The sequence below is a fragment of the Brevibacillus sp. HB2.2 genome (assembly GCF_013284275.1).
Lineage (GTDB): Bacteria > Bacillota > Bacilli > Brevibacillales > Brevibacillaceae > Brevibacillus > Brevibacillus brevis_D.
The window spans coordinates 115,344-170,824 of sequence record NZ_JABSUV010000007.1 but is presented as its reverse complement, the minus strand read 5'-3'; the positions used below and the strand labels follow the sequence as shown (position 1 = coordinate 170,824).

Annotated in this window: 52 protein-coding genes and 3 riboswitches; of the genes, 33 read left to right on the top strand and 19 right to left on the bottom strand. The window is 47.9% G+C overall.

Annotated elements, in window-relative coordinates:
• Positions 1-190: 190 nt before the first annotated feature.
• From HP401_RS07290 to HP401_RS07270, 5 genes are all read right to left on the bottom strand, one after another.
• Positions 191-1,165, bottom strand: a complete 975-nt coding sequence (locus HP401_RS07290) for an ABC transporter substrate-binding protein (RefSeq protein ID WP_173604580.1) — start codon at positions 1,163-1,165, stop codon at positions 191-193.
• Between the two features lie 67 nt (positions 1,166-1,232).
• Positions 1,233-2,813 carry a helix-turn-helix domain-containing protein gene (locus HP401_RS07285; protein WP_254457020.1) on the bottom strand — a complete coding sequence of 527 codons (1,581 nt, stop codon included), beginning with the start codon at positions 2,811-2,813 and terminating at the stop codon, positions 1,233-1,235.
• A gap of 62 nt (positions 2,814-2,875) precedes the next feature.
• Entirely contained in the window at positions 2,876-3,259 is a 384-nt protein-coding gene (locus tag HP401_RS07280; protein ID WP_007720051.1) for an OsmC family protein, read from the bottom strand.
• Between the two features lie 94 nt (positions 3,260-3,353).
• The gene (locus HP401_RS07275) at positions 3,354-4,991 is read right to left on the bottom strand and encodes a M20/M25/M40 family metallo-hydrolase (protein ID WP_173604578.1); all 1,638 of its coding nucleotides are present in this window, start codon (positions 4,989-4,991) and stop codon (positions 3,354-3,356) included.
• 58 nt (positions 4,992-5,049) lie between these two features.
• Positions 5,050-5,790: an IclR family transcriptional regulator gene (locus HP401_RS07270; protein ID WP_173604577.1), complete on the bottom strand. Its 741-nt coding sequence runs from the start codon at positions 5,788-5,790 to the stop codon at positions 5,050-5,052.
• 280 nt (positions 5,791-6,070) lie between these two features.
• Between HP401_RS07270 and HP401_RS07265 the strand changes: the two genes are divergently transcribed.
• Both HP401_RS07265 and HP401_RS07260 read left to right on the top strand, forming a co-directional pair.
• The gene (locus tag HP401_RS07265) at positions 6,071-6,835 is read left to right on the top strand and encodes a dimethylarginine dimethylaminohydrolase family protein (protein ID WP_064200301.1); all 765 of its coding nucleotides are present in this window, start codon (positions 6,071-6,073) and stop codon (positions 6,833-6,835) included.
• A gap of 72 nt (positions 6,836-6,907) precedes the next feature.
• Positions 6,908-8,317: an amino acid permease gene (locus tag HP401_RS07260; RefSeq protein ID WP_173604576.1), complete on the top strand. Its 1,410-nt coding sequence runs from the start codon at positions 6,908-6,910 to the stop codon at positions 8,315-8,317.
• A gap of 78 nt (positions 8,318-8,395) precedes the next feature.
• Here the strand turns inward: HP401_RS07260 and HP401_RS07255 are convergent, their stop codons facing one another.
• Together HP401_RS07255 and HP401_RS07250 are read right to left on the bottom strand one after the other, a co-directional pair.
• A complete protein-coding gene (locus HP401_RS07255) occupies positions 8,396-9,712 on the bottom strand; it encodes a D-arabinono-1,4-lactone oxidase (protein ID WP_173604575.1) in 1,317 nt (438 codons plus the stop codon).
• Positions 9,700-10,887 (bottom strand): amino acid deaminase/aldolase, encoded by a 1,188-nt coding sequence (locus HP401_RS07250; protein ID WP_173604574.1) that lies wholly within the window; start codon positions 10,885-10,887, stop codon positions 9,700-9,702. Before HP401_RS07250 ends, HP401_RS07255 begins: the two co-directional genes overlap by 13 nt.
• Before the next feature lie 299 nt (positions 10,888-11,186).
• A riboswitch (purine riboswitch) is annotated at positions 11,187-11,286 on the top strand.
• A gap of 51 nt (positions 11,287-11,337) precedes the next feature.
• Between HP401_RS07250 and HP401_RS07245 the strand changes: the two genes are divergently transcribed.
• The 3 genes from HP401_RS07245 (at position 11,338) to HP401_RS07235 (ending at position 13,527) form a co-directional block, all read left to right on the top strand.
• Complete coding sequence (locus HP401_RS07245; protein ID WP_142497507.1) at positions 11,338-12,771, top strand: NAD(P)/FAD-dependent oxidoreductase; 1,434 nt, start codon at positions 11,338-11,340, stop codon at positions 12,769-12,771.
• Between the two features lie 65 nt (positions 12,772-12,836).
• Positions 12,837-13,277, top strand: a complete 441-nt coding sequence (locus HP401_RS07240) for a hypothetical protein (RefSeq protein WP_254457019.1) — start codon at positions 12,837-12,839, stop codon at positions 13,275-13,277.
• The gene (locus HP401_RS07235) at positions 13,252-13,527 is read left to right on the top strand and encodes a hypothetical protein (RefSeq protein WP_087341948.1); all 276 of its coding nucleotides are present in this window, start codon (positions 13,252-13,254) and stop codon (positions 13,525-13,527) included. Before HP401_RS07240 ends, HP401_RS07235 begins: the two co-directional genes overlap by 26 nt.
• A 50-nt stretch (positions 13,528-13,577) precedes the next feature.
• On the opposite strand, the gene HP401_RS07230 is transcribed toward HP401_RS07235, so the two are convergent.
• Positions 13,578-13,991, bottom strand: a complete 414-nt coding sequence (locus HP401_RS07230; protein WP_015893743.1) for a MarR family winged helix-turn-helix transcriptional regulator — start codon at positions 13,989-13,991, stop codon at positions 13,578-13,580.
• Between the two features lie 261 nt (positions 13,992-14,252).
• Between HP401_RS07230 and HP401_RS07225 the strand changes: the two genes are divergently transcribed.
• Entirely contained in the window at positions 14,253-14,690 is a 438-nt protein-coding gene (locus HP401_RS07225) for a hypothetical protein (protein WP_173604573.1), read from the top strand.
• 117 nt (positions 14,691-14,807) lie between these two features.
• On the opposite strand, the gene HP401_RS07220 is transcribed toward HP401_RS07225, so the two are convergent.
• Positions 14,808-15,425 carry a DUF3298 and DUF4163 domain-containing protein gene (locus tag HP401_RS07220; protein ID WP_173604572.1) on the bottom strand — a complete coding sequence of 206 codons (618 nt, stop codon included), beginning with the start codon at positions 15,423-15,425 and terminating at the stop codon, positions 14,808-14,810.
• A gap of 155 nt (positions 15,426-15,580) precedes the next feature.
• Between HP401_RS07220 and HP401_RS07215 the strand changes: the two genes are divergently transcribed.
• The 7 genes from HP401_RS07215 to HP401_RS07185 all read left to right on the top strand — a co-directional run bounded on the left by HP401_RS07215 (position 15,581) and on the right by HP401_RS07185 (position 23,587).
• A complete protein-coding gene (locus tag HP401_RS07215) occupies positions 15,581-17,056 on the top strand; it encodes a methyl-accepting chemotaxis protein (RefSeq protein ID WP_173604571.1) in 1,476 nt (491 codons plus the stop codon).
• 151 nt (positions 17,057-17,207) lie between these two features.
• Positions 17,208-17,330: riboswitch (SAM riboswitch) on the top strand.
• Between the two features lie 200 nt (positions 17,331-17,530).
• Positions 17,531-18,559, top strand: coding sequence for a BMP family lipoprotein (locus HP401_RS07210; RefSeq protein ID WP_087341943.1), 1,029 nt, complete (start codon positions 17,531-17,533; stop codon positions 18,557-18,559).
• A 121-nt stretch (positions 18,560-18,680) separates the two neighbouring features.
• Positions 18,681-20,210 (top strand): ABC transporter ATP-binding protein, encoded by a 1,530-nt coding sequence (locus tag HP401_RS07205; RefSeq protein WP_173604570.1) that lies wholly within the window; start codon positions 18,681-18,683, stop codon positions 20,208-20,210.
• Positions 20,185-21,255, top strand: a complete 1,071-nt coding sequence (locus HP401_RS07200) for an ABC transporter permease (protein WP_015893737.1) — start codon at positions 20,185-20,187, stop codon at positions 21,253-21,255. The genes HP401_RS07205 and HP401_RS07200 overlap by 26 nt, the downstream gene beginning before the upstream one ends.
• Positions 21,242-22,156, top strand: coding sequence for an ABC transporter permease (locus tag HP401_RS07195; protein ID WP_087341937.1), 915 nt, complete (start codon positions 21,242-21,244; stop codon positions 22,154-22,156). Before HP401_RS07200 ends, HP401_RS07195 begins: the two co-directional genes overlap by 14 nt.
• 41 nt (positions 22,157-22,197) lie before the next feature.
• On the top strand, positions 22,198-22,863 hold the full coding sequence (locus tag HP401_RS07190) for a sulfite oxidase-like oxidoreductase (protein WP_173604569.1): 666 nt from the start codon (positions 22,198-22,200) through the stop codon (positions 22,861-22,863).
• Position 22,864: 1 nt separating this feature from the next.
• Positions 22,865-23,587 carry a nucleoside phosphorylase gene (locus HP401_RS07185; protein ID WP_173604568.1) on the top strand — a complete coding sequence of 241 codons (723 nt, stop codon included), beginning with the start codon at positions 22,865-22,867 and terminating at the stop codon, positions 23,585-23,587.
• Between the two features lie 60 nt (positions 23,588-23,647).
• Here HP401_RS07185 and HP401_RS07180 read toward each other — a convergent pair whose 3' ends face one another.
• A complete protein-coding gene (locus HP401_RS07180) occupies positions 23,648-24,091 on the bottom strand; it encodes a DUF2269 family protein (protein ID WP_173604567.1) in 444 nt (147 codons plus the stop codon).
• Between the two features lie 2 nt (positions 24,092-24,093).
• Positions 24,094-24,447, bottom strand: a complete 354-nt coding sequence (locus tag HP401_RS07175; protein ID WP_142497517.1) for an ASCH domain-containing protein — start codon at positions 24,445-24,447, stop codon at positions 24,094-24,096.
• A 212-nt stretch (positions 24,448-24,659) separates the two neighbouring features.
• On the opposite strand from HP401_RS07175, the gene HP401_RS07170 reads away from it, so the two are divergent.
• From HP401_RS07170 to HP401_RS07125, 10 genes are all read left to right on the top strand, one after another.
• Complete coding sequence (locus tag HP401_RS07170) at positions 24,660-24,941, top strand: ArsR/SmtB family transcription factor (protein ID WP_015893731.1); 282 nt, start codon at positions 24,660-24,662, stop codon at positions 24,939-24,941.
• An 84-nt stretch (positions 24,942-25,025) separates the two neighbouring features.
• Positions 25,026-26,054: an LLM class flavin-dependent oxidoreductase gene (locus HP401_RS07165; RefSeq protein WP_173604583.1), complete on the top strand. Its 1,029-nt coding sequence runs from the start codon at positions 25,026-25,028 to the stop codon at positions 26,052-26,054.
• A 66-nt stretch (positions 26,055-26,120) separates the two neighbouring features.
• On the top strand, positions 26,121-27,308 hold the full coding sequence (locus tag HP401_RS07160) for an MFS transporter (RefSeq protein ID WP_173604566.1): 1,188 nt from the start codon (positions 26,121-26,123) through the stop codon (positions 27,306-27,308).
• Positions 27,309-27,681: 373 nt separating this feature from the next.
• A complete protein-coding gene (locus HP401_RS07155) occupies positions 27,682-28,281 on the top strand; it encodes a glycerol-3-phosphate responsive antiterminator (RefSeq protein WP_015893728.1) in 600 nt (199 codons plus the stop codon).
• Positions 28,259-28,921 carry an HAD family hydrolase gene (locus tag HP401_RS07150; protein WP_173604565.1) on the top strand — a complete coding sequence of 221 codons (663 nt, stop codon included), beginning with the start codon at positions 28,259-28,261 and terminating at the stop codon, positions 28,919-28,921. The genes HP401_RS07155 and HP401_RS07150 overlap by 23 nt, the downstream gene beginning before the upstream one ends.
• A gap of 6 nt (positions 28,922-28,927) precedes the next feature.
• Positions 28,928-29,995, top strand: coding sequence for an ABC transporter ATP-binding protein (locus HP401_RS07145; protein WP_173604564.1), 1,068 nt, complete (start codon positions 28,928-28,930; stop codon positions 29,993-29,995).
• Positions 29,995-30,951 (top strand): carbohydrate ABC transporter permease, encoded by a 957-nt coding sequence (locus tag HP401_RS07140; protein WP_173604563.1) that lies wholly within the window; start codon positions 29,995-29,997, stop codon positions 30,949-30,951. The genes HP401_RS07145 and HP401_RS07140 overlap by 1 nt, the downstream gene beginning before the upstream one ends.
• 26 nt (positions 30,952-30,977) lie before the next feature.
• Positions 30,978-31,805: a carbohydrate ABC transporter permease gene (locus HP401_RS07135; RefSeq protein WP_064200328.1), complete on the top strand. Its 828-nt coding sequence runs from the start codon at positions 30,978-30,980 to the stop codon at positions 31,803-31,805.
• Positions 31,806-31,837: 32 nt separating this feature from the next.
• Positions 31,838-33,166 carry an ABC transporter substrate-binding protein gene (locus HP401_RS07130; protein WP_064200329.1) on the top strand — a complete coding sequence of 443 codons (1,329 nt, stop codon included), beginning with the start codon at positions 31,838-31,840 and terminating at the stop codon, positions 33,164-33,166.
• 30 nt (positions 33,167-33,196) lie between these two features.
• Positions 33,197-33,916, top strand: coding sequence for a glycerophosphodiester phosphodiesterase (locus tag HP401_RS07125; RefSeq protein ID WP_173604562.1), 720 nt, complete (start codon positions 33,197-33,199; stop codon positions 33,914-33,916).
• Between the two features lie 64 nt (positions 33,917-33,980).
• On the opposite strand, the gene HP401_RS07120 is transcribed toward HP401_RS07125, so the two are convergent.
• Positions 33,981-35,969 (bottom strand): methyl-accepting chemotaxis protein, encoded by a 1,989-nt coding sequence (locus HP401_RS07120; protein ID WP_173604561.1) that lies wholly within the window; start codon positions 35,967-35,969, stop codon positions 33,981-33,983.
• Positions 35,970-36,049: 80 nt separating this feature from the next.
• Positions 36,050-37,768 (bottom strand): gamma-glutamyltransferase, encoded by a 1,719-nt coding sequence (ggt, locus tag HP401_RS07115; protein WP_015893720.1) that lies wholly within the window; start codon positions 37,766-37,768, stop codon positions 36,050-36,052.
• A gap of 181 nt (positions 37,769-37,949) precedes the next feature.
• Positions 37,950-38,038, bottom strand: a riboswitch (cyclic di-GMP riboswitch).
• Positions 38,039-38,278: 240 nt separating this feature from the next.
• Here ggt and HP401_RS07110 point away from each other — a divergent pair.
• The 4 genes from HP401_RS07110 to HP401_RS07095 all read left to right on the top strand — a co-directional run bounded on the left by HP401_RS07110 (position 38,279) and on the right by HP401_RS07095 (position 43,577).
• A complete protein-coding gene (locus HP401_RS07110) occupies positions 38,279-38,896 on the top strand; it encodes an SET domain-containing protein (RefSeq protein ID WP_173604560.1) in 618 nt (205 codons plus the stop codon).
• Between the two features lie 79 nt (positions 38,897-38,975).
• The gene (locus HP401_RS07105; RefSeq protein ID WP_217365979.1) at positions 38,976-40,643 is read left to right on the top strand and encodes a glutamine--tRNA ligase/YqeY domain fusion protein; all 1,668 of its coding nucleotides are present in this window, start codon (positions 38,976-38,978) and stop codon (positions 40,641-40,643) included.
• A 79-nt stretch (positions 40,644-40,722) separates the two neighbouring features.
• Positions 40,723-42,099: an APC family permease gene (locus tag HP401_RS07100; protein WP_173604559.1), complete on the top strand. Its 1,377-nt coding sequence runs from the start codon at positions 40,723-40,725 to the stop codon at positions 42,097-42,099.
• Between the two features lie 629 nt (positions 42,100-42,728).
• Positions 42,729-43,577, top strand: a complete 849-nt coding sequence (locus HP401_RS07095; RefSeq protein WP_173604558.1) for an alpha/beta fold hydrolase — start codon at positions 42,729-42,731, stop codon at positions 43,575-43,577.
• Positions 43,578-43,616: 39 nt separating this feature from the next.
• Here the strand turns inward: HP401_RS07095 and HP401_RS07090 are convergent, their stop codons facing one another.
• Positions 43,617-44,312: a hypothetical protein gene (locus tag HP401_RS07090; RefSeq protein ID WP_173604557.1), complete on the bottom strand. Its 696-nt coding sequence runs from the start codon at positions 44,310-44,312 to the stop codon at positions 43,617-43,619.
• A 147-nt stretch (positions 44,313-44,459) separates the two neighbouring features.
• On the opposite strand from HP401_RS07090, the gene HP401_RS07085 reads away from it, so the two are divergent.
• From HP401_RS07085 to HP401_RS07070, 4 genes are all read left to right on the top strand, one after another.
• Complete coding sequence (locus HP401_RS07085) at positions 44,460-45,209, top strand: gluconate 2-dehydrogenase subunit 3 family protein (RefSeq protein ID WP_015893712.1); 750 nt, start codon at positions 44,460-44,462, stop codon at positions 45,207-45,209.
• Positions 45,210-45,224: 15 nt separating this feature from the next.
• A complete protein-coding gene (locus HP401_RS07080) occupies positions 45,225-46,946 on the top strand; it encodes a GMC family oxidoreductase (RefSeq protein WP_173604556.1) in 1,722 nt (573 codons plus the stop codon).
• 219 nt (positions 46,947-47,165) lie between these two features.
• Complete coding sequence (locus HP401_RS07075; protein ID WP_173604555.1) at positions 47,166-48,374, top strand: trans-sulfuration enzyme family protein; 1,209 nt, start codon at positions 47,166-47,168, stop codon at positions 48,372-48,374.
• A gap of 26 nt (positions 48,375-48,400) precedes the next feature.
• Positions 48,401-49,855 (top strand): sigma-54 interaction domain-containing protein, encoded by a 1,455-nt coding sequence (locus HP401_RS07070; protein WP_173604554.1) that lies wholly within the window; start codon positions 48,401-48,403, stop codon positions 49,853-49,855.
• A 65-nt stretch (positions 49,856-49,920) separates the two neighbouring features.
• Here HP401_RS07070 and HP401_RS07065 read toward each other — a convergent pair whose 3' ends face one another.
• A complete protein-coding gene (locus HP401_RS07065; protein WP_015893708.1) occupies positions 49,921-50,244 on the bottom strand; it encodes an antibiotic biosynthesis monooxygenase family protein in 324 nt (107 codons plus the stop codon).
• A 243-nt stretch (positions 50,245-50,487) separates the two neighbouring features.
• Between HP401_RS07065 and HP401_RS35595 the strand changes: the two genes are divergently transcribed.
• On the top strand, positions 50,488-50,856 hold the full coding sequence (locus HP401_RS35595) for a DUF6713 family protein (RefSeq protein ID WP_064200341.1): 369 nt from the start codon (positions 50,488-50,490) through the stop codon (positions 50,854-50,856).
• Positions 50,857-50,935: 79 nt separating this feature from the next.
• Here the strand turns inward: HP401_RS35595 and HP401_RS07060 are convergent, their stop codons facing one another.
• Complete coding sequence (locus HP401_RS07060; RefSeq protein WP_173604553.1) at positions 50,936-51,838, bottom strand: arylamine N-acetyltransferase; 903 nt, start codon at positions 51,836-51,838, stop codon at positions 50,936-50,938.
• Positions 51,839-52,041: 203 nt separating this feature from the next.
• Positions 52,042-52,557 carry a stalk domain-containing protein gene (locus tag HP401_RS07055; RefSeq protein WP_173604552.1) on the bottom strand — a complete coding sequence of 172 codons (516 nt, stop codon included), beginning with the start codon at positions 52,555-52,557 and terminating at the stop codon, positions 52,042-52,044.
• A gap of 223 nt (positions 52,558-52,780) precedes the next feature.
• Between HP401_RS07055 and HP401_RS07050 the strand changes: the two genes are divergently transcribed.
• Positions 52,781-53,470, top strand: coding sequence for a uracil-DNA glycosylase (locus HP401_RS07050; protein ID WP_015893705.1), 690 nt, complete (start codon positions 52,781-52,783; stop codon positions 53,468-53,470).
• A gap of 181 nt (positions 53,471-53,651) precedes the next feature.
• Here HP401_RS07050 and HP401_RS07045 read toward each other — a convergent pair whose 3' ends face one another.
• Together HP401_RS07045 and HP401_RS07040 are read right to left on the bottom strand one after the other, a co-directional pair.
• Positions 53,652-54,959: an MFS transporter gene (locus HP401_RS07045; RefSeq protein ID WP_173604551.1), complete on the bottom strand. Its 1,308-nt coding sequence runs from the start codon at positions 54,957-54,959 to the stop codon at positions 53,652-53,654.
• A gap of 64 nt (positions 54,960-55,023) precedes the next feature.
• The gene (locus tag HP401_RS07040) at positions 55,024-55,347 is read right to left on the bottom strand and encodes an ArsR/SmtB family transcription factor (protein ID WP_254457018.1); all 324 of its coding nucleotides are present in this window, start codon (positions 55,345-55,347) and stop codon (positions 55,024-55,026) included.
• Between the last annotated feature and the right edge of the window lie 134 nt (positions 55,348-55,481).

The window sequence follows — 55,481 nt, the reverse complement described above, 5'->3', positions numbered from 1 at the left end:
AAAGGGGACCCGCTTGTCGAACACTTCTTCCTTGAGAACCCTCCGCCCGTAGGGTGGCTTTGGCTCGACGGTCCCCTTTTTGAAGTGGAGACGGACAGTCAATCCCGCTTGCGGGCGTGTCAGAGTCGAAGAGAACTGTGCTTTTTCTTCTCCACCCCTATGTTGACTCAAACCAGAATGCCCTATCTTATTATTTCTTGGCTCCAGTCAAATCCTGCACAGCTTCATCCAACTGCTTTTCAATCAGAATGGGGTCGTAGCCAAGCCATCTATCCACATTGACTACGTAAACCTGATTCTTTTTAACAGCGGGCAAGTTCTTCCACAGACTGCTTTGCTCGATTTCTTTCAAATACTGAGCGGCATCCTCTCCTGGGAACAACATCAGGAAAATATGGTCGGCTGCATATTCCGGTAAAAGCTCCATGGACACGTCTTTTGACCAGAACAGTGGGTCTTTATCGATCTCACTCTTAATGAGTGGCGGTGGAGTTAACTGAAGATCGTTGTACAAAACATGGCCCATGTTGCGAGCCCCGTACATTTTGATCGTTTTCGCACGGACGTTTAATGCTGCAACGGTCTCGTCCTTCCCGACCTTGGCATGGACCAGCTTACGTGCTTCTTCCACCTTTGCTTTATACTTCTGCTCCCAAGCCTTTCCTTCTTCCTCGCGACCTAACGCTTCCGCTACCTTTTGTACATGCCCGTAGACATCATATTGATCGAAGGCGATCGCTACAACAGGCGCAATTTTTGTGAGGTTTTCATATACCTGTTGCTCGACTTCGGTTCCGGTGAGAATCAAGTCAGGCTGCAACTCGAGGATTTTCTCCAGATTATAGGCATCATAATCTCCCACGACTTCGATTCCACTAACCAGTGGTTCCATGTCTGGACCTTCCATATGTCCCTTCACTGCACCGATTGGCTTCACCCCAAGGGCAAGCATGGGGCCCAAATATTGCAAGGCTACGACGCGCTGAGCTTTCACAGGAATGGTGGCTTCGCCCTTTGCGTGCTTCAGGACACGGGTCTCGCTGCTTTTATTTTCTTGTGCAGGTGCCGATGGATTGGGGCTGGCTGTCTGGCCGCATGCCGTGAGCAAGAACAAGGAAAGAATCATCAATCCTGGCAGCCAAGCTCGTATGTGCAATCGTTTCATCGTATATCCTCCATGAATGAAAATGATTCTCATTAATAGAGTCCATCTTACCTTGAACGCACTCTTTTCATCCATGGAGAATGTTCCGTTTTTCTTTGGATAATGTGGCGGTGTTTGCATGGGTCAAAATTTGGACGGCCTCTTCCAGCTGGATGTCGAGGGAGAGGGGATCATACGAGAACCAAATCGGGTTGAGAATGACCACTTGTCCTTTTTGTACAGCAGGAATTCGTTGCCAGACATCCTGCTTCATCAACTCCAGGAAGTGTGCCCGTGAGAGATCATCATCAAAAATATGAACGAACAGCCAATCTGCTGCGTACTGGCTTAATTGATCCTCATTGATGGGGGTTGCCCAGAAATTGGGATTGCGTGTTAACTCTTCTTGAATCATTTTGGGTGGCGTCAGCTTCAAGGATTTGTACAGTACATGCCCGATATTTCTGGCACCGTATGCCAATAGACTCTGTGGACGCACATTGAGGATCAAGAATGTTTCTTTCTTCTGAATATGAGCATCGATGCATCGCTTCGCCTTCAGAACCTTCTGTTCATGCTGCTTGAGCCACAGGTGTGCCTGGTCTTTCAAGCCAAGCACGTCGGCTAGTATGTTCAAATGACCAAATACATCATGATCCAGCCATGGAAGGGCAAGAGTAGGTGCAACCTTGGAAAAAGCAGCGCTATCTACCGTCGATTCGGTCAAAATAAACGTCGGCTGCAATGATTTGATTATGTCTGGTGTGTTTTCGGGCAGGCTGACAATCTCATCAGCCTCTTTCATCCGTAATTGCTCGCGTAAATAAGTGACCTGCTCTTCTGGAGCGCCAATCGGTCTGATTCCGAGTGCCAATAAATACTCGGCATAGTGGAAGGTGACGGGTGACATTTGCTTCTGATTCATGCGGACAAAGACAGTCGGGGACACGCCTACCTGCTGCTTAAAGCGTCTGCTGAAGTAAAACTCATCGGCATACCCGACCAGACGTGCTACCTCGCGCAATCGCTTATTCGATTCTCGCAGAAGTGTCTTTGCATGCTCCATCCGACAGCTCGTCAAATATTCGATCGGGCTTTTTCCAACCTTTTTCTTGAAGACCTCGGTGTAATACCGCGGGGTAAGGCCAGCTCGATTTGCCAAATCATCTAAGGTGATTGGCTCTGCATAATTCGTATGCATGTAAGAAACCGTCTGATCGACAACGCTTGACGTTTCTACGGTAGCCTGCTGTTCTGCATGGCTCCAAATCAGGTGGAGCAATTGTTGAAAGCGAATTTGATTTTGAAAAGCTTCCAACTGATCATTGGCTTGTCGATGGGCATACAGGGTGAGGGCAAGCTCCGTACTGCTATCTACCTGATGAAATGCACACGAGCTGTGGTCAAGATGCCAGGAAGGACTCGGGCTGTAGGCGTTGGTGACCTGATCTTGCTGTTGTAGGGCGTCAAAATAAAATACGAGGAAACGGAGTGGATCATCCGTATCTGCGCTTATTTGTCTCGCAGATTCTCGCGAAAGAACCAGCGCACTTCCATCAAGTAGAGCGGCTTGATCCGACTCGCTCAGCATCCGACCCGATCCTTTTGTCACGATGAGCACAGCATGGGTTGATTCGCCGGAAAACGTCCATGCTTCTGTCGGTGACAAGGTGACCTGCTGTATGTCTTGAAGTAGAAACAAAGGAGTGGGCGGTAGCACGTTTTTTCCTATCATGATACCAATTCGAAGGACTCGGTTACGACGATGCTTCCCTTGACAGATTGGACCATCGGGCAGTTTTTGCTCGCGGCTTCAATGGCTTTTTGTACTTTTTCTTCTTTCATATTTTCACCCGTAATGATGAAGTGGAGGTGAATTTTTTCAACGCGATTTGCCTCTGCCTCATTCCGCTGAACATCTGCTGTTACTTTCATATCCGTGCACGGCATTCTCATCTTGTCTAACACTTTTCGCAGAACACCGCCACTGCAAACAGCGATGGAAGAGACCAAGAGCTGGTAGGGGCGAAATCCATACTGTTCATCACCCGATACGTGCAGCTCACCGTAGGACAGTTGAGTGACAAAGCCATTTTCTTTCGCTTGAAATTCCATGGGTAACCCTCCCTTGAAATGGTTTTTCTTCATTATAAGGAAAAAGGCACCCGTGCGACAGTCATCTATCGGTACGGGAACCTTTTCTCTTTTGCTATTCCTTTACTGCTTTCCCATTTTGCAAGAGAGACTGGATGCAACGAGGGAGCATGTCTTTTAACGTATCGAATGCATAGTCGATGTCCAGACGCTCTGTCCATTGATGGGCGTCACGTCCGACTGGACCGAGGTTCATGACAGGTACATCAAAAGCTTCGAGTTCCTGAAGCGGAATAGAGTAGCCGTTGTCCCACAAAGGCATGTTTGCTACCAATGGCTTCATGGATGCAGCCGGATATTGGAGTCCGACGTAGCTTAAGTCAGAGATTCCGCCAAAGTAGTTTTGTTTCACCAAATTGACCTGGTGCTGATCTCTCGCGTATGTTTTCATCTCTTCCATCGTTTGTTGGATCAGAGGATGATTGCGCGAGCTGACTGCCGGGTAAAACGGTGGAGCGAAGAACAAGATCATCATCGGCGACAGTTCTTTGCACAGAATCGCTAATTGATCCACCAGCTCAATCGTGGTGTCGCGGTCGTCCTTGTCGCCGCGGTTGGCGATCACATCTGCTTCCAGCTGGCGTAGCTTTTCTTCCCCGTACGTTTTCTTCGCATAGGCATACAGTTCTTCGTAAGTCATGACGGAAATGGACAGATCACGCGGGCTAAACGGCGCAAAGTTGGCAAACTGGCTCGCGTGCTTGAGGTAGTTTTGCTTCATGCGCTCTGCGACATTTCTTGCCGATTCCAGCAGCGGCTCTACGACATCCTCCATCTGCTTTTCCAGCAGGAACAGGTTGAACAGCGTCACGGCACGGTGCGGAATTTGCACAGAGTACTCTTTTTTCAAATCCTTTTGAATCAGGTTCGTCGGCGGAGGAGATGCTTCTCCCTCAACAACCTCGCAAAAGGATGTGTTTAGCTCGAGCTCACATGTCATTTGAGAAGCCATGTAATTGCCGTTTAACCCAGCAAAAGGCTCGCCGACATGTGTTTCTTTGCCGTAGCAGAGGAAGCCAGGCAGCACTTTTCCGATGGAGCCTGTGTACAAGTACGTATTCGTATCCCCTGGATAGCGGGTAAACATCGGCTCGGAGTTGAGCACGGTGGTGTAGCTCAGGTCGAACTCTTCGGCGATTTTCAAAAGCGCGGGGACTGCTGCCCGCATCCCGACAGAATTCACCTCTTCATCAGGGACTGTCAGAAGCAAAATGTTGCCGTCGAACTCCCCAGCAATCGCTTGCTCAATCATCGACATGTGCAGTGTCAGTCCGCACTTCATATCCATGGTGCCACGGCCAAACAGCCAGTTGCCGGTGCGAATATCCTGTTGAACGTCTGCTGGCATATCCGCTTGGTTTTGCTGGAACAGAGGAGTGAGGGTCTTCGGATTAAAAGCATGCTTCATCCAGGCACCGTAATCCTCGACGTCGACGACATCAAAATGGCTGACGAGAATGACGGTGTCCCGTACGCCTTCTTTTTTGACCAAAGCAGTGACAAAATGGCGCCCGTCTTCAGTCGGATTCGCACGTACATGATCGGGATTGGCTTGATAATAAGGCAGGGTACGCAGCTGATCGACGACGTAGCCAGGCAAGTCCTTCTCGGCAGATGATCCTGTAATGCTTGGGATGCTTACCAAATTGCACAAGAGATCAACGAGCTGCTCTTTTGTTTGCCATTTTTGCATAAAAAACGCCTCCGTTTTCCGTATAGTGAAAACTGTTTCCGGTTAGTGGGCAAAAAAATTAAGGTAAGGCACCGATCATGTGGGAAATTTCTTTGGCGCTTTGTTGGGCTTGTTCAATGAGTGAGGACAAGAGCTGCTCGTTGATCCGGTAGCTCGGCACGCCAATACTCAAAGCGCCTACGACCTTTTGGTTGACACCGAAGATAGGAGCGGCAATGGATGCGGTGCCTTCGGTTTTCTCACCGTAACTGACTGCATAGCCGTTTTGTCTGATTTCAGGCAGTCGTTCTAACAGCTCGCGACGTTTTTCTGCATCCGGGATTAAACCGGTCACGATTTGCTCTGCTTCGTTCGGATTCATGCTGGCGAGAATCGTTTTGTTTGCTGCACCGATGTGTAGCGGAATACGCTCGCCCAGATTATCCATGCTTCTGACAGACATGGGACCTTCCACTCGTTCGAGTACGATGGCATGAGAGCCCTGTGGAATGTTCAGATAGACGGTTTCTCGTACATCTGCTGCCAATCGCTCCATGACAGTTCGGGCGACAGCGCGCATATCCATTTTGTCCAGGATGCGCAGCCCGATTTCCATCCACGTATAGCCAACCTTGTACTGCTTACTCTCGGGAAGCTGGAGGATGAGGCCATGCTTGATGAGGCTGCTGATTAAACGGTGTACCGTACTCAGCGGCAGGTCCGTTTGTTCAGCAATTTCCGAGATGGACCAATGCTGCTTGTTTGGATCTGATACCAGGACGGAGATGATGCTCATCGCCCGGTCAATCGATTGTACCAACGTGGGTTACCTCCTGGCTTTGTTGCATAGTGACCGTTCGTTGAAAGTCACGCCAGCTTAATATGACCTCAATCTATCAGAATTTTTCAACGGAATCAATATCATTTAAACTAGATAAAAATCCGTTGACAAAAAATTTGAAACTATTTTACATTAAGAGTGTAATTTTGTATTGCAGAAGTGATTCCACAATGCGGAATATTTCTGGGTGATTGCTCAGAGGAGAATGAATACTGTTAGACAAAAGCAAGATTCAAAAACAGAAGGGAGATCTATCATTATGAAATTTTCACGTGCGATTGTAAGAAAACCGGGAAAGAGTTATGTAAATGGTTTGACGACTTCTGATTTGGGTACACCTGATTTTGAACTTGCTCTTAAACAGCATGCCGCTTATGTAGAAGCGCTGAAACAGACAGGTCTGGATGTAACCGTTCTGGAAGCGGACGAGCGTTTCCCAGATTCTACGTTTGTGGAAGATACAGCTGTTCTCACGGAAAAGTGCGCCGTCATCACCAATCCCGGTGCAGAAAGCCGCAATGGTGAAATTGAGGATATGAAATTGGTGCTTCCTCGTTTTTATGACACGATTGAGTATATTCAAGCCCCAGGCTTCCTCGATGGTGGAGACGTCATGCAGGTAGACAACCATTTCTACGTCGGTCTGTCTACACGCACCAATGAAGAAGGAGCCATCCAGTTCCGCGAGATTCTCTCCAAATACGGATATGAGGTCACCATTGTACCGTTGAAAGAGTTTTTCCACCTGAAAACAGGAATCGCTTACCTTGGCAATGACTTGCTGGTTCTGGCTGGGGAGTTCATTGATTCTGAAGTATTTAGCAAGTACAAGCATCTGGTCGTGGAAAAAGAAGTCGAGTACTCTGCGAACTGCATCCATATCAACGACTATGTCATTATTCCAAAAGGCTTTGAGAGCACGAAAAAGCAAATCACTGACGCTGGCTACCATGTGATTGAGCTGGATATGTCTGAATTCCAGAAACAAGACGGAGGATTGAGCTGCCTGTCCCTGCGTTTCTAGCGCAGGCAGTTCTCTCTTCGTTTATAGACTCCTGATAGACCTCTTAAAAAGCAGGTGAAAGAGAGGAATCATATGAACACTGGGAATGAAAGAGACACACAGCTACAACGTTCCATGAAAAGTCGCCACTTGTTTATGCTGTCGTTAGGTGGTGTCATCGGGACAGGGCTCTTCCTCAACGCTGGCTTCACGATTAATCAGGCTGGACCTGGCGGAGCGCTCGTTGCCTATATCGTCGGCGGGATTTTGCTGTATCTGGTCATGACGTGCTTGGGTGAGCTTTCTGTAAAAATGCCAGTAACAGGCTCTTTCCAAGCCTACGCCAGCAAGTATATTGGTCCGGCGAGCGGGTTTACACTGGGATGGATGTATTGGCTAGGGTCAGCTACAACGGCCGGGGTAGAATTCACTGCCGCGGGCATGGTCATGCAACGGTGGTTCCCGGATACACCGATCTGGATTTGGTGCGCGCTCTTTATCGTTCTGCTCTTTGCCTTCAATGCGCTGACGACAAAGGGGTTTGCGGAAACGGAGTACTGGTTTGCCGGAATTAAAGTATTGGCTGTACTTATGTTTATTATTGTCGGACTAGGTGCTATATTCGGTATTGTCAGTATGGAAGGAAGACCCGCTCCGTTTCTCTCCAACTTCTCGGCAGATGGGGGACTATTCCCGTTTGGCATCGCGATCGTCTTTGTGACGATGATGAACGTCGTATTCTCTTATCAAGGCTCTGAATTGATCGGAATTGCAGCCGGGGAAGCAGAAGACCCGCAAAAGACTATTCCGCGGGCGATCCGCAACATTGTGTTTCGCATTCTCGTGTTCTATGTGGCGTCGGTCACGATCTTGTCCGCCCTCTTTCCCTCAAGCGAGCTGGGGCTCTTGGAAAGTCCGTTTGTGACGGTATTTGATGCAGTGGGGATTCCTTTTGCAGCGGATATCATGAACTTCGTCATCTTGACGGCTCTGTTGTCTGTCGGCAACTCATGCTTGTACGCAGCCACGCGTTTGTTGTGGTCTCTTTCCCATAGCAATATGGCCCATCCTGCTTTTGGAAAGCTGACCAAGCGTAAAGTGCCTTTGAACGCACTTTTGGCGACGCTGGCGTTTTCACTTCTGTCCCTATTAACCAGCGTGGTTGCAGCGGATACGGTATACGTGCTGCTCATGTCTGTATCCGGTATTGCGGTCACCTTCACGTGGATGGGGATTGCTCTCTCTCAATTCAATTTCCGCCGTCAATACTTGCGTGAGGGTGGAAAAATAGAAGATTTGCAGTTCGTAGCACCGTTTTACCCGGTGATGCCGCTCCTGTGTCTGGCTCTTTGTACATTCATTCTTATCTTCCCGGCGTTTGACCCGACACAGCGAATTGGACTCTTCTATGGAATTGGTGCGTTGGTGCTGTTCTATACCTTCTATTATGTGCGCTATGGACGCAAAGGGGCGCATAAACCGAATTTCCCAACGCAAGGCTAAGTTGTCCCTGCACGATAGAAAAATGCCCCTGCCATGAATGATCTGGTCGGGGGCATTTTTGTGGCGTAAGGATGGTCTTCAGGAGATCCCGAACAACTCGGCTAAATACGAATTCACGAACAAGCCGTCAGGGTCGAGCTCAGAGCGAATGGCGAGGAAATCGGGCAATCGCGGATAGACCTGATGAAGCCTCTCGGTGGTCATACTGTGCATTTTCCCCCAGTGTGGACGTCCACCATATCGGGCAAAAATCTCCTCCATCTGGGCAAAGTACGCTTCGTACGGCATTCCCTTGTACATGTGGACGGCAATGAAGGCACTATCCCGTTCATAGGCGGGACTGAGCCAGATGTCGTCCTTTTTGACGTATCGGCATTCGAGCGGAAAATGAACGGCAAAGCGTTCCTGCTCAATCGTCTTACGCAGCTCCCGTATGGCTTCGCCCATATGCTCGGCAGGGAAGCAGTATTCCATTTCATAAAAACGAACAAGCCGAGGGGTGGCGAAAAGCTGATGGCTGTAGCCGCTCTCATGGACAGAGGGAACGCTTTGAGCGGACAGCCTGCTGACGCTTTTGCTAAGAGAAGGGCGCAGTCGGCAGCTCTCCGACAAGAGCCAAAACAGCCCGTTCTCCACCACCATTTTTTTCAAATAGCTCCATCGTTGATTGCCGCTGGGGGGATCGTTGGTCTCGTTCATGAATTTCACCTGAACGGTGTCCGAATACGGGAAGATAAAAAATTCAAAATGGCGATGCTCGGTTTTAAACGTCTCTAGAGAAGACAAGCACTCCTCTACCTGCATGCGACGGCTTTGGTAGAGCAGGCGATAGGCTGGGAGGACACGCAGCTTGACACGTACGATGATGCCCAAGAGACCAAGCGAGACTTGCATGGCTTTGAACAGGTCCGGCTGGGTCTGCTCGGATATCTCCAAAACCTCCCCGGATGCGGTCACGACTGTCAGTCCGACGACTTGCGTGGAGATGCTGCCAAAATGAATGCCAGTGCCATGTGTTCCGGTGCTGACAGCCCCTGCAATGGACTGGGCGTTAATGTCTCCGAGGTTTTCTTGAGAGTAGCCCGCTTGATGCAGGAGTTGTCCGAGTGTCTTGAGCTTGGTGCCTGCCCAGACTTCAACGGTATCAGAGGCAGGATCTACACTGACGATTCCTTGGAGATGATCCAAGGATAACAAGCAGTCTTCTGTCTGGACGAGACGAGTGAAGGAATGACCGGAGCCGACGACTCGAATCCGTGTACCTGCCTTCTTGCAAGCAAGGACAAGCTGCACGACCTCATCTACGGACTCTGGCATCGCGATTTGTTTCGGCTGGCTTTGTACATTTCCTGTCCAATTGGTCCAGTGATTCGCGTGCTTCTTTACAGTGAGCATAATCCATCCCCCCGATAGGTGGTCACTTCCTCGATGATTTTCCCGCCAGAGATGCAATACAGTCGGGTAAAACGTTCGCAGAGCTCTCCTGCTTTGGCATGGCGAAAAAAGATCGGGTCTCCGAGCTCCAACGTTTCCATGCCTTGATAGTGGATGGGTGTCTGTACTTCACCTGCTCCTTCGTTGGGGAACAGCTTTGCTCCCACTGGCAAGTAAGGTTTGGGGAGTCTGTCACGCCCAGCAGAACCAGATGCGATGTAGCCCCCGCCAGCACAAGTGTAGATGTGCGCTGCGGGCTTACGGATAATTTCCAAAGCAAATCCTGCGGCAGGATGAAACCGAAAGTCCTGAAAGTAGTCAAAAAGCCCAGGCGAAAAAAATCCGGAGCCTGCTGTAACCTCTGTAACGGCTTCTTCCTTCCCGGTCAAGTGCAAGCTGCCCGTTCCTCCACCGTTTACGAAGCGGAGAGGAATGTCTAGCTCGCGAATGGCATGCACCAGTGTGGCACGTCGAGCAGCCACTTCTTTCACGGAATATTGCTTGAGGAGACGGATGATGCTGTTTTTTAGGAATTGACGAGGGTATCGATCACCTACGCCAGCAATTTGAGCTTCGTACCCCATGACACCATCTAGGTAGAGATGATCGGAGGAAGCAACGCGCTTAACTAGGGAGAGGGACGCCTCGAGAGAGCGAAGTGGCGAGCGCCAGACGCCGAAATGCAGCCCCAACACATCAGACGACATGTCGATATCGAGACAGACAGGCAGTCTGGTTCCGGTTTCCCGGGCGATTAGTTCGAGCTGTTCGACATGAGGGAGAGAGTCGATCATTAAAGTAATGGAGCGTCCGTTCTTAATCTTGGAGGCGATTGACAAAAGCCAGCTTTTTTCCCAGAGCGGATAGCCAAGCAGCAGGTCATCGAAGCCTGCCTCGCACAGGTGAAGCACCTCAGGAGCGGAATAGCACATGAGACCACGAAAGCAATCGTTCACCTGCAATACACGTTTGAGAATGGCAACGCTTCGGATCGACTTGCTCGCGATTCGAACGGGTTTTCCATTGCTTTGCAAACTGATTTGCTCCGCATTTTCCTCCAGCAGATCTAGATCGACGAAAGCGAACGGCTTGGGAACACCAGCAAAGGCAGACTGATAATGGCGATAATCCCGCATATACAGGCCTCATCCTTTTTTGCACGCGATTTGAATGAAATAATAAATCGTAAATATTTCTTAAAATTCTATCCATTCTATTCGTTTATATTTGATTCCTTCCTGACAAATGAGGGGCATGAACAGAAATGACGAATGTTCGTTTTTAATGTTCGTGTTTTGTTGTATCTATGGATTGTAAAGGCATGTTTACGATAAAATTAACTTTAAAAGACGAATAAATGGGCTGTTTTCGGTTGACTTGATTCACCTTATAAGCTACTATACATATTGTTGTGCAGAACAACACAGGCTTGACGAATGAAATAGTAATTTGTATTCGTATATCCTCAGAAATATGGTTTGAGGGTCTCTACAGGGAACCGTAAATTCCCGGCTACGAATAGGGCAGTTTTGGTATACCCTATTCGTCGGCCGGGAATTTTTTCATTTTTTCGGGGAGGGAACGACATGAATAAGTATGATGTGATCGTTGTAGGAGCAGGGCCAGCAGGGATTTTTACGTGCTACGAGATCATGCGAAAAGCACCGAATGCCAAGGTGCTGTTGATTGATAAAGGGCATGACATCTATAGCAGACGCTGTCCGATCTTGGAAGAAAAGATCAAGCTCTGCCCGCCGCCAGCAGGAAAAAAAGATTTCGCAGGCTGTTTGCCGGCCTGTTCGATTACCAGTGGTTTTGGTGGAGCAGGCGCCTATAGCGATGGCAAATTTAACATCACCACCGAATTTGGCGGTTGGATGACAGACTATCTCAGCCCTTCCACTGTACTTGGGCTGATCAAATACGTAGATGAAATCAATCTGGAGCATGGGGCTACCCAATCGATTACGGACCCGACCACAGAGACGATCAAGAGCATCGAGCAGCGCGGCTATGCAGCAGGCCTCAAGCTGTTGCGAGCACAGGTGCGTCACTTGGGAACGGAGCAAAACCTGGAGATTCTCCAGTCGATCTTCGAGCATTTGAAGAAGCATATCGACATGATGTTCAAGACAGAGGTCGCGGACATCATCACGGTGAAAGAAGCAGACGGACATCAGGTAAAGGGTGTAATTTTGAAAAACGGACAAGAGTATGAAGCTGATTACGTGGTAATCGGACCAGGACGCGATGGCTCCGCATGGTTGACGGATATCTTGAAAAAGCGCCGCCTGAAAATGTACAACAATCAAGTCGACGTAGGCGTACGTGTGGAGACATCCGATGTCGTCATGCGCGAAATTAATGAGCACTTGTACGAAGGAAAATTCATTTTCAATACATCTGTCGGAACGCGTGTACGGACGTTCTGCAGCAATCCATCCGGTCACGTGGTCGTGGAAAACCACAGTGGCGTTATGGCGGCAAACGGGCACTCTTACAAAGACCCAGCGCTGGGCTCGATGAATACGAACTTTGCGCTCTTGGTATCTCATACGTTTACAGAGCCGTTTGACAAGCCGAATGAGTACGCGAGAGAAATTTGCAAGCGGGCAAATGATCTGTCAAACGGTGGAGTCATCGTGCAAAAGTACGGCGATATTTTGCGCGGTCGACGTTCCACAGAGTCGCGTATTAAGGAAGGCTTCCTGGAGCCTACTCTGAAGGAAGCAGTACCGGGTGACTTGGGACTCGTGTTGCCTTACAACACGATGAAAAGCTTGATCGAGATGGTGGAAGCACTGGACAAGGTAACACCGGGAATCGCTTCTGAGCACACGCTGTTCTATGGAGTGGAAGCGAAATTTTACTCGGCTCGTCCGAAACTGACTGAGGAATTCGAAACAGAAATCAAGGGATTGTTCTGTGGCGGGGATGGTGCCGGAATTACGCGTGGTCTGGCACAGGCTGGAGCTGCTGGGGTTTGGATGGCTCGCAATATTACGAAACGCATGCAATAACGAATACGATTATAACCAATAGGCTTCTTGCTGGGCACGCTTGTGCTTGGTGGGAGCCTTTTTTCATGACATCAGGAAAGTGGTGGTCCCGATGTCACGAGGAATTAGGCAGAAGCGTATTGTATAGAAGGGCCAATAATCAAACCACGACCTTTATTGGCATGGAGGTATCTATGTTTTTTTGTGATGATGACGATACCGCTGTAATAGCACTTTGGATTATTTCGCTTGGCTTTGTCATCCTCGCCATTGATAAAACAACCAAATTAAGTCAAAAGCCTGCCTGTAACAACGACAAGTTGATACAACCCTTCATCCAGTTAAACAAGCAAATCAATGGGAAAAACAAAAATGGCAATGACAATGATGACGATATGCAGTTCAAACGAATTGAACAGCAAATTGCTCAATTGCGAGATAGTGTTCAAGATATAAAAAAGAATTTACAGGAGAATCAACCCAAAAACGGAGGGAAAAAGGATGATCGAAAAAAATCTGGCGAATGAGTTGGTAGCGGTAGGGGGGTGGATCGCAGTGATTGGCACTTTCTTAGCTGCCATAGGTTCGACTGGACAGGTGGAACCGGAGCAGCCTGCTTCTACAGACAACCAAGCAAATGACAAAGAATCAAATGATTTGAAAAAACAAGTACTGCAACAGAAAAAACAATTGCAAAAGCAACAGATACAGCTTGAACTGATTCAATTGGAACAAGAGCTTAACACCCTCATCCATAGCACACGGAAAAATGGCTAACAAAAAATGACTTCACCAAACTGCTTTTGGGCGAAGTCATTTTTTATTTGTTACAACGGCTGTAAATTATCGTTCATTTTCTTCAAAACGCGGTTAAAGATAGCGAGCTCTGCTTCGTCAACGCCGCGGAGTGCCAGCTCTTCTTGCACTTTTGCAGCCTCCAGCCATTCCGGGAACCGTTCGATTGCTTGCGGAGACAAGGACACATAGCGCTCACGCTTGTCATCACCCTCTGAGCGAATGATCCAGCCCATCTCTTCCAAACGGGTGAGTGTCCGGGTAATCGTCGGGGCTTCAACATTCAGGTAGTTGCTCAATTGAACCTGAGTAAGCGATTCACGATAATGCAAGCAAAGAATAATACCCCATTGCGAGCTGTATAATCCCATGGGAGCCATAGTCCCATTTAGTGATTTGCTGAATATTCTTGCTGTTTGGCTAATTCGATGACCATAATATTGCATGAGTATATACCTCCAGGAAAGCTGGTCCGATATATCGTACACTTATTGCTTAAGTAAATATGTACAATAACATACTAGCAGTTCCGGACATATAAGTAAACGTTTATTCGATGGCGAAATTATGGATTTTCTGCAAACAAAATGCCCCTAGCAAGGGGCACGAAAGATAATTGTTTTCTAAAAAAAGTTCACTTATTGAAAAAATAACCATTGTTAAATATACTAAAAATGTAAATAAATAGATGATGAGGAGAGTTCGAAATGAAACATTCCTTTAAAAGAATTTTGTCTTCTTGTATGGTATTGGCTGCGTTGGCAATGGGGACACAATCGGCTTTTGCTAGTGACGGATATGGAGATACGCAGGATAAGGCAGTTCCTATCAAAATTTACAAACCAATGTCGCATACTATTTCTGATAGTAATGATGTAGATTGGTACGAATATGATAATCGATCTGGGCAGGGGATCAGTGTACTATTGGAATCTCCACAAAACCAAAACTATGATTTTGATTTGATCTATATTTCTAGAAACGGAAAAGTACATGAGACATATAATCCCAATGATTTTGGACCAGGTGGATCCGATGTTCTGGGTCTCCAGATAGGTCTTGGTGATCAGGTATATATCAAGGTTTATGGACACAGCGCATCTGATTTTGATAAAAATAATCCGTACAAGCTTACAATTAATTAGTAGAAAAAGTAGAAAAAGCACCCATGTGGTGCTTTCTCTTTTGCCACAAATATACCCAGGCGACTGTCAGGAGAAAAGATACTGCGCCTGGGTGGTAAAAACGGCGGTACAGTGCATTTAATCTGCGGACAAGATGCTCAGTGGACCTTTTTCATTGATGATTGGCTCTAGTTCATAGACCGAAATGGGGAACATGGGGAAACCGACGTAGTAGGGCGTAATTTCGTACAACTGGAAGTAGATGACCAGTGCTTTGTCGGCGACGTAATAATCTTGATCGGGCTTAATCGAAGTAAAGCCATTAAGTGTGGGGATGTTTCTTTCTTTGATTTGACGCTTGATGTTTTCGGAAATCACCTTGACGTAATCGCTTCCTGGCTTGAATAATTCCCGCAGCGTATAGAGCTTGCCTGTTTGGATATCAGCGGTGATCGAACCGAGGAAGGTCATGCCGTGAGCCATTTGCGGTGTATAGGCGTAGTTGCTCAACACAACACTGAAAATACCGCGTTCGTTTGTCTTGATTTCGTAGCTTCCTTGCATTTCTGTATTTCCCGGTACCTGGACCCGTTGTTGCTCGTGAATTAAGCCTTGAACCGTTTGATAAATCGCCCGGTTGATATCTTTTTCCGCTTGCTGGTTGGCTAATCCCGCCAATTGCGGATAGTAAATCGTGGTGTTCGGACGGCTAATCGTCCGTGTCAGCACGGTAGCTGGCAATTGATTAAGTTCCACCTTTTTCTGTTTACCTCCTGTACGCGAGAGTTGTGTAATAGCCTATTCGAAATTGTTTTTGGCTGTTCTTACTTTTTTCACAAATTTGGCAAAGGTTTGGCTATATAATGGGGAAAGAATCCGATACATAAGTAATAAGGAAAAGGGGGGCAATTATGATTCAATTGATTCGCAATACCTTGACTGACAAAGAAGGCTTTATGATTTTTATCCTATGGAATCATTTGTGGATGGCGGGACTCATTGCCTACCAAGTGGATGTGAACTTCTGGAAAGTGACGTCCTTGGGATTGCTGGTCACTTTAATTGTTTCGCCGTATTATTTCATTCGCAAAGATAGTCTTGTGATTCGTTATCTGGTAGCAATTGGACTCATGTTCTATGCGATTTCATTCGATCACTTTACCGATTACCAGGAGATCACCTTCCTCGCTTTTATCGTCATGGGCTTTTTGGCAGCCTATTTGGATTGGAAGCTGGTCGTAACAGCGGGAATTACCCAAATCATTGTTACGGTTATCGGGTTCTACACAGGAACCTACCAGATCTTCGATGGTGATTTTTCGGAGATCAATTTGCTTATGCGTATTGTCACGATTCTCATGATGATGGGAGCCGTAACGTATCTGTGTCTCGCCGGACAAGCCTCCCTGCAAAAAGCGCACGACGCAAGGCAGGAAGCGGAAGAGAAGGAGCGTCGTCTGGGAGAAATGCTTTTGAACATCCAGGAAATGACGGAGCAGCTAGATCGTACAAGCGATCATGTGCATGAGCATGCGGAAGGTACGAAGCGCAATACAGATGAAATGATGGTAGCCTTCAAGGAAGTCGCCGTCGGCATGGAATCGCAGGCGAATTCTACGGTGAAGATCGAGGAAGAGGTTCAATCCATCGATCAGGAAATCGAGGCAGTCACATCGCAGACCAACGCAATGAAAACAGAATCGCAACAAAACAACCGTCGTCTGACAGAAAGCGTTCAGATGATGAACGAGCTGTCCTCGCAGATGGAGCAAATTGTGCAAGCAGTTAATGTAGCAGCCTCTACGATTCACCAGCTCAATCGACAGGCGAATCGCGTAGAGGAAATTGTCGGCGCTATTAATCAGATCGCGACACAAACGAATCTGTTGGCACTGAATGCGGCGATTGAATCGGCGCGTGCAGGTGAGCATGGACGAGGATTTGCTGTGGTAGCGGATGAGGTACGCAAGCTGGCAGAACAAAGCGCGACAGCCACACAGGAAATTACCGACATTCTCAAGTCACTCCACCAGGAAAGTGAGAATGCGGTGCAGCATATGAGCAGTGGGGAAGTGTCTGTTGCAAAAGGCCAAGAGCTGGCCGTAAAAACAGTGGCCTCCATTGAAGCAGTGCGTGCCGGAATGATGGCCTTCCTAGAAGCAGCTGATCAAGTAAGCTCCAGCATGGACCGGGTAAAAGTGCGTTCCGGCGAGGTTGCCATCGAGATGTCGACCATTACAGCGGTAACCGAGGAATCGGTAGCCAACTTAGAAGAGTTGTTTGCGACAGCAGAAAACCAGCATCAAAAAGTGCGTGAGATTACGGAAGAGCTGGGCGAGCTGAATACGTTGTCGCATCGCCTCCAGCAAACCTTTCACGTAAATTAGAGGTTGCGCTTCTCGCCAATTTCTCGGTGCTGAAAAGACGACTTTTGAAACTTTTATTTACTTGTAGAAGTGTTTGGAATTGAGAAAAAAGAATTGCATTTTCGAACCGTTCTGCTAGAATGAATTCCATTGTAACTAAATATATTCACCTACCTTATCAAGAGCGGCGGAGGGACTGGCCCGATGATGCCCGGCAACCACTGATCATGTCTATGCATGAACAGAAAGGTGCCAATTCCTGCAAAACCTGTACCATGGTTTTGACAGATGAGGAAGAGAACGGCTTCGTACGCAAACTCTTCCTCCGGGGAGAGTTTTTTTGTTGTATTTGTAAAAGAAGAGGGGGAATAAACGAACGATAAATTAATTTTATAAGAGAATATTCGTAAATAGTATTGAAAAAATAGGTAAAAAGCCGTACATTACCTAATAGGATAAAGAAAAACGTAAAGTTCGGATAGGGAGAGATACATCATGAAGAAGTTATTGCTGGCATTAACGACATTCGCAGTATTGGCAACAGGGTGCTCGACTGGCACAAGCGCACCGGCAGATCAGCCAGGAGGACAAGCAGCAGGACAAGAGGGGGCGGCCAAAAAGCGAATTGCTTTGATTTTGCCTGAGAAAATCGGTGTGAATCCATTCTTCCAACAAATGGACGAGGGTGCAAAGAAAGCCGCACAAGAGCTGGGCGCAGAAGTAAAAACGATCGAATCTACAGACCATGGAGCGATTGAAGAAAATCTGCGTGTGGCTGTTGCAGAAAATTATGATTTGATCATCACTTCTTCCTTTACATCAGAGGATGCATTGAAAAAAGTGGCTACCGAAAATCCTGACCGTAATTTTGCGATTATTGATACCGTAGTGGATTTGCCAAACGTTCGCAGTGTTACCTTCCGCGAGCAGGAAGCGGCTTACCTGGTGGGAGCAGCAGCAGGCTTGGCAACGAAAACGAACAAAGTGGGGATGGTTGTCGCACTTGATATTCCGCAGTTGAAAAAATGGACGGTTGGCTTCGGAGAGGGCTTGAAAGCGACAAACCCAAAAGCAGAGCTGATGGTCAACTATGTAGGAAGCTTCACTGACCCGGCAAAAGCGAAGGAATTGGCTTTGCTCCAAGCTTCCAAAGGCGCTGATTTCATTAACGGTGCAGCAGCAGTAGGCGACCTTGGCGTTTTCGAAGCAGCGAAGGAAAAAGGCTTCTTCACAGCAGGTCAGGACGTTGACCGTACGACGATTGATCCAGAGCATATTGTTCTGTCCCAATTGAAAGGGACTGACGCGGCAGCTTATGAAACCGTGAAGACCTTTGTAGAAGGAACGTTCAAACCAGGTGTTGTGGCATACGGCTTGAAGGAAAAAGGTGTTGGTGTAACCTATGTCACACACGAAAGCAAGACGCCGCTGAACGCTTTTATTGGACAAGAAGTGGTGGATAAAGTGAAAGCGATCAGCGATGAGATTGTAGCGGGTAGCCGCAAAGTACCAGACCAGTTTTAAAAAGGTTGTCGGTACTGAACGTTTATTTATAGCTTGTGCACAGTGATGGATGTGACCGACTACGGCTGTGTAGTCGGTCTTCCATTTTCATAAAAGGACTTACAGAAATGAGGGAGTGGGAATGACCGATCGCTTGGAAATGAGGGCCATGACCAAGAAGTACGGAGATTTTACCGCCAACGACAAGGTGTCGTTCTCACTGGCAGCAGGAGAGGTCCATGCGATTGTCGGGGAAAATGGAGCGGGCAAAACGACACTGATGCGGATGCTGTACGGGATGGAGCAGCCGACGTCGGGAGAGATCGTGTTAAACGGCAAGCCAGTTGTTTTTCGCGGACCAGAGGACGCGATTCGAAATGGAATCGGGATGGTTCACCAGCACTTTATGCTCTTCGGAGAATTCAGTGTGACTGAAAATATCGTGATCGGATATGAGCCGAAGCAAGCAGGCTTTTTCAACAGAAAGGACGCAGAGGACAAGGTGTGGGCGCTGAGTGAGCAGTATCGCATTCCGATTCATCCGCAGGCTATGGTAGCGAATTGCTCGATCGGGGAACAGCAACGGGTCGAAATTCTGAAGGTCCTGTATCAGGGAGCGGATATTATCGTGCTGGATGAGCCGACTGCTGTCCTTACCCCGCTGGAGGTACGCGACCTGCTGCAAACGATTCGAAACTTGGCAAAGAGCGGCAAGAGCGTCATTTTGATTACACACAAGTTGCAGGAAGTCATGGAGGTAGCCGATCGTATTACGGTACTGCGCGGGGGCAAAGTGACGGGAACGGTTTCGCGGAATGAGACAAATGCGGATGATTTGGCAAGATTGATGGTCGGACGAGAATTGCAGGAGCTAGCTGAACGAGTTCCTCTGGATAAAGGCCCCTTGTTGCAGGTGGAGAATCTTGCCGTTCGAGAAAAGCAGACCCTTCTCGATCAAGTCAGCTTTACCGTACACCACGGGGAAATCGTAGGAATCGCAGGTGTTTCCGGGAATGGACAATCCGAGCTGCTACAAGCGATCAGCGGTTTGCGAGCGGCACAGGAGGGGACGGTGCGGTTAGGTGGCAAGGATGTGACGAACAAATCAGTAGCCACCATTCGAGATGCCGGCTTGGCGCATATTCCGGAGGATCGCTACCTGTGGGGAACGGCCAAACTCTCAAGCGTCGATGAAAATGCGCTGATGGGCTATCAACGAAAGCCTGCTTACAACCGCCGTGGCGTCGTTTTGCGGGAGAAATTCCGCCAAGTCATAAAAGGCTGGGTTGATCAGTTTGCCATCAAAACAGGCTCCCGACAATTGCAGGAGCTGGCAGGGAATCTGTCAGGTGGAAATTTGCAAAAGCTGATCGTAGCAAGGGAGCTGGGACATGAAACCCCGTTTTTGATTGCAGCTGAGCCTACGCGAGGGGTGGATATCGGTGCCATGGAGTACATCCATCAGGCACTGATCGAAAAGCGCAATCAGGGAGACGGGATCCTGCTCGTCTCCTCCGAGTTGTCCGAAATTCTCGCCTTGTCTGACAGAATTTTGGTCATGTATAAAGGGCGAATCGCTGGAGAGCTGTCACGCCTGGAGGCAACCGAAGAAAAAATCAGCGTGATCATGGCGGGAGGAAGCATTCATGGCAGCAATCAAAGAGCTATCTAAGTCATTGGTTCAGCCGTTCTTGGCTGTCGTCATCGGTTTGTTGACCGGGGCACTGGTTATTGCTGCCGTTGGCGAATCGATCTTGGGAACCTACCAGGAAATGTGGAAAGGGGCCTTTGGCAGTTTTTATTTCTTAACGTCTACCTTAGCGAGAGCCACACCTATCATGCTGATTGCCTTGGGTCTTTCCCTCGCATTTCGGGCAGGGGTATTCAACCTGGGAGCGGAAGGGCAAATGGTGCTTGGTGCCGTCAGTGCTGCGTTAGTCGCGATCTATTTGCCAGCGCCGGGAATGATCAAAATTGTGGCGGGTATTTTCGCGGGAATGGCGGTCGGCGGGTTCTGGGCGTTGTTGCCGGGTTTTATGGAAGCACGCTTTCGCATTCCATTGCTCATCTCTACGTTGCTCTTCAACTATATTGCGGTATTGTTTGCGAGCTATCTCGTGACAGAGCCATTCCGGGATCGCTCAGGCTCTGCGGCACTGGCACAGACCGTCATGCTGGAGAAAAGCGCTTGGCTTCCGAAGCTGTTTGCGGGAATGAGCGTGCATGCAGGGTTTTTGTTTGCGATTGTTGCAGCGCTCTTGTTGTTCTGGGTCCTTCGTTTTACGCCTTTTGGCTATGAAGTGAAGATGCTGGGTCAAAACTCGCTGTTTGCTCAATACGGAGGAATTAATCGGATTCGGGTGATGCTGACCGGGATGTTTGCCAGTGGTGGCTTGGCTGGCTTGGCGGGAACCGTCGAGGTAATGGGGGCGCACTATCGCTTTGTGGACGGGGCGCTGACTGTACCGGGCTTCGCCTGGACGGGGCTGATGGCAGCCTTGCTTGCGAACTCGCACCCGCTTGGCATCATTGTGACTTCGATCCTGCTTGCTGCTTTTCAAACAGGAGCCATGGGTGTAGAGCGCAATACGGATGTACCGCTGGAGCTGGCAAGTGTTATACAAGCCGTATTGATATTGTTCATCTCCGCCAAGTTTAGTTACGACTGGTGGAAAAAGCGTAAGGCAAAAGGAGGGGAATCGCATGGAGCTCTTTGATTGGTCCCTCCTCAGTTCTACCATTCGGATGGTCACGCCGATCTTGTTGGCAGCTTTGGGTGGAGCGCTCTGCGCACGTGTTGGAATTTTTAATGTGGGCCTGGAGGGATTGGTACTGGTCGGTGCCTTTTCCGCGATTGTCGGCAATCATTTTACCGGGAATCTCTTTCTGGCCGTTTTGATTGCAGCGCTGGTCAGCATCGTCTTTTCGCTCTTATTCGCGTACATGACGATCAAGCTTAGGGCGAATGAAATCGTCGTCGGCGTGGCAATTAACTTTCTCGCGCTGGGGTTGACGACATTTGCACTGCGGGCGATCTTCGGTGTCAAAGGGGCGTTTTACGATAAGGATATGGCTGGCTTGCCAACCGTTGAGATTCCTTTCATTCACGATATTCCAGTCATCGGAGGCATTGTCTCCGGCCATTCGCCACTCGTGTATTTTGCGTTTTTGGCTGCCATTCTGCTGTATGTGTTCTTTTATCGGACGGTTACGGGCTTCCGCGTCCTCGCAGTTGGTTTGAACCCCGTTGCGGCACGTAGTCTCGGTCTGAAAGTGACGGGGCTTCAGGTGCTGGCGATTGTGATGAGTGGCGCTTTGTGCGGGATTGCAGGGGCGCAGCTTTCACTGGGGCAAGTCACGATGTTTACAGAAGGGATGACGGCTGGTCGGGGCTTTATCGCATTGGTAGCAATGATGATGGGGCAGTCGCATCCACTTGGTATTTTGGCTTCGAGCCTTTTGTTCGGGTTGATGGATGCCCTTAGTATTCGATTGCAGGGCTTTTCGCTTCCGACGCAATTTACGGCTATGCTGCCATACGTGCTGACGATTGCAGCGATGTTCTTTTTGAAGAACAAGAGTCAGATCGGCAGCGACAATCAGCAGAGCACCCGTTAAACATAGACCATATAGACAGCGGAGACAGGGGGAAATGCGATATGAACAAGGCAGATCGGATCAAAAAAATGAAAGTACCCGCCCCAGTGGAACCGGGACTCGCCAGACGACTTCCGCCGGGACAAATCCTGACAGAGCGTTTTCCCATTTTGCATGAGGGAGACGTGCCGGTGTATGACATGAACGAATGGACGCTGCGTGTTTTCGGGGAGGTAGACCGGGAAGTGACGCTCTCCTACGACGAGATCATGGCGATGCCGCAGGTGACAGTGACAAGCGACATTCACTGCGTGACGCGCTGGTCCCGTTTTGACAATGCGTTTACAGGCGTGCGTTTTCGTGATTTTCTACAGGCGATTGGTGTGACTCCGCAGGCGAACTTCGTCATGCTGCACGGTGATCACGACTATACCGCCAATGTGCCGCTCGTTGATCTGGAGCGTGATGATGTGCTGCTGGCTCACTCCTTTGGCGGAGAACAACTGACGGACAAGCACGGCTGGCCGCTTCGCCTGGTTGTTCCACATCTGTATTTCTGGAAAAGCGTGAAGTGGATTAGAGGAATTGAATTTATGACGGAAAACAAGCCCGGCTTCTGGGAGCAAAATGGTTTTCACTTGATCGCAGACCCGTTCCGCGAAGAGCGGTTCTCCGGTGAAGCGTTGCCGATCCCAGAGGATGAGTGGGAGAAAAAGGAGTTCGATTGAGATGTTGACGAATCTAAAGGTAGATCCAGAACAACTGCCCAAGCGCGTCATCGTGTGCGGTGATCCAAAACGTGCAGCCTTGATTGCATCGAAACTCGACAACCAGCGTCAAATCGGGGAAAACCGCGAGTATCACAGCTATGCGGGTACGTGGAAAGGCGTAGAGGTAGCAGTAGTGAGCCATGGGGTAGGCGCACCGGGAGCAGCCGTATGCTTCGAGGAGCTGGCGAAGGGCGGCGTTCAAGTCATCATTCGTGTAGGAACTGCCGGGTCATACCAAAAGGAAATCGAGACAGGTAGCCTCGTCATCAGCTCCGCGGCAGTTCGCCAAGACGGCTTGACCAGTCAGTTGGTTCCGGCGGGCTTCCCGGCTGTTGCAAATCGCCATGTCGTGGACGCGCTCGTACAAGCAGCGGGAGCAAATGCATCAGACTTGAAGGTATTCGAAGGAATCACACTGACACTCGATGTCTTTTACAGTGGGGTGTTGGAATTTCCGCACAAGCTATACCAAAAAGCTGGCGTTTTGGCCGTCGAAATGGAAAATACCGCCCTGTTCGTGATTGCGGCGCTTCGCGGAATGAAGGCAGGCTCGATTTTGGCGATCGACGGGTATGCCGATGCAGACTTGCTCGAATCGTATAACCCGCACACCGATGTGATGGCAAAAGCCATTGAAGCAGAAGCGTTGATCGCACTGGATGCGGTTATTGCGGTTTCGTAAATTCATGTAAAGGAACACCCGGAACTAATTGTAGTTCTGGGTGTTTTATTTTTATCATTTCTACCATACCTCAGGCTTCACCACCATGAACCATAACATGGCCAGCAAAAGAAACAAATAGATCCAGATCGAACGAGTAAGCGACTGCACCAATTTATCCTTGTCCTGGTCAGTTTCATTAAACTTCCGTATCTTCGGCGAAAATGCGCGTGCCAGGAAATACAAGGAGCTTACCAGGATCAATACGGTCATCACGATCCAGGACGTCTTCCATGACCAATTCCCACCCATGACTAGCAATACCCCGGATACGACCAAAACATGACCGGCATGCTTCGCCAAGCGTGTGGTAGACCTGAAAGTATCCAGATAGGCTTGTTGTTTGGTGAGGTCAGCCTCTCGCAATCTTTTCATCATGGGTAGCAGAACGAAAAACGGCCCAATGGACATGATGGCACTGAGAATATGTAGATAAAGAATGGCCTTATATATTAAAATGCCCACCGTTATTTTTTCTTGCCCGGGCTAAATTCATGGACCCACACTCGCATTTGCGGCAGCCAAGGCATCCCAGGATGAGAGGATAGAATGGATTGCTTATATTCCTCTACATTCGAATATCCCTCTTGCTTGGCATTTTCATCGGTTAATTCCCCGAGCGACTGTGAATAAACCTTGTCGATTACAAATTCGTGGCCTTCGAGGGTCATGATTTCACCAACATCTGCGTAGCGTCCATTGCGCCGGGTCGCGGTTTTTTGTCCCGATAATACTTTCTCGATATCCGGCTTCACGGTAATTAAACGATCGATTGTACAGGTTTTTGGCGGCAAAGCCTCAGAACCCATTTGATTTTGCATTACATGTCATCCTCCTTTTTTCTTCAAAACCACTCTATCATAAGTCGAGCCATGAATGCACAAGCACACGACTGTATAGTTGGACGGGTGCTACTCTCTAGGCTTTCCTAGGTAGGTAAGCAATAATGAGCACTTTACATTTCAACAATGTAGTGCTAATATCATTTCGACACTTATAGAAATGTAGAGTAACTCTTTGGAAGGAGATCATCATGGCTGAAAACGAAGAAGAAATGGGGCAGGCGGTTAAAGTATACAAAGCTTTAGGTGAACCCACGCGTTTAAAAATCGCTTTGATGCTAGCAAAGGAGAGTAATCAATGCTTTACTGCTATTGGTGAAAGACTCGAAACAGTGGCTGGCTCAACGTTGTCGCATCATCTGAAGCAATTAACCGACTCTGGCTTAATCAATTCGCGTAAGAATGGATCGTTTATTCACTATAGTGTTAATCAAGAAGTTGCAGAGAAATTTGCGCCTTATTTGCTGGCGTAAATTTTTTTAAAACACATTTCTATATTTCTAGAAGTGATGAATTACTTGGGGGAGGAAACTATGTTGGAAGAAAAGTCAAAGAGCATGGAGTTGGGAATTACCACTTTTCTCCACACAAGGCCTGATCATGGAGGAGTGTCGCCGGCAGAGAGGCTGCGTCAAGCGATCGAGGAGATTCAATTGGCTGATCAAGTTGGGCTTGACGTGTATGCTATTGGTGAGCATCATCGGAGCGACTATACAAGCTCGTCTCCTGCTATCATTCTTGCAGCTGCAGCATGCACAACCAAGCGAATTCGGCTATCTAGCGCCGTAACGGTGCTCTCTTCGGATGATCCGGTCCGTGTATATCAGGACTTCGCAACGCTGGACTGCCTATCAAAAGGGCGGGCCGAGATCATGGCCGGACGAGGTTCTTTCGTTGAGTCGTTTCCGCTGTTCGGATATAACCTAAACGATTACGAGGAGTTGTTCGAAGAGAAGCTTGAGCTTTTATTAAAAATACGGACTACGGAGAAGGTGACCTGGGGTGGAGGGCATCGCCCGGCAATTAACAATATGGGCGTATACCCCCGTGCACAGCAGGTCCAGCTGCCCGTATGGATTGGCACAGGCGGCAGCCCGGAATCAGCAGTTCGAGCCGGCACGCTGGGACTTCCTGTTATCTTCTCGATTATCGGTGGGATGCCGGAACGGTTTGCCTCTTTGGTGAAACTATATAAGGAAGCCGCCGAGAAGGCAGGGCACGATTCCGGCAATTTGCAGATTGCAACGCATTCCCATGGTTTCATTGCGGATTCGTTTGAAGCTGCGGCGGAACGATACTTTCCCGTTATGGCCGAGCAGATGAACCAGATTGGACGGGAACGAGGGTGGCCACATTACACTCGTAACTCGTTCGAAGAAGCTTGCGACCTTCGTGGTGCCTTATATGTTGGAGATCCAGAATATGTGGCGGAGAAGATTCTGCTTGCACAGCAGAATTTAAGCTTGACCCGTTTCCTTATGTACGTCGATTTCAGCTCACTGCCGCATCGCGAATTGCTACGGACGATCGAGCTTCTCGGTACTAAGGTTGCACCTATTGTTCGTAAGGAGCTTGCCAAACAATAAGAGGGTTTTTATCTGGGGATTTTCGCACGTTTCTAGAATTGCGAAAATAGGATGAGAGGGATCGACATGCTAAACTCATGGAAAATTTACATACTGGCCATCGTCAGTTTTTTGGTAGGGACATCTGAATTTGTTATCGCTGGAATATTAGATAGGGTCGCAAGTGATGTCGGCGTGACGCTAGCAGCAGCCGGGCAGCTCATCACTGTCTACTCGCTTGCATACGCGATCGGTACTCCAATTTTGATTGCAATCACCGCAAAAATGGACCGAAGAAAGCTCATGTTGGCTGCTTTGGTGCTATTTCTTTTAGGAAATCTAGTCACGATTACAACGACTGGCTTCGCCATGTTGTTCGGAGCTAGAATTATTTTGGCGATTGGAACCGGTGTATTTATGGTGGTCGCCCTAACCGTTGCCTCTAAGATTGCTCAGCCGGGCAAGCAAGGCGGTGCGATTGCAACGGTTCTCTTAGGCTTTAATCTCGCGCTTATTCTAGGTGTTCCTCTGGGGAGAGTTATTGCTGGTTCCTATGATTGGAAGATCATCTTTACGGGTATCGGAGTGCTCAGCCTGATCGCTATGTTTGTCCTTCTGCTGACCATTCCCAAGTCTAAGGGTGAGATTCCAGTTCCCATACGGGAGCAGCTTTCCCTGCTTAAAACGCCTCGAATCTCTATTGCCTTGTCCATTAGCTTTTTCTGGATTCTAGGTTATACGATCATTTATACTTATATTTCTCCGTTCCTCCTAACCATTACTGGGATGAGCGACCGGATGGTCAGTATCGGGCTATTTGTATTCGGCATAGCCAGTCTTCTTGGTTCTCAGGTTGGCGGCTATGGCGCAGATAAATGGGGGATTCCCCGTACTATGATTGGTGGCTTGCTTCTCCACTCTGGGATCTTGCTACTAGTAACAGTGTTCTCCCATTCTTCCGTATTCGTGCTGCCTTTACTGATGTTGTGGTCTTTTTTTGCTTGGTCGACTGGTCCGGTCCAACAAGTATATCTGATTGGCATGGCACCCAAAGCCTCCGGAATCATTCTGAGCTTGAACACTTCCATCGTACAATTGGGCATGGCCGTTGGAGCTGTAATTGGGGGCATGGTTGTAGAAAACATATCGCTTCAAGCCGTCGGTTGGATTGGCGCAATCGGTGTAGCGATTGCGCTCCTGCCAGCAGTGGTATCTTTATCCATGCGGAGCCAATCTGATATTAGAGGACAAGAACTGTCTGAGACTATAGACTAAAACTAATTTTCAATGACATGGTGATTTAGAAGACCGGGACTTCTTGTACTGTAAGGGGTTCCGGTCTATAAATTTATTATCTCTGAACAATAAAAGAGAATTATCAATTGCAGAATACCAGGTTTAAAGGCAGCTTCCTCTCCTCCACTAAAGTCCGATCAACAATTGTAAACCACATCTTTTCTGATAATTAACATTCCCTTTAAGCTTCCTTAACGCTCGTACAGTACCATTCAAAGTAACAAGTGAACACATCCCTTCGGTTGGAGCCATGGAGAAACCCCCGACAGCCTTTCCAAGCACTTTCATCGAGAGTTCTTTGGCATTGTCATGTCGCAGGGTTTTTTGTCTTGGGCATAAGGAGGCGTAACGAGTGAACCGGGAACAGTTTCGTGCAAGACTGGCACAGTACAAGCTAATCGCTTCTGTAAAAGAAGCGAAGCACCTGGAAAAAGCGGCAGAGGCAAATTTGAGTGCTGCGGTACTCTCGATTGGCAACATTGGTGTGATTAAAGGCTACGTGGATTATTTTAAGGCGAAAAATATCCCTGTATTTCTTCATTTGGAGCGGATTGGCGGAATCAGTCATGACCGGGAAGGCATTGCATTTCTGGGGCATTACGTCAAGCCAGACGGGATCGTCACTACGCGCAACACACTGGTCAAGCTGGCGAAAAAGCAAGGCCTGCTGACGATTCAGCGCTTGTTTTTGGTCGATAGCGACTCGATTAAATCAGGCCTAACCTCCCTGCAAGATACACAGCCTGACGCTGTTGAGCTGATGCCCGGTTTGCTGCCGGAGTTTATCGAAGAATTTCGAAGTGTGATCGATACCCCGATCATTTCTGGCGGGCTCATTCGCAAGCGGGAACAGATGGAGGAAGTATTAAAGCATGGAGCGACAGCTGTTTCAGTCGGAAGTCCCCTGCTGTGGAAGGAGTGTAAGAACCTTGATTCAAGCGTTGTTATTTGATTTGGACGGGACCTTGCTGGACAGTCGGGATGCGGTCGTGGATGCCGTTGCTTTTACTGCTGAGCAGTACGCACCGGGACATTTTAGCAGGGATGAGCTTCTCGCTCGTTTTGGAGAATCATTTGATGATTTTTTGGCGGCAGTTGCTACAGCAGCAGGCGTTCCTGACAAAAAGGAAGTGCTGAAGAGATACTTCGCCTATGTACGGGAGCATCATGAAGAACACGTCAAACTGTTTCCGTTTGTCCGCGAAGGGTTGGAAAAGCTAAAGGCGGCGGGCTTTACGATGGCGATCGTCACGAACAAGCAACGGGAGTTTACATTGGCTGGTCTGGAGATTGCGGGGATTGAGCATCTGTTTGAGGCAATCGTCACGGTCGATGATGTATCACGAGGCAAGCCGTCGGCTGAGCCTGTACAAAAAGCGCTGGGAGCGATAGGCAAACGTCCCGAGCAAGCCATGATGATCGGTGACAGTCGCTATGATGTACTGGCTGCGGTAGGAGCGGGTGTGCAATCTGTCGTGCTGGAGTGGTACGGACAAGAGAAATGGCCCTACGCCTCTCCGGATTACCGTTACGCCGATTTCGAGACATTTGTTACGGAGATGCTGGCCGCAAAGGCACAAGGAGGGAAATAAAAGCAGATGGCACGTGTGGTGTTGGAGAAGGTAACGAAAGCCTTTCAGAATCAAAGTGTGGTCAAAGGATTAGATTTGGTCATTCCAGACGGCTCCTTTACGGTTCTGGTGGGTCCGTCCGGCTGTGGGAAATCAACCACACTCAGGATGATTGCTGGCTTGGAAACAGTGACGGACGGCAAAATCATAATCGGTGATCAAACGGTGAACCAATTGCCACCTGGCAAGCGTGATATTGCAATGGTTTTTCAAAATTACGCTCTCTACCCAACAATGAACGTGTACGACAATATCGCCTATGGCTTGAGAAACCGTGGAACGTCGAAAAAGGAATGTCAGGTGCTGGTCGAGGAGATCGCGGAAATCGTCGGGCTAACCGATTATCTCAAGCGCAAGCCTTCTCAGCTCTCCGGTGGTCAAAGGCAACGTGTTGCACTCGCGCGGGCCATGGTGAAAAAGCCAAAGGTCTTCCTGATGGACGAACCGCTCTCCAATCTCGATGCGAAGCTGCGAAATCAGATGCGTGTGGAATTGACGAGCCTGCACAAGCAGCTCGGCAGCACCTTCATCTACGTGACGCATGATCAGGTCGAGGCGATGACCATGGGCGATCAGATCGTCGTCATGAATGACGGTCACATTATGCAAGTAGCTACCCCGATGGATTTGTATCAGGAGCCGGAAAATCTGTTTGTTGCCCAATTTATCGGTTCTCCGCCGATGAACATTGTTTCTGCGGAGGGCAAGAGTGAGCACGTATGGGGATTCCGCCCGGAAAAAGCAGTGTTGTTGCCTGCTGCGATCTCTGCCATCACGAGCGAAGAGATGTGGAACGCACGAGGTCAGGTCGTATCCAGGGAAATTCTCGGCTCAGACACGCTCCTTCACGTGGAGACAGAAAAAGGTAGGGTCATCGTCAAAGCGGACTCGGAGGTCGCGATGCAGGTCGGCTCCTCGGTCACGGTCACTGTACCGTGGGAGTACATCTATGTGTTCGAAAAAGGGAGCGGAAAACGAGTGGGTCGCATGAGTGGACGAGTGCCTGTATCGACACGCGCAGGAGGGGATAACTGATGCGAAAAGCGGCAACTGTACAGGAGTTGCCGGGTGTAAGCCAGTCACAAAAAGAAGTGAGTTCACAGGCATTTGCATGGTCTGACCTCGCATCCCGGCTGCGTCCGTACTTGTATCTGGCACCCGCATTGATTTGCTTTGCCCTGTTCTTCTTTTACCCGATTGGCTCGATCATTTATTTGAGCTTTCAGGACTGGTCATTGATCAATTTGGAGCAAATGGAATGGGTAGGCTTGCAAAACTATCAGGACTTGATGGTGGACGGAGATTTTCATCAAGTATTGGGAAATACCGCGGTCTTTACCATTGCGACAGTGGGGATCGGCTTGACGCTATCCTTCCTGCTCGCCCTATGGCTGAACAAAAAGGCAAAAGTGTACGGCATTATTCAGGCGACTGTTTTCAGTCCTCACATCATTTCGCTGGTATCTGTCTCGATGCTGTGGATGTGGCTGATGGACCCGCAGTTTGGCCTGTTGAACGCAGGACTGGAAGCGGTCGGATTGCCTGCGTATACGTGGCTGACTGATCCGAAAAGCTCCTTGCTGTCACTGATTATCGTCAGCATTTGGAAAGGTGTCGGTTATAACACGCTCATTTTCATCGCAGGATTGCAAAGCATTCCGGGCGATATATACGAGGCAGCAGCGCTCGATCAATCGCCGTGGTGGCGGACGCTGAGACGGATTACGATACCGATGCTGTCGCCAACCATTTTCTTTTTGCTCATTATCAATACGATCTCATCCTTCCAAGCGTTTGACACGATTGCCATTATGACGCAGGGTGGTCCAATCAATAGTACGAACATGCTTGTCTACTACATTTACGAGCAGGGCATGGACTTCTACAATGGCGGGATTGCTTCGGCTGCCTCTGTCATTTTGCTGATACTGGTAGGGATTTTAACAGCTGTACATTTCCTGGTGATGTCCAAGCGCGTGCATTATCGCTGATGAACTCGTGAGAAAGGAGGAACAGCATGTATCGAGTGGTTTTGGCTTCACGCAAGACCGTAGAATGGATTGGACTTTTGCTCGTGGCTTTCCTGTTTGTGTTCCCGTTTCTGTGGATGGCATCGACGGCCTTCAAAACGATGCCGGAGGTCCTGCAATTTCCCCCGACGCTTTTGCCTGAGACGTGGGAGTGGAGCAACTTCGCCCAAGCGTGGGAATCTGGTCCGTTCCTTATGTATACGTGGAACAGCATTCTGGTTGCGGTAGGGATATTGATCCTGCAATTTTTAACCGCGGTACCTGCGGCTTACGCTTTTGCACGCTACAAGTTTCCCGGTCGCAATCTGTTGTTTGGTCTGGTCTTGATTGTCTTGATGATTCCCGGACAAGTCATTTTTTTGCCGATCTACGTGCAATTGAGCGGTTGGGGACTCGTCAACACGCTGTGGTCGCTCATCCTGCCGTACGCAGCCAGTGCTTTCGGAATCTTCCTACTCAGGCAAGCATTCATGCAGGTACCCGATGAAGTGATCGAGGCAGCACGTCTGGATAACGCGTCTGAATGGAAGATCATGTGGACGATCATGGTGCCGATGGCGAAGCCAGTGCTGGTCACTTTTGGACTATTTAGCTTTATTTATCACTGGAACGACTATTTCTGGCCGCTGATTATGACCAACAGCGACGAGGTGCGCACCTTGCCGATCGGAATATCCAGCTTGCACATGTCCGACGGCGGAACCTTGTGGAACGTCATGATGGCAGGCAACATGATCCTCATTCTACCGATTCTCGTGATTTTCTTCGTGGCACAACGGCATATTATCAAAGCGTTCATCTATCAATCCAAATAATAAAAGTGAGCTCTTAGGGAGGAAATCAAACCATGTTTTCATTGAAAAGAACTGGAACGATTCTATGTGCATTGACTATCGGTTTGTCAGGAGTATTGGCTGGATGCGGATCATCTAGCAAAGAACAGTCTGCTAGTACAGGTAGCACTTCTCAGCCTGCAGCGTCTACAGCATCCAGTGGCCCTGTCCAAATTGATTTCTGGTATGCGTTGGGTGGCGTTCGTGGGAAAACCATCGAGGATATGGTCAAAAAATTCAATGAAACACATAAAGATATTATCGTCAAACCAGCCTACCAAGGGGCGTATCAAGAGAACCATTCCAAAGTACTGGCATCTGTAGCAGCGGGCAACAATCCAGATGTCACGATGGTCGAGATCGCTTCGATCGCAGCATTTGCGGATGCAAAGGTTTTGGAAGATTTGACACCTTACTCCCAAGGGGATGAAAAGAAGTACATTCCAGGTCTCATGAAAAACTCTTATTGGAATGACAAACTGTACGCAGTACCATTTAACCGCTCCACTCCACTGCTGTACATCAACCGCGATATGTTAAAAGAAGCAGGACTTGATTCGAACGGTCCGAAAACATGGGATGAGTTGGTCAGCTTCTCGCAAAAGCTGAGCAAAAAAGAAGGAGACAAAATTACCCGGTACGGCTTCTCTACACCAGTTGATATTTGGTTCTACGAAGCACTTGTTTTCCAAGGCGGGGGCAACATTCTGAGTGAGAACGGCAAAGAGCTGACGATCAACAACGAAGCAGGAAAAGCACCACTTGAGCTCTGGTCCAAAATGGTGAAGGAAGGCATCATGAAAAACCCTCCAGGAGAGAACTACAATGCGTGGGATGTAGCGGAGCAAGACTTCTTGAATCAAAAAGTAGGCATGATTTTTACATCGACAGGCTCCTTGACGGAATTGAAGAAAAATGCCAAATTTGACATGGGTGCAGCCTTCCTTCCGGCCAATAAAAACTTTGGTACGCCAACGGGCGGCGCGAATCTCGTGATGCTGGCGAAGTCGACTGATGCAGAGAAAAAAGCGGCGTGGGAATTCATGAAGTGGATGACCGATACCGAGCAAACGGTTCCGTGGTCCATCGCTTCCGGTTATATGCCTGTTACGACAGAAGCAATTGATTCGGCTGAAATGAAGGCATTCTATGAAAAAGATCCAAACTTCAAGGTCGCGGTAGATCAGCTGCAATACGGCTATCCTCGCCCAATGGCTCCAGGCTACAAAGAATTGCAGGATGTGATTCAAAAAGAACTGCAGCGTGCGATGCTTGGCCAAGCGACAGTAGATGAAGCGATGCAGACGGCAACGGAAAAAGGCAGCAAGCTTTTGAAAAAATAATAGAAACGAAATGATAGAGGAGCTGGCGAAATGAACATTTGTATGGCACATCGCGGGTGGTCAGGCAAAGCCCCGGAGAATACAATGACAGCGATTCGACTGGCTTTGGCAGAGCCAGCTATCAAAGCAATGGAAATTGATGTACAGCTGACGCGTGATGGTGTTCCGGTGCTGATTCATGACTTTACGCTGGAGCGCACGACCAATGGCCGCGGTCTGGTCATGGATCGTACCTTGGCAGAGCTGCGTGAGCTGGATGCAGGGAGCTGGTTTGGCGACAAGTTTGCGGGCGAGCGAATCCCTACACTGGAGGAAGCACTCCTCGCAGTAAAAGGTCGCTGCATGCTAAATATCGAGTTGAAAGCAACGAGTGACATGTACCCGGATATCGCTGAAAAGGTGCTCGCGCTTGTAGAAAAGCATGGAATGAAGCAAGAGGTGTACCTGACTTCTTTTGACCACGATTTGATCCGTCACGTTCGCACGCTCGATCAAGAAGTGCAGACAGGCCTGATTGTATATGGTCGCCCTGTACTCATGCTGGAACAGATGGAGGCAGCAGGTGCTACGATCCTCTCCATGGGATATCCGTTTCTGAATCGTGAGCTAACAGTAGCCGCGATTGAAAAAGGCTTCAAAGTCATCGCGTGGACGCTGGATGATCCGAAACATATCCGCGAAGTCATTTCGTGGCATCCCCAGGTTCAAATTTGCACGAACCATCCTGACCGGATGTGGGAGTTTGTGTAAGCACAAGCAGGAAAGAGCCGCCGAGCAATATGCAAGGCGGCTTTCCTTTTTTTTGTTGTTTGGACTATATCTTGAATTTGCTTACATGAGATTGCAGTTCTTCTGCTATTCTTGCCAAAGAAGTAGATGATGAACTGACTTCTTCCATAGCTGCCAGCTGTTCTTCTGTGGCGGCCGATACGCTTTGTGTTCCGTCAGCAGAATTCTCCGCTACTTCTTCAATGACACTAACCAATTCTACCACCTGTTTGGTGCCAAAAGACATTTGCTCAGAGTAGGCCTTTACTTCTTGAATTTGGCTTGCCACCTGCGTGACAGCATCTTGGATCTGTTCGAAGGACTTACCTGCATTGTTAACGACCGTAAGTCCAGTGGCGACCTCTTTGGTGCCTTGTTCCATCGAAAGGACAGCCTGGTTTGATTCGAGCTGAATCGTCGTAATCAACAGTTTAATCTGTTGAGCGGATTCCGCGGACTGCTCAGCCAATTTGCGCACTTCGTCTGCTACAACGGCGAAACCGCGACCTTGTTCACCAGCTCTCGCCGCTTCAATCGCTGCATTAAGCGCTAACAGATTTGTTTGTTCAGCTATGGCGGTGATGACTTGAACGATTTGTCCGATTTCCTGCGAGCTGTTTCCTAATCGTTTGACGATATCGGCAATGTTGCCAACAGTGTTCTCGATCGATTGCATCTGGCTGATAACGACTTGAAGGGCCTGATTGCCTTCCACTGCAATTTGGGAAGCGCCCAAAGCTGATTCGGCAGCTTGCTGTGCATTCGTGGCAACCTGCTGAGCTCCTGTCGATACGCCTTGAATTGCGGTGACACTTTCCTCTACACTCTTCACTTGTTTTTCCGCACCGTAAGCTACTTCCTGAATCGTTATAGCGATTTGCTCGGTAGCCTTGCTCGTATGGTCGGCGTTGACCGACAATTCCTCTGCGGAAGAAGCGAGATCTGAAGCTGTATCATTTACTTGTTGAATAATCGTTCGCAGGTTGAGAACCATTGTGTTTACTGATTGGGATAGCTGTCCAACCTCATCCTTGGTTCGAATTTGCAAAGGCTGTACAGTCAGTTCCCCCTCGGAAATGCGGTTAGCCACGGAGGCAACTGCTGCAATAGGGCGTGAGATTTGCCGGGAAACAGCGTAGGCGATTGCGGTCACGACAGCAACAACAACGATGACAATGATCCTAACCATGGTGGTAACGGATGAAACCGCAGACGTTATGGATTCGACAGGGATATGCAGATATAAACCAAAGTTGGTCTTGGGAATGGGAGAGTAGGTGACAACGTATTCCTTGCCATTGTCCGAGTAGCTGTATGAGCCCTTTTCCGTTTTTCCTGATTGAAGGATTTCCATCAATTGTTGCGGCAGAGCGGATTCCGCAAGCGGTTTTCCGATCAGATCCTGGGTAGGGTGGTACTGAATTTGGTTCTTGTTATCAACGAGAATCGGATAACCATCGTTGCCTACTTTCAAATCTTTGAGAAAGGTAGCTGTGAAGTCATCTACATTGACGAGCCCGGTCAAGACACCGAGCTTCTCGTTGTTTTTCCCTTTTACAGGGGAAGCGACGATGATAGAGCGATTGCCGGTTGTCTTCGCAACAAGAACATCGGAGAAGCTGGGCTTGTCCTGCATACCGTCTTTGAAGAATTGGCGCTCGCCAAGATTGATTCCAACGCTTTTGGGGAACGTATCAGCCGTTACTTTTCCATCGCTTGCGATAAACGTATTTCCGTCATACAGCTTCATTTCCTCGGTAAACTTGCGGATAAATTCGTTTTTTGCCGATGCATCATCGGATTGAATATCCGAGGTGCGGGCTAAAACTTGAATTTCTGTCATACGCCGGTCCAGATATTGATCCATCGCTATGGCTGTACTGGAAGTAAGGTCAACATAGGATGATTTTTGTTTATCAATGAGAATGGATGAAAAGCTGTTCGTGATAAACAAAGAAACGGCAGTAAGTGGAATGACAGCCACGATGAGAAACCAAAGAATCATTTTGTTCCTGAGTTTGTTGAACAAAAACATAGGTTTGTCCACTCCTAATCCGTGAATGCGAAATAGAAACAGTCAGACTGCTGAGATGAGCTCAGCAGTCTGACAAAATATTAATAGCCCATTGCTGCGCCTTCACCGCGAGGGTCTGCACCGCCAAATTTTACATTGGTTTGCGGGTCAATCAGGATTGCGCCGGACTGTCCCATCGCATCGGTATAGGCTGCTTCAAGCTTTTCGACTGGATGCCCACGTTTAATGAGCTCGTCCAGGACTTCTTGAGGGATGCGGCTTTCCACCTTGAGATTGTTGGAAGCAGATCCCCAGTTGCGTCCATGCAGCCATCTTGGTGCTTCGATTGCGTCTTGCACGCTGAAACCAAAGTCGACGATGCGTGTGACGAGAGCGGCTTGCGTTTGCGGCTGTCCTTCTCCCCCTTGTGTTCCGTAAAGAAGATAAGGCTTGTCCCCTTTAAAGAGCATAGCTGGGTTAATGGTGTGGAAGGTGCGTTTTCCTGGTTCCAAGTGATTGATGTGTTTGGAATCCAAGGAGAAATAGCTTCCGCGGTTTTGCAAAAGGACACCCGTATCTTTCGCTACGATGCCAGAACCCCAGTCAAAGTAGTGACTCTGAATGATGGACACGGCATTTCCATCTTTGTCGACGATCCCGAACCAGGTTGTATCGCCTTTTGGATCAAGCGGTTCTACGGATTTGGCTGCTTGCTTCATATCAATGCGCGCAGCTAAATCTTTCCCGTGCTGCTTGGACAACAGCTCATCCACAGGGATATCCGCAAAGGCAGGGTCAGTCAGCCATTTGTCGCGGTCAGCAAAAGCCTGTTTGGTAGCTTCCACAATCGTGTGGTAGTAATCGGGTGTTCCTTCACCCATGCTCTTGAGGTCAAAGTTGTTCAAAACATTAAGAATAGAGAGTGATGCCATGCCTTGGGAGTTAGGCGGAACGTTATACGCTTTGTAACCGCGGTAGTCTACCGTAATGGGATCTGCCCAAGTGGAGGTATGCTTCTCAAAATCTTTCAACGTGAGCAATCCGCCGTTGGCTTTCATGTCTGCTACGATTTTTTTAGCAACTTCACCTTTATAAAAACCGTCAGCGCCTTTTTTCGCAATGATTCGCAAAGTATTGGCAAGATCCTTTTGTTTGAGAATTTCGCCTGCTGCATAAGGATCTCCGTTGGGCTTCAGGAATGTTTTGCGGAATCCATCAAAACGTTGAAGATTCTTCAAGTCATTGTCAGTTGGATCTGTCGCGTATTTTGTCCAATATACTTGGTTGGGGGAGACGGGATATCCGTTCTCGGCGTATCCAATGGCAGGCTCCAGCAGTCTGTTCCATTGAAGCTTATTGTTGCCCATGCTTTTATGGGCGTAGTTGTACGCCTCCCACCAGCCGGAGACGACACCAGGGACAGTGTTTGCTGATTCATAACCGCGGGACGGGATTTTTTCGTAGCCTTTGCCTTTGTAATAGTCGATGGTTGCCTTTTCGCCTGCGCGACCACTGCCGTTCAGCGCCTTCAGCTCTTTTGTTTTGGCATTGTAGATGAGCCAGAAGTTATCTCCGCCAATGGTTGTGTAATGAGGATAGACAACAGCTAAGGTGGAAGCGGCTGTAATAGCAGCATCTACTGCATTTCCACCGTCTTCCAATGTTTTCAGGGCCGCAGCCGTAGCCAGATAGTGAGGAGTCGTCACCATTGCGTTCGGTGACATCGATGTTGGACGGTTAGCAGCTTGTGCTCCAGAGAATGTTGATACCCCGATGACAGCAGTCAGAGCGACGGTCGAGAGTTTCTTCCAGAATGACATTCCTATGAAACCTCCTTCATGATGAAAAGAATAATGATTCATTAAACCGGCTATCCGCTGTTGCCTCACCTCCTTTAAAAGTTAAAAATACACAAACATACAAAAGTAGACAAAAATAGACATTATGAGCGCAAAAAAAGACCAATGATATAGGATCATTGGTCGCGTCCTACATCAATACTTCGGTAGCTGGCAAGCGTGTCCGCTGTTGCGGAGGTAGCCCCTGTAGCTTTGCGTCGCCGGATTTCCCCGGGTATGCCGTTTCGATATCAATGGGTGAAGCATAAAATGACACATATACTGATTCAATCGTTGTGGGAAAATGTTCCTAAAACTCCGTTTGCCAATAATATAGACTATTTACCATTTGTGGTAAATAAGAAAAATATTTTAATCCGGAAAAATAGTTAGGAATTCTATGTATTTTTCGAAAGATATTCACACACCTCCTGGGGCAAAGCTGCTTATGATGATAAAAAGGCACATTTGCCAAGGAGTGAAACAAAGACCATGATGCATCCCGATACAGAATTGCGCTATATCAACGATGAGATCGGGTACGGTGTGTTTGCGACAAGGTTTATCCCAAAAGGAACGATTGTATGGGCACAGGATGATTTGGACCAAGTATTGGACCCTGCATTTGTGGAAAGACTTGACTCATTACGAAAACAGGACGTACAAAAATATTCGTTTAAGAACCAGTTCGGAAAGTACATTCTTTGTTGGGATAAGGCAAGGTACGTGAACCACAGCTTTCATGCGAATTGTGTGCCGACCATGTATGATATGGAATTGGCTGCACGGGATATTTTTCCGGGCGAAGAGCTGACTGATGATTATGGAACGTTAAATTTGGATGAACCATTTGAGTGTTTGCCCGAGTCCGACACGGACCGCTCCCGTGTAATGCCCGATGATTTGCTTCGGTATTACCCGCAGTGGGATCGGATTGCAGCGGAAGCATTCCAACGGTTCAATCATGTTGAACAGCCTTTGCTGCATCTGATTCCCTCGAAGCATCTCGAAAAGATTCGTGGGATTACGGAGCAGCGCTTAGCCATTGATTCTGTTATTCACCTGTATTGCAGGTCACAATGGCAAACGGGGCAGCAATGGGAGACGTGAGCGGGTCGGTCAACGACCCGATTTTGTTGAACTCTGGGAAGAGAATCAGTATTATGGAATGTAAAGGTGAAGTGAAAGGTTGATTTCATTGGAAAACAAGGTAGCGGCATCCAATTTTATCCGCAATATCATGATTGATGACTTGCAAGAGGGCAAAGTAAAGGAAATCATTACCCGCTTTCCCCCAGAACCGAACGGGTATCTCCATATTGGACATGCAAAAGCAATCTGCCTCAACTTTGAGTTGGCACGAGAATTCTCCGGCAAGGCCAACCTGCGTTTTGACGATACGAACCCGGTGAAGGAAGACATCGAATACGTAGAAGCCATCAAAAGGGACGTTCAATGGCTTGGCTTCGAATGGGACGGGTTGTTTTTTGCATCTGATTACTTTGAAGAGATGTACAACCGAGCGGTGCTGTTGATTAAAAAAGGTCTGGCTTACGTGGACGATCTGTCTCCTGAAGACATGCGTAAAATGCGTGGAACATGGACAGAGCCAGGCACAGATAGTCCGTTCCGCAGCCGGTCTGTGGAGGAAAACCTGGACCTGTTTGCACGTATGCGCCAAGGAGAATTCAAGGACGGGGAAAAGGTGCTGCGTGCGAAAATCGATATGGCTTCGCAGAACTTCAACATGCGTGATCCGGTTCTGTATCGAATCTCCCATGCAACGCATCACAACACGGGCGACAAATGGTGTATTTATCCGATGTACGACTTCGCTCATCCGTTGGAGGATGCTATTGAGGGCGTGACACACTCCTTGTGCTCGCTGGAATTCGAAGATCATCGCCCGTTGTACGACTGGGTAGTCCGCGAGTGCGAAATGGAGAAGGTACCACATCAGTACGAATTTGCTCGCTTGAACCTGACAAACACCGTTATGAGTAAACGCAAGCTGAAACAGCTAGTCGATGAGAATGTGGTAGACGGCTGGGATGACCCGCGCATGCCAACCATCGCAGGCTTCCGTCGTCGCGGCTATACACCGGAAGCGATTCGTACATTCGCTCGTGAAGTAGGAGTAGCGCGCGCGAACAGCACCGTTGACGAGAAAATGCTGGAGTATTTCATCCGTGAGGACCTGAAGCTGAAGGCACCACGTACGATGGCTGTATTGAATCCATTGAAGGTCGTCATCACGAACTATCCGGAAGGACAAGTCGAGATGCTTGAAGCGGAGATCAATCCAGAGAACCCAGAGATGGGTAATCGTGAAATTCCGTTCTCCCGCGAAATCTACATTGAGCAGGACGACTTCATGGAAAACCCGCCGAACAAATATTTCCGCCTGTTCCCGGGAAATGAAGTACGTTTGAAGCACGCGTACTTCATTAAATGCAATGACGTCGTGAAGGATGCAGACGGCAACGTGATCGAGATCCATTGCACGTATGACGCTGAGACGAAGAGCGGCAGCGGTTTTACAGGTCGCAAGGTAAAAGGTACGATTCACTGGGTGGATGCGACCAATGCGGTTCCTGCTGAATTCCGTTTGTACGAGCCATTGATTATGGATGATGAAGACGCGGAGGGTACTTTCCTCGACAACGTTAACCCGAATTCGTTGGAAGTGCTGCAAGGCTATGTGGAGCCAAATATGAAAGAAACCAAGCCTCAAGACAAGTATCAATTTTTCCGCCATGGCTATTTCAATGTCGATCCGAAGCATACAACAGATGATAAGCTCGTATTCAATCGGATTGTATCGTTGAAGAGTTCCTTTGAACTGCCAAAAGCATAGGAAATACTCATATAAATCAAGCGCTGCTGTGCATGGAGAACCCGTGTGCAGCGGCGCTTTTTTCTTTCGTGATTATAAAATGGCGTGTATAATTATTCTGTTACAAAAAGGAGGACAGGCAGTGAACGGGAGAGCAGAACTAACACGTAGTTTGAAGTTGCGGCATATTGTCGTAATTGGACTGGGCTACATGGCCCCGATGGCCGTTTTTGACACCTTTGGCATTGTTTCTGGAGAAACGGGGGGGCACGTTCCTGCTGCTTATGCAGTCACACTTCTTGCAATCCTGTTTACGGCGGCAAGCTACGGAAAGATGGTACGGCTATTCCCTTCAGCAGGGACCGCGTATACGTATACACAGCAAACAATCCATCCGTATGCCGGATTTCTGGTAGGCTGGGCGTCCTTGCTAGATTATTTGTTTTTACCGATGATTAACGCTTTGTTGACAGGGGTTTACCTATCATCCGTGTTTCCTGATGTATCGACTGTATGGTGGATTATAGGATTCATTGTACTGGTGACAGGGTTAAACGTATTTCGCGTAACAGTAACCGCATCCGTTAACTCGATTTTGGTGCTGTTTCAAGTCGTGGTCGTCGTGCTGTTTGCGGGATTGGCAATCCGTGGTCTTATGCAAGGTGACGGGCTTGGGCAAGTATTCAACCTGCGTCCATTTTTGTCACCGGATATGTCTGTCATTGCACTGCTTTCGGGTGCGTCAATTCTTTGTTTTTCCTTCCTTGGCTTTGATGCCGTGACCACGCTCACGGAGGAAACCGTCGATGCGAAAAAGACGATTCCTCGCGGGATTATGCTCGTAGCACTCGCGGGAGGAGCGTTGTTTATTACTGCCTCATATTTCATGCAATCTTTATTTCCTGATGTTTCGGTATTATCTGATCCAGAAGCTGCTTCAGCGGAGATTGCGTTGTTTATTGGCGGAACCGTTTTTCAATTGGTGTTTTTGGCCGCCGCCTTGTCCTCAACGCTTGCTTCCGGGCTTGTATCCGTCACGAGTGTCACGCGTTTGTTGTACGCAATGGGCAGAGACGGATTTTTGCCGAAGCGCTGGTTCGGTTATGTACATCCGAAGCTGAGAACGCCCGTGCTTAACGTTTTGTTGGTAGGAGCGCTGATGCTGTTCGCTCTGTACATGGATTTGCTAACCGCCACGTCCTTCATTAACTTTGGCGCACTGATCGCCTTTAGCTTTGTAAACATCAGCGTCATGGCGTACTATTTCCGCAAACAAAAGAACAAGCCTATCAAGGATTGGTGGGGCTTCGTGTTGTCACCACTCATCGGGACAACGTTCATCGCCTTTTTGTGGGTCAACCTGGAAGCAACGTCCATGATGCTGGGCTTGCTATGGAGCTCTGTCGGCCTGATCTATTTGTTATATTTGGTGAAGGTCAAGAAAACCAATTTGGAAATGATGAAGTTTGAGGAGTAGAGGGGAGTGGCTGTAGTGGGGAAGAAGTGTATTTCCAGTCTACGCTTCGGCCTCCGCCCCGCGAGGGGGATTGACTGTCCGCTCCGAAATAAATGGCGGGAGCGCTTCAAAAGTAGAGTTTCGAGGATGTATTCGCAGAGGTTGAAGCTGAAAACCCCCGCCATTCATTCCTACACTAGGCCGGGCTCCAGAGGCGCTAAGATTGGAAATCCACTTCTTCTCACGTGGCTTTGGTTATCATTTTTGAAAGTGAATTCAGGAGGGAGAACAACGATCCTCTCTCTTTTTTATTCATCCAGATTCACCTCAATTAAAGTATGAGGACAACAAGCAGCTCGCAGAGGAAACAGGAGAAAATAGCGAAGATCTTAGGGACACCGACCGAGACGGAGTGCAAAAAGCGAAACACGCCCTTAAGCGTCCACCTCTGAAACACATCCTGAACCGACCACTTTGGACGCGGTTTCGCTTTTTGCATGGAGTCGGGCAGTCAATCCCCCAGGGGGTGGCCCTAGAAGCTGAGCGTTTTCTCCTGTTTCCTCCCCACCACTACAACCAGAACAAAGGGCTTTCGCATGCTCATATTGGCGTGCTGATCCCGAGACGTATTTAGTAAGGAGGCAAGCAAAATGAACGTAGCATTGTTCGCGCAAGTCAATCGTTTGCAGGTAGAAGGGGGCACACTAGAGTACGGCGTAACAGGAAAACCACAAGCACCTGCCCTGCTGCTTTTGCATGGAATTCGCAACACCAAGCTACTGTTTGCGCCCATCTTGCCAGCATTGGCAGAGCGATATCGGGTGATTGCGGTAGATATCCGTGGTCACGGGAATTCCGTGAGCCATGGTTCCTTTTCATTTGAGCGGATCGTAACAGATTTGATTCAACTTTTGGAGAAAGAACAGCTCGAACAAGTAACGATTGTGGCAGCGTCCTTTTCAGCTGTGCCTGCCCAGATGCTTGCGATTCGCGAACCCAAGCGCGTAGCTTCGCTCGTTTTATTGGATGGAGGCTATTATTCATTGGGAGAAGCCCCCGGATTCAATCGGGAGAAGGTTGTCGAGCGGCTGGCTACCACGCGTTTTTCTTCCGTAGAGGAGGCAGAAAGGCAGTTCTCTGAGCGATATGGTACGAGCGTGATGCCAGAGGGGTGGATGCGAGAGGAGCTTGTGAAAAAGGAAGACGGAAGCTACGGATACCGTTTGCCGAAGGAGGCGTTTTCCGCTTACTTCCAAGAGTACAGCATCCATAGCAAACCGGAATTGTTTCAACAGCTAACATGCCCCGTGCTATTATTGCTGGCTGACGACAGCTTATTTTCAAAAGAAGAGCAGCAGTTTCATAGACAGGCTGTTGCCACCTATCAAGGAATAGTGAAGCAGGCCAAGGTGAAAATGATATCGAAGGCACAGCATTTGCTAATGGTGACGCATCCGCAAGAGACCGTGAACGAAATCCATCATTTTTTATCGAAATAAGGAAGGGACAAGCGAAATTGCTTGTCCCTTTATCTTTGTTTACCGCTTCGCTTCACGAATGAGCACGTTCAACTGTTCAGCCATGGCCTGCTGATTCTTCTGATCCTTCATTTGTTTTTTCACCGTTTCTAGCGCTTTGATGCCTTTTTTTGAGTTCACGACCTTCACGGGTGTATCTGACCCATAGATACGTTCGATTTGGGAGCGTGCTTGTGCGAAAGTGCTCTGATGATCGCTCGTACCTAATGTCCCTGGGGTTCCGCTCCCTGATTTTGTACGGGCAGCATCATGTCCGCGACTGGAGCTTCCGGAGTAATTGCTGATGAGATGGGACTGCATCGGATCCATTTGATTGATCGATTGTGTATTGGCAGTAGAAGGAGCCAAGTAGACGGCGTCGTTCACAATCAACGCCTGGACGCCGTGTACGCCCGCCGCCTTCAGTTGGGCTTCCAGCTTTGTAGAAGGACCACCCGTGTGCAGGTGTGAGCTGCCCATGGAGCTGTAGAGAGCATTGCCCATTCCGCTATACGTATGGCCGTGTGCGTTTGTCGTGAATTTCTTATCGCGATCCACGCTTGGAATAACCGTTGCGCCTTTTGGGGCTTGCGTTGTGGACTGTGTGCGTGCTGGCGTATGTGGCTTCGTAGGTGGAGCGGCTTGATTCATACAAGCTGTCAGTAGAATTACAGTCCCTAGACCTGCGGTACCAACCCATTTGTGGAAGTGCTTCATCCAAGATCCCTCCAAGTCATCCTACCTATGTAAAGTTATCTTTTGTTCGCTGCATGAAGTTATGAGTGGAGCTTGTTGGAAAAATTTCTGTGACCAGGATTATCTTGGGGAAAAAATGCACAAACCAAAGGAAGGAAATCACTGGAGGTGGTAGATTTGGCAGATTCAAATAACGTGAAGGAGCAGCCAGTATCCCGGAGGAACTTCTTGAAAAACTCTGGCTTGGTGCTCGGTAGCTTGGTCGTGGGTGGCGTGGCAGGAAGCTTGCTCCGAAAACCGGAACCTCAAGCCCAGCCAGCAGCACCGCCCCCTACGGCCGATTACAATCAGGCGCTCATGTTTTTTACGCCTGAGCAATTCAAGGTGGCGGATGCCGCTTGCGAGCGCATTTTTCCTGAAGATGAGCTAGGTCCGGGCGCGAAGGCACTTGGTGCAGCTTATTTCATTGACCACCAGCTAGCGGGTGATTGGGGCTTTAATGCTCGGGATTACATGCAAGCGCCCTTTTATCCGGGTGAAATTACACAGGGCTATCAAGGTAGGTTAAAACGCAGGGAAATATTCGATATCGGCCTTCAAGAGATGAACAACTATAGCAACAGTACCCACGGAAAGCGGTTTTACGAACTCCCACCAGAACAGCAGGACGCTGTTTTAAAGGCCTTTGAATCCGATGAAGTAAAATTGACGACCATCTCGGCGAGCACTTTTTTCAATATGCTGCGGGCCAGTACGATCGAAGGTGTTTATGCAGACCCTCTATACGGAGGCAATAAAAATATGGACGGCTGGAAAATGAAGAATTTCCCAGGTAATCAAATGGCGTATACACAGCTGATTGATAAGCCTGAGTTTGTGAAGATGGCTCCCTTAAGCTTGCGGGATCATCAACATTAGGGAGGACTGTAACATATGGCCAAAAAGTTACCTAAGGTTGACGTCGTGATCGTGGGGGTGGGCTGGGGTGGAGGCATCATTGCTTCTGAGCTAACCAAGCAAGGTCTGACAGTAGTGGGGCTAGAGCGAGGCAAGGAGCGCAAAACCGAGGACTACTTCATGGTACACGATGAATTGCGTTATGCCCTCCGTTACGAGCTGATGCAAGATTTGTCCAAGGAAACGATCACGTTCCGCAGTAAAATGAACGTTCGTGCGCTTCCCATGCGGTCATATGGTTCCTTTTTGCTCGGGACAGGACTCGGGGGATCTGGTGTCCACTGGAACGGACAAACTTTCCGCTTCCTACCGTATGATTTCGAAATCCGCTCCAAGACGATTGAACGGTATGGTGCAAAGAAAATTCCAGAGGGAATGACGATCCAGGATTGGGGCATTACCTACGATCAACTGGAGCCGTACTTCGATAAGTTTGAAAAGATGGCGGGAATCGCTGGCGAGGAGAATCCGTTGGGGGGGAAACGCTCCAGTCCTTATCCGACGCCTCCGATGCGTACTACACCGAGTATGAAAATGTTTGCGGATGCGGCGAAAAAGAAAAACCTGCATCCATACATCCTTCCATCAGCCAATCTCTCGCAAGCGTATACCAATCCAGACGGGGTGGCACGGGCTGCGTGTCAGTACTGCGGCTTCTGTGAAAGGTTTGGCTGTGAGTACGGAGCAAAAGCCGATCCAGTGGTGACCGTGATCCCAGTAGCCAAGAAGACAGGGAAGTTTGAAATTCGCACGCATTCTCATGTCCGCAGAATTTTACATACAGGGAACAAGGCGACAGGCGTCTTGTATACGGACGTCACAACAGGGGAGGAATTAGAACAGCCCGCTGATATTGTGGTGATGACCAGCTATGTATTCAACAACACGCGCATCCTGCTCATGTCCAAGCTGGGAAAACCGTATGATCCAACAACCGGAAAAGGCGTGATCGGTAAAAACTACGCCTATCAAGTCTTGAGAGGAGGCGCGGTGGGCTTCTTCGACGACAAGGAATTTAACAATTATGCAGGCGCAGGATCGTTGGGAATGTGTTTGGATGACTACAACGGTGATAACTTCGATCACTCCAATTTGAAATTTATCCATGGCGCGAATATCTCTGTCACACAAACCGGCTTTCGACCAATTGGCACGAACAAGGTACCGCCGGGAACGCCTAGCTGGGGCAAGGATTTCAAGGCTGCCTCGATCAAATACACGAATCGATTCATATCCGTAGGTGCTCAAGGAGCTTCCATGCCATTTCAACAGCATTTTCTTGATCTGGACCCGACGTACAAGGACGCTTTTGGAGATCCGTTGATCCGCATTACGTATGATTTCGTCGACCAGGATAGGGAGCTAGCGGCATTTTGTGCAGATAAATGCGCGGAAATTGTCAAAGAAATGGGAGCGAACGAGAAGCTCGAAATTAACCGCAAGCTCGGACCCTACGATATCACGCCATACCAATCGACGCATAATACAGGTGGCGTCATCATGGGTGCTTCACCAGACAATTCGGCAGTCAACAACTATTTGCAGATGTGGGATGCGGAAAACGTATTTGTCGTCGGGGCTTCCTCCTTTGCGCATAATAGCGGCTACAATCCGACAGGAACGATGGGTGCTCTCTCCTATCGAGCAGCAGAGGGCATTTTGAAGTACAGGAAAAGCGGGGGCGGTATGCTCGTATAAGCTGTTTTTCTAATCATGCAAAACAAAATTGCAACTATGCGAAAGGTCGTTGGGGCAACTAACGGCTTTTTTGCGTGCATCTGAGAAAATTGATTTGCATAATTGCGAATGTCGATAGCGGAAAAAAGCGCAAAGCCCTGGAATGATGCGGTTTCTCACCTTGGCATGAACCTTGCTATACCCTTTGGTAACAGCACAAACCAAAGGGAGAGACAATCAATGACGACAAATAAGTGGAAGATGGACACCTCCATTATTCATACCGCACAAACGCCTTGCCCAAAAACAGGAGCAGTGGTTTCCGCGGTGGTGCCTGCTGTGGCCTATGCGTTTCCAGATGCAGATTCCGCAGCGGCGTGCGTGGCTGGCGAGCGAGAAGGAACGTACTACGGAAGATATGGCAACCCTACCATCACCACTTTAGAGCAAAAAATCGCCGCATTGGAAAATGGCGAAGCCGCCTTGGGTGTAAGCAGTGGGATGGCTGCCATTTCAGGGGCTTTGCTCGCCTTTTTGAAACAGGGTGATCATGTCGTGTGTACGCGGGATGTGTACGGAGGTAGCTACAAGTTTCTTACGACCATGGCCCCGCGTTATGGCATTGTGACAGACTTTGTTGATTGCACCGATTTGCAGGCAGTCGAGAGTGCCTTTTTGCCAAACACAAAAGTCCTGTACATCGAAACACCCTCGAACCCATGCCTGACCGTTTTAGATATCCCGGCGCTGTCCCGCTTGGCGCACGCTCATGGCATTGTGGTAATCGTCGACAACACCTTCTTAACGCCGTATTTACAGCGACCACTTGAGCTAGGGGCAGATGTCGTCGTGCATAGCGCCACCAAATATTTGAACGGACATGGCGATGTGATCGCGGGCTTTATCGTCGGGAAGCAGGAGCATATCCAATTCATGCGCAAAAATGTCATGGGTGACTTGGGACAAAATTTGAATGCCTGGGATGCTTTTTTAATCCTGCGTGGGCTGAAGACACTCGGGTTGCGCGTCAGACAGCATGGACAAAACGCTCAGGCAGTCGCGGAGTTTTTGGCGAAGCACCCTGCAATTTCGCACGTCTACTACCCTGGTCTGCCTTCGCATCCACAGCATGAGCTGGCTAAACGGCAAATGGCTGGAATGGGCGGGATCGTTTCTTTTGAAGTAAAGGGCGGTTACGAGGCAGCGAAATCTTTCATTAACGCTCTGCACTTGGCTATGATATCGTTTAGTTTAGGAGATCCCGAGACACTGGTACAGCACCCTGCCTCGATGACGCATTCCTCGATCCCTGCTTCCGAGCGGATCAAGTTCAACATTACGGACGGTCTGATTCGCTTATCGACTGGTTTGGAGGACGTGGAGGATATCATCGCAGATTTGGAGCAGGCGCTAGCTAGTCTGCCATTGGCGGCAGCGTCCAGGGGATAAAGGAACGTGAAACTGGAGGATGGGGCATGACAGAGTTTTCCCGGATCGAGGAATTCATTCAATCGTACGCCGACAATATTTCCAAGGTACTGGGACTCGATGTCACCATCCTGGATGAACAAGGGATACGTGTAAGCGGAACCGGCTACTATCAGGAGCTGATTGGATTGCCTGCGCCGGAAGGATCGTTTTTCCGTATGATCCTGCAAACCGGACAGCCGGGAATGATTTTTGACATGAAAAAGAACGAGTCGCAGTGTGGCAATTGCAAGTTTTTGCAGCAATGCCGGGAGCTGGCGACGATTGGATTTCCGGTGCACAAACGGGAGAAGACGGTAGGAGTCATCGGAATTATCGGCTTTTCCCCTGAACAAAAGGAAAAAATGCTGCACCACTCGGAAAAATGGATGCCGTTTTTGCAGCATACGAGTTCTTTGATAGCGCACAAGCTGCTTGAACTGGATGCGGAGCGGGAGAAGAGTTGCAATATTCAAGAGGAAATGCCGCAGGCTACGGTTCATCCGGTGTATTTCGCCCAGCTGATTGGGGCAGAAACAGGCTTGCGAGATGTGATTGCCAAAGCGAAAAAAGTGACGAACAGCATTTCCACCGTTTTGATCCGGGGAGAGAGCGGAACAGGCAAGGAGCTGTTGGCCAAAGCCATTCATTGCGAGAGTGGGCGCAGTAGACAGCCATTTGTAGCAGTCAATTGCGCGGCGATTCCCGAGACCTTGCTGGAAAGCGAATTGTTCGGGTACGAAGGCGGCGCATTCACAGGCTCCAGACGCGAAGGGAAGCCGGGGAAATTTGAATTGGCCCACAAAGGCACGATTTTCCTGGATGAAGTAGGGGATATTCCGTTGTCCCTCCAGCCAAAGCTGCTGCGCGTCCTTCAGGAGAAAACAGTAGATCGGGTAGGCGGCGTTAAAACGTTGGGCGTCGATGTGCGTGTTATTGCTGCTACACACCGGGATTTGGAGAGCATGGTCAGGGAAGGAACGTTTCGCGAGGATTTGTATTATCGACTCAACGTCATCCCTCTGCGGTTAAAGCCGTTGCGTGAACGTACGGAGGATATCGCGCTTTACTTGCAGCACTTCCTGTATCGGTACGGGACGTTGCTGCAAAAAGGCAGACTGGAGCTCGAAGCCCAACTCGTCCAACGCCTACAAGCATACGAATGGCCGGGGAATATTCGTCAGCTGGAGAACGCCGTCGAGTATATGGTCAACATGGCGGAGGGGCATGTCATCGGCAACGAAGAGCTTCCTGAGTATCTGTTGTTTGAGGATGAGGCGACGACAGTAGGCAGCGATTTAGGGCTGGAAAAGCTGGTGGCAGAATATGAACGCTCCATTCTCCAGCGCTATTTGAACGCAGACAAGTATGGACAGGACAAAGCCGCGATTGCCAATGAGCTACGGATCAGCTTGTCGACCTTGTACCGGAAGATGGAGAAGTACGGATTGGAAAAAGGATAGAAGAAAATAAAAAACCAGCCTGGTTTGATCGGAGCTTTTCCGAGGTCGGGCTGGTTTGTTTGTATTTACGAAGGGTTCGGTTCTTTTTTCGCTTTCAGCTCGTAATGGCCAGTTTTGCCGCTAATGTACCACTCAGGAGTTTCTTCTTCACGTGCTTGGCGGTGACCTGCCAGATGAACATCACTCAGCTCCCACTGCTTCCAAGCCTCTTTTGATTCCCAACGGATCATGACGACCACTTCTTCTTCACCTTTGTGTGGCTTCTGTACCAGCACGCTCAAATCTACAAAGCCAGGAGCCTTCTCAACAGCACCAGGCTCGCTAAAGCCTTGTACGATTTTGTCAGAATGACCTTCCTGGACGACGTATGTTTTTATCTCCATCATCATGAAGTGCGACACTCCTTATATACCATTTAACCTACTTTTCCATATTAGTGAGAAATATTATCATTGTCAACCAGATATTAACAAATGGTAGGACGATCGAGATGTAGACTGTAAATATAGGATTTCAGATAATCAGGACATGGTTTTCCAAATTGTGATAATGTTGTGTTCGATTTGTATTTTGACCTCTTTATTTATTAGGGTGTTGTAACATAAAGTAATAAAATCATAGGGGGTTTTTGAATGCCTGATCTCTTGCTTGTGTTATTCTTGATAACCTTATCTTTATTTCTCTTGCACGAAATGGATGCGATAAGACGTTCGGAGTGGAGATTGTTTATCGTGCTTAAGGATATGGAAGATTCTAAGGCTTATAAAGTATTCACATTTATTCATCTTCCTCTTTACACAATGATACTCTATTTACTTTTTAGTAAATATCAGACAGTTACTTTTTGGGTCCTAGATGTATTTTTTATCATACATACAGTTCTGCACCTACTTTTTGAAAAGCACCCCCGTAATGGATTTAAAAATACATTTTCAAGAACAATTATTTATCCAATGGGAGTCCTTGCGGCTATTCATTTCGTATTACTATTTAATAACTGAGTACCAATAATATCAAAGGCAACGATATTTGATTCGATAGCAATAGTAAAACAAGGCTGCCAATTGTATTTTAAACAAGTCAGTCTAAACCTTCATTTTCTTTGAACACGAGAGCTTCGTTTTCTAGGGGGACTTCTTCTTTTTTGGGAGCAGAAAAAATATCAATACCACGCTCAAGCAGGCTTTCTACTGCCTCGCGAACAGGGAGAAGTGGTAGTTGCATTTCAACGGTGACAGCAGCTTCTATATCAGCGATAGTGTGCAGAGGTGTTATCTGGTTGGTGCCATCTGAATAACCGATGTGGAGAGCGTTGTTTTTGAGGAGAACGAAGCGATCTTGCTCCAGCTGGAAACGATGGATGTGAAGTCGATTCAAAAAGAAGGCATCCGGTAAAAAAGAGGAGCGGATGGCTTCCGACAAGTCAGGCAGTTCTTTTCGTTCATTCGGATGAAAATCCCACGGAGGAATTGCCACTTTTCCGTTTTCATATCGTGTAAAGCGATAGTGTTCAGGATGATCGGGACTTTTGGTCAAATCCATCGAGGCAGTACCAAAAGGCCTTACATGGTTCCCTTCTTCGAGAAAATGAATCGGCTCAAAGATAGGAGCGGTAGCCCCCGCATCCACATAGACGGGTGTCTCTCCTGTATTCGGACCATCGATCAGGATGGCAGCATGCCCGCCGCCTGGCAAGACGAGCTGACCGTAGAATCCAAGAGCTCGAAGCAGAGAGAGAAAGCTGTGATTGTTGGTATAGCATGTGCCGCCAAAATGATGGTGGATCGCATTGTGCACATATTCCTCAGGGGTCGGTATCTCATGTTTCCCGTCACGGAAGAAGAGCAGCTTGCTTACATTTTCATAAGGGAAGGTCTGCAGATGCGCGCGACAGAGCTCACTGAGATAAGAGAGGCTAGGCGGCTTGCGGTCTAGCTGTAGACGTTGAAGGTATAAACTCGCCCAGTTCGGGAAGATAGACATAAACAAGTTCACTCCTTATATAGAATAAATAGTAAATAAAAATGTATGTTAAGTGTTGGTAGAGAGATCGTATCACATGGGACAAGTGGTAATCAATCAAAATTTTGCCAGGAAACAAAAAAGGCACCGGAAGGATAGCCTCCGGTGCTAGCGGGTCCCTAGTCCGCTGTCTTTTTCGTACGAATAGATAAGTGCAGAAGAAATTATAATAACGACTTAATTTCCCCGGTATTCGGGTTCACTACGAACCAGCCATACGTACTGGTGTAGCTGTCGCCAGATTGGAAGTTGTTTACGACCGTTTGGTACACTTGAATGACATAGTGACCTTTTTCGTCGTCGTGAGCGTACTCGACTACATGTGTCGGCGAGAGTTTGCCAGCGAATTTCTTTTTCACCAGCTCGATCGCTTCCATTTTGGAGTACATTTTTGCCGATGGAATTTTACCGATGAAAATCGATTTGGTTCTCGCGTCGTAAATGACCGGCTTGTTCAGGTTCTCAGCTACGAAGCGGATTGGCACATAGACGGAGTTTTTGTACATGATGCCTTGTACGTCGCTGTTTGGTGATTTCGGCAGCCCGTCAAAGTAGTAGGTGAACGGTGTTTTCATTCCTTCTTCCGCGTCTGGAAAAGCGGGTGCTGCAATGGCAATTCCGGAAAAGAGCACCGAACCTACAGCAATGCCCCCCAAAAATGACTTGATGTCCCATTTCATGATGTGAAACCCTCTCCCTTTCTCTTTTCTCTAAATCTTCCCAGCCATCATTATGTCAAAGATCATAGGAGAAAAGCTATCAAACGAGGGTACTAGGAAACAAAGACTAGGAATCATGGGAAAGATAGGACTAAATCAGAATAGTCCTAGTTCTCGAATCAATGGTTCAGTGATGGCTAGGTTTGTGGTAAGGTAGAAAAAAACAGCGGACAAGGTGAGGAACATGACTACCATATTGCAAAATGACTGGGCCCCCGTATTGGCCGATGAATTCGAGAAGCCCTATTATGTCAAGCTTCGTCAGACGTTGAAGGAAGAGTATCAGACGCAGACAATCTACCCAGATATGTTTCATATATTCACAGCGCTGCACCTGACTGAATATCAGAATGCAAAGGTAGTGATTTTGGGGCAGGACCCGTATCACGGACCGGGACAAGCACATGGATTGAGCTTTTCGGTCAAGCCGGGAATCAAGCCGCCACCGTCTCTGGTCAACATCTATAAAGAGCTGAAAAGTGATGTCGGTTTTGAAATCCCTCAGCATGGTTACCTGAATCATTGGGCGAAGCAAGGCGTCATGATGCTGAACACCGTTCTGACGGTTCGGCGCGGCACTCCGAATTCGCACAAGGATATTGGGTGGGAGACGTTTACAGATCGAATTATTCATTTGTTGAACGACCGGGAGACCCCTCTCGTTTTCATCCTGTGGGGAAAGCATGCGCAGGAGAAGGCGGCATTCATTGATCGCAACAAGCATTTCGTCATCGCCTCCCCGCATCCGAGCCCATTTTCGGCGAATCGCGGCTTTTTTGGCAGCCGTCCTTTTTCGCGGACGAATGAGTTTTTGCGTTCACGCGGGCTTCAAGAGATTGATTGGCAGTTGCCGATGCAGGTTGAGGAAGAGTAGCTATGCAATTTTCCGGATTCTTCAGAAGCCAAAAACCTTGATAAATCAACGATGTATAAAATTACGTATAAACGATGAAATAAGTGTGAAGCCAAACAAAGAAGCGAATCCCTTTAGTACCAAGGAGTTCGCTTCTTTGTTGTTTTATCCCTAGAACCAGTAGTTTGCTGTAAATCGTATATTACTCCATACTCTTTCGTTCTACTATAGATAACACAAAAGAAAGGATTAATAGCACTACAAAGAAGAAGAAGGAAAAATGAAGATTTGAAGACATCTCTAATAAACGGCTGGATATGGAAGGACCAAAAGACATCCCTAAAAAGTTGAAGAGATTGTATACGCCTATCCCCATCGACATTTTCTCTTTCTCTATTGTATGAGGAATTTCAATATTAATAATTACAGTTAGAGCACTAAAACTTATATAGATAAATAATACTCCTAGTGTGATCATAACTATAGAATGAAGACCAAGAAAGATTAGAATGCTAAAACCTATTACTTGTACGCCAATAGATATAACCATTAATTTCTTGTTACTTATAAAATGAACAGCTTTCCTCACAAGTAGACTAATCAAAAAGCTTACTATGGAGATACTACATAAGATCAGACCAATTAGGATAGTTGATACATGAAATGTTCGAATGGCCTGTAAAGGAAAAAGAAACAAAATAGCTACCATGGCTGCATTATTAATAAAGCTAACTAAGATTAATCTGTTAAAAGAAAAAGAACGGAATACGGAAAAATCAATAAATAACAAGACTCCTTGTTTTTTACTATGCAAGCCCAATAAGAGGATAGAAAGGACGCTTAAAATAAGTAAATATCCATTTAATTTTACTCCTAAGATAAAAGAAATAACAAAGAGAAATAAATAAAATAACCCAGAAAAATCAAAGGGTTTAGTCACTTTCTCTTTACCGGCATATCCAGATGGGACAAAGTAGTATAGGCCAAAAACTGTGAGTAAAGTCAGGCTCATAATTAAGAATAAGGATGGCCATCCCCAGGCATGAGTTAGTATTCCTCCCATCAAAAAACCAAATCCAGAACCTAGAGACAAACATCCTCCTATTAATGTAAGAGTGACATTTCGTTTAACTAAAGGAAGATATTGATTTGCTGTGATCATGGATAAAGCAATAAAAGAACTGCCCCCCATAGCTTGAATAATACGGCCTATCAGAACTCCCATATATCCATTAGATAAGTAGCCTATTACTGAACCTAAAGTGAATAAAAGGACACCAATCATTAATAATTTTTTTATCTGAATGTAGGAAGATAATTTGCTATATGTGATTGAACCAAAAGTAATAACCAATGTATAAGAAATAACAATCCAACTAATTGCAGAGCTCGTAACACTCAAATCTTTTGTCATATCCTCAAGAGCCACGTTAAATAAAATAGCATTAATGACACCAGATAGAACAATGAAACATAACGTTACAATGAGATAATTCGTCCTGTTTTTCATAAATAACTCCTCTTTAATCAAATAGTCATAGAACTTTAAAACTAATTAGCAAAAAAAAGCTACTTTATAATGTAGCCAAAAATCCAGGAAGGTATTGTGTAAACATCTCGGTATTCAAAGAAACGTATTTCGTTACACCTTCTTGTTTAATTGTTACCAGCTGTGCATCAGATAAAATTTTCAAATGATAAGAACCATTTGATTTACTAATCCCTAAACTCCTTCCAATATCTGTACATCGCGGGCAATTTTCTTCTTGAGATAAGATACGAATAATATTTATTCTCTTTTCATCTGCTAATGCATGAAATATTTTAACTCTTTGAAGGTCATTCGTTTGTTCTAAAGTCATAAAACTATTATATAATTGATCAACGAAATTGGTCAACTATTGTTATTTTCCTTAGAGTGTGAATACGTTCGAATCGGAAGTGGAAAAGCCGCAGGGTCAAGACAGGCGCAAGTGCAGGGAAAAGGAAAAGGATCTCCATTATTTTGCACCATGCAAAGGAGATCCTTTCT

Excerpts from the sequence above, each read along its gene's own strand:
- HP401_RS07290 (WP_173604580.1), bottom strand. The coding sequence starts at position 1,165 with ATGAAACGATTGCACATACGAGCTTGGCTGCCAGGATTGATGATTCTT.
- HP401_RS07280 (WP_007720051.1), bottom strand. The coding sequence starts at position 3,259 with ATGGAATTTCAAGCGAAAGAAAATGGCTTTGTCACTCAACTGTCCTAC.
- HP401_RS07275 (WP_173604578.1), bottom strand. The coding sequence starts at position 4,991 with ATGCAAAAATGGCAAACAAAAGAGCAGCTCGTTGATCTCTTGTGCAAT.
- HP401_RS07265 (WP_064200301.1), top strand. The coding sequence starts at position 6,071 with ATGAAATTTTCACGTGCGATTGTAAGAAAACCGGGAAAGAGTTATGTA.
- HP401_RS07260 (WP_173604576.1), top strand. The coding sequence starts at position 6,908 with ATGAACACTGGGAATGAAAGAGACACACAGCTACAACGTTCCATGAAA.
- HP401_RS07255 (WP_173604575.1), bottom strand. The coding sequence starts at position 9,712 with ATGCTCACTGTAAAGAAGCACGCGAATCACTGGACCAATTGGACAGGA.
- HP401_RS07250 (WP_173604574.1), bottom strand. The coding sequence starts at position 10,887 with ATGCGGGATTATCGCCATTATCAGTCTGCCTTTGCTGGTGTTCCCAAG.
- HP401_RS07245 (WP_142497507.1), top strand. The coding sequence starts at position 11,338 with ATGAATAAGTATGATGTGATCGTTGTAGGAGCAGGGCCAGCAGGGATT.
- HP401_RS07240 (WP_254457019.1), top strand. The coding sequence starts at position 12,837 with ATGACATCAGGAAAGTGGTGGTCCCGATGTCACGAGGAATTAGGCAGA.
- HP401_RS07235 (WP_087341948.1), top strand. The coding sequence starts at position 13,252 with ATGATCGAAAAAAATCTGGCGAATGAGTTGGTAGCGGTAGGGGGGTGG.
- HP401_RS07230 (WP_015893743.1), bottom strand. The coding sequence starts at position 13,991 with ATGCAATATTATGGTCATCGAATTAGCCAAACAGCAAGAATATTCAGC.
- HP401_RS07225 (WP_173604573.1), top strand. The coding sequence starts at position 14,253 with ATGAAACATTCCTTTAAAAGAATTTTGTCTTCTTGTATGGTATTGGCT.
- HP401_RS07215 (WP_173604571.1), top strand. The coding sequence starts at position 15,581 with ATGATTCAATTGATTCGCAATACCTTGACTGACAAAGAAGGCTTTATG.
- HP401_RS07210 (WP_087341943.1), top strand. The coding sequence starts at position 17,531 with ATGAAGAAGTTATTGCTGGCATTAACGACATTCGCAGTATTGGCAACA.
- HP401_RS07205 (WP_173604570.1), top strand. The coding sequence starts at position 18,681 with ATGACCGATCGCTTGGAAATGAGGGCCATGACCAAGAAGTACGGAGAT.
- HP401_RS07200 (WP_015893737.1), top strand. The coding sequence starts at position 20,185 with ATGGCAGCAATCAAAGAGCTATCTAAGTCATTGGTTCAGCCGTTCTTG.
- HP401_RS07195 (WP_087341937.1), top strand. The coding sequence starts at position 21,242 with ATGGAGCTCTTTGATTGGTCCCTCCTCAGTTCTACCATTCGGATGGTC.
- HP401_RS07190 (WP_173604569.1), top strand. The coding sequence starts at position 22,198 with ATGAACAAGGCAGATCGGATCAAAAAAATGAAAGTACCCGCCCCAGTG.
- HP401_RS07185 (WP_173604568.1), top strand. The coding sequence starts at position 22,865 with ATGTTGACGAATCTAAAGGTAGATCCAGAACAACTGCCCAAGCGCGTC.
- HP401_RS07175 (WP_142497517.1), bottom strand. The coding sequence starts at position 24,447 with ATGCAAAATCAAATGGGTTCTGAGGCTTTGCCGCCAAAAACCTGTACA.
- HP401_RS07170 (WP_015893731.1), top strand. The coding sequence starts at position 24,660 with ATGGCTGAAAACGAAGAAGAAATGGGGCAGGCGGTTAAAGTATACAAA.
- HP401_RS07165 (WP_173604583.1), top strand. The coding sequence starts at position 25,026 with ATGGAGTTGGGAATTACCACTTTTCTCCACACAAGGCCTGATCATGGA.
- HP401_RS07160 (WP_173604566.1), top strand. The coding sequence starts at position 26,121 with ATGCTAAACTCATGGAAAATTTACATACTGGCCATCGTCAGTTTTTTG.
- HP401_RS07145 (WP_173604564.1), top strand. The coding sequence starts at position 28,928 with ATGGCACGTGTGGTGTTGGAGAAGGTAACGAAAGCCTTTCAGAATCAA.
- HP401_RS07140 (WP_173604563.1), top strand. The coding sequence starts at position 29,995 with ATGCGAAAAGCGGCAACTGTACAGGAGTTGCCGGGTGTAAGCCAGTCA.
- HP401_RS07135 (WP_064200328.1), top strand. The coding sequence starts at position 30,978 with ATGTATCGAGTGGTTTTGGCTTCACGCAAGACCGTAGAATGGATTGGA.
- HP401_RS07130 (WP_064200329.1), top strand. The coding sequence starts at position 31,838 with ATGTTTTCATTGAAAAGAACTGGAACGATTCTATGTGCATTGACTATC.
- HP401_RS07125 (WP_173604562.1), top strand. The coding sequence starts at position 33,197 with ATGAACATTTGTATGGCACATCGCGGGTGGTCAGGCAAAGCCCCGGAG.
- HP401_RS07120 (WP_173604561.1), bottom strand. The coding sequence starts at position 35,969 with ATGTTTTTGTTCAACAAACTCAGGAACAAAATGATTCTTTGGTTTCTC.
- ggt (WP_015893720.1), bottom strand. The coding sequence starts at position 37,768 with ATGTCATTCTGGAAGAAACTCTCGACCGTCGCTCTGACTGCTGTCATC.
- HP401_RS07110 (WP_173604560.1), top strand. The coding sequence starts at position 38,279 with ATGATGCATCCCGATACAGAATTGCGCTATATCAACGATGAGATCGGG.
- HP401_RS07100 (WP_173604559.1), top strand. The coding sequence starts at position 40,723 with ATGGCGTGTATAATTATTCTGTTACAAAAAGGAGGACAGGCAGTGAAC.
- HP401_RS07095 (WP_173604558.1), top strand. The coding sequence starts at position 42,729 with ATGAACGTAGCATTGTTCGCGCAAGTCAATCGTTTGCAGGTAGAAGGG.
- HP401_RS07090 (WP_173604557.1), bottom strand. The coding sequence starts at position 44,312 with ATGAAGCACTTCCACAAATGGGTTGGTACCGCAGGTCTAGGGACTGTA.
- HP401_RS07080 (WP_173604556.1), top strand. The coding sequence starts at position 45,225 with ATGGCCAAAAAGTTACCTAAGGTTGACGTCGTGATCGTGGGGGTGGGC.
- HP401_RS07075 (WP_173604555.1), top strand. The coding sequence starts at position 47,166 with ATGACGACAAATAAGTGGAAGATGGACACCTCCATTATTCATACCGCA.
- HP401_RS07070 (WP_173604554.1), top strand. The coding sequence starts at position 48,401 with ATGACAGAGTTTTCCCGGATCGAGGAATTCATTCAATCGTACGCCGAC.
- HP401_RS07065 (WP_015893708.1), bottom strand. The coding sequence starts at position 50,244 with ATGATGATGGAGATAAAAACATACGTCGTCCAGGAAGGTCATTCTGAC.
- HP401_RS35595 (WP_064200341.1), top strand. The coding sequence starts at position 50,488 with ATGCCTGATCTCTTGCTTGTGTTATTCTTGATAACCTTATCTTTATTT.
- HP401_RS07060 (WP_173604553.1), bottom strand. The coding sequence starts at position 51,838 with ATGTCTATCTTCCCGAACTGGGCGAGTTTATACCTTCAACGTCTACAG.
- HP401_RS07055 (WP_173604552.1), bottom strand. The coding sequence starts at position 52,557 with ATGAAATGGGACATCAAGTCATTTTTGGGGGGCATTGCTGTAGGTTCG.
- HP401_RS07050 (WP_015893705.1), top strand. The coding sequence starts at position 52,781 with ATGACTACCATATTGCAAAATGACTGGGCCCCCGTATTGGCCGATGAA.
- HP401_RS07045 (WP_173604551.1), bottom strand. The coding sequence starts at position 54,959 with ATGAAAAACAGGACGAATTATCTCATTGTAACGTTATGTTTCATTGTT.